Origin of the sequence: Virgibacillus senegalensis (assembly GCF_000821245.2) — a bacterium.
Lineage (GTDB): Bacteria > Bacillota > Bacilli > Bacillales > Amphibacillaceae > Sediminibacillus > Sediminibacillus senegalensis.
The window spans coordinates 1238595-1296265 of record NZ_LN611425.1 but is presented as its reverse complement, the minus strand read 5'-3'; the positions used below and the strand labels follow the sequence as shown (position 1 = coordinate 1296265).

Below are 57671 nucleotides of genomic sequence, written 5' to 3'. Positions count from 1 at the left end.
TTAGAAACTTTGATTGCGCTGTTATCAGCTTTGGAGAAGATATTCAGTCAAGTATATTGGCCTCCCTTTTGCTAAAGGAAATGGGAATGAAGAAAGTATGGGTGAAAGCACGACATGACAGCCACCAGAAGGTTTTAGAAAAAATCGGTGTGGATCGAATTATCAATCCGGAGCAGGATATGGCGAAAAGAATCGCACATCATATCGTCTCGGACAATATAGTCGACTATATTCAATTATCTAACAAGCATAGCTTGATTGAAGTTGTTGCTACAAAAGATATGGCAGGCAAGACTTTGGGTAATAGCGATTTTAGAAAGAAATTTTCTTGCAGTGTCATTGCTGTGAAAAGGGATGAGGAGACGTTAATCATGGAGCCTTCATCAGATACAGAAATCTTGGAGGGAGATATATTAATGATTATGGGTGAAAATGAACAGTTGAATCGGCTGGAATCAAGGGTAAAATAACGATGAAAAATACCAAAGGGATTGTTAACCTTAGTCCTCCCCGGTTTTTATTAGGGATATTTGTTATATTTATACTTTTAGGTACCATGTTGTTAAAGCTTCCTATAGCGACGAATGAACATATTAGTGTTTTGGATTCCCTTTTTACTGCAACATCTGCGATGACAGTAACAGGATTGATTGTCGTGGATACAGGATCGGTATTCACGATTTTTGGTCAAGTGGTTATTTTATTGCTTATTCAGGTAGGCGGACTAGGTATTATGACGTTTGCCGTTGTTATTTTTTTGATGATTGGCAGGAAAATAGGGGTTAAGGAGCGTTTAATTGTTACGCAAGCATTGAACCAGACATCCGTTGGAGGAGTTATTGAGCTGGTAAAAAGACTGTTCTTGTTTTCGGTCATATTAGAAGGCATTGCTTTTCTGTTGTTGTCTTTAAGGTGGATACCGAGTTTAGGCTGGAAAGAAGGAGCGTACGCCAGCTTCTTTCACGCTATATCAGCGTTTAACAATGCAGGTTTCTCTATATGGGAAAACAGTTTATCCGACTATGTGGGTGACCCGGTTATCAACATTGTCATCTCTTTTCTGTTTATCATTGGGGGACTGGGGTTTACGGTCATCTTTGATATTTGGAAAAAGGGAAATCCTTCAAATTTAAGCTTACATACCAAATTGATGATCTTAGGTACTTTTGCAGTGAATCTTGTATCTTTGCTGGTTATTTTTATATTGGAATATGACAATCCTGGTACTCTAAGCAATCTTACAGGCCTGGATAAGCTTCAAGCGGCATATTTTCAAGCTGTTACGCCAAGAACTGCTGGATTCAATACCATCGATATTGGGAGCATGAATGACTCTACTTTATTTTTTACCATTTTATTGATGTTTATTGGAGCTGGTAGTGCTTCTACGGGCGGGGGCATAAAGCTGACAACCTTCCTGGCACTGATTTTTGCTGTGTTTGCTTTTTTAAAAGAACATGACGAGGTAGTTGTTTTCCGGCGGGCGATTGAATATAAAACAATTGTACGGGCACTAGCCATTACTGTTATCGGGATGCTTTTAATTGTTGTGGGGATCTTCTTCCTCAATATAACAGAGGATGCCTCCTTTATTTCGATTGTTTTTGAAACAGTGTCCGCTTTCGGAACGGTTGGTCTGTCGACGGGGTTAACTGGACACCTTACTTGGATGGGGAAGGTAGTGATCATATTGATCATGCTGATCGGAAAAGTAGGACCGCTGACATTGGCGTTTTCTTTTGCGCATTCATCGAAAGCCAACATAAGATATCCGAAAGAAGACTTGTTAACCGGTTGAGTAGCGGCACACTCTTTCGAAAAAAGAATAGGGAAGATGCACACGTAACAAATTTCATTGTCATTCGGAATTTCAGCCGTCATGACAAAAGCCCAGTCCATTGGACTGGGCTTTTCTTCGGTTAGCTTTTCTGTTTTACTGGCTTCTTTGTCAACGTAAAGAAAGCGGCAAAACCGATAAAGGAACTGATAAATAGAATCAATCCCATCGGAATGGCGGACGATTCATTTATTCCTACTAAAGGAGATGCGATAGAGCCGATCAGTAGGGGAAGCAGCCCCAAAACAGCACTGGCGCTGCCTGCGCGGTGCCCTTGATGTTCCATGGCAAGGGAAAAAGAACTGGTCAGCGTCATTCCCATAGTCGTCATGTAGATAAAAATCGCAATGACCATCAATGCAAGCGGGCCTTCCAGAACACTAATCAACAAGATAGCAGCTGTAGCACTCGCTGCTATACATACCGCGATACGCAGTAAATTCCGTTCATGGGTGATACCGCCAAAACGACCGACAATCCAGCTTCCTGACATAATCGCCAGTCCGTTTATCCCAAATAAGATACCAAATACCTGCGGTGAAACACCGTAGATACCTTGATAGACAAACGGAGTTCCGGATACATAGGCAAAGCTTCCCCCATGAACGAATCCGACGATGATGGCATACCCGATAAACGAACGGTCTTTAAACAAACTTCCCATCGTTTTCACGGTATTTCCGATAGAGCTCGGGAGTCGCTTATCTGCTGGCAGCGTTTCCTCCAAGCGAAAGAAAACGGTCAGTACAATTAGCATGCCTAACAAGCTTAGAAAATAAAAGATGGTATGCCAGGTGGCGAAAGGGAGAAGCAATATAGCTCCACCAGCCATTGGGGCAATCATCGGTGCAGCTGCCAGTATAACCATCAGCAATGCATAAAATTTGGTTAACTCTCTTCCTGTAAATACGTCCCGTACCACCGCACGGGAAAGGACTACTCCTGCTGATGCGGTCAGTCCTTGTAAAAAACGTGCGGCAATCAATATGAAGATGTTGGGTGCAAGCGCACAAAGAACCGAAGCAAATACGAACAATGTTATTCCGATCAGTAACGGTTTTCTCCTTCCAACCGCATCACTGATCGGTCCGATAATCACCTGGCCTGTAGCGAGTCCGATTAAACAGGTCGTTAAACTAAGCTGAACGAGCGATGCGGTGGCATTTAAATCGGAAGCGATATCCGGAAAGCTCGGTAAGTACATATCAATATTTAACGGACCCATGATGGCCAGCATGCCAAGCAGTAAGGCCAATGCGATCCGTTCTTTTCCAGTAGGATTTTGAAGCATGAATACCAAACACCTTTCTACATCTAAAACTATTGCTTTCCATATCAATAGAATATAGTCTAATTCAGAAAGGCTCGGCTGTCCATGAAAATGGAATAAATGACTGATAGGAAAAGGCACCTGTGGAAGTTGCTTCCCGACAGGTGCCTCTGTGTGTTTTCTTCTATTACATTAAGTCATAAACGGATTCTTCTAAATAGAGCCAGTGGTAATATTCGACTTCCGCGTCTGTCATGTTGTTTACTTCCTTTTCATTCAGGGATGCCAATTCACATAAGTTTTGTTCCAGATCATTTCGAAGGGCTTGGCTCATCGTAAAGTCTCCTTTTTGTTTAGTGGTTAGTTGGTTTGTGCTACTTACTATATATCTCATTCTGCGATAATTAAAATATCATTTTTAGATTGATTTGGGATTTATGATGCAATTATGATATTTAAAGCGAATAGGGCGAGTATGTTTCGTTTGTTAGGTTGGATTGTTTTCTCTCTCGTTCTGTAGGTATTGCCGTTTGACTTGGATTTTTTACGGGGGTATACTTATACACAGCTTTTCTGGTTTAGAGGGCTTGTTTTGTACAGGATTACTAAAACGGTTTAGTGATTTGCGAAGTAACAGTAAATGGGCTAAATCTATTTGAAAAAGGCTAAACGATGAAGACAAATTTGTAAACGCTTTAAAAAACGAATAAAAGGGGGATGGAAAATGAAGCAATTAAATTGGGGGATACTTGGTCCTGGAAAAGTAGCAAGGGAGTTTGCCGTGGCAATCAATGAAGTGAACGGAAACATCGCTGCAGTCGGAGGAAGAAGCCTGGAGAAAACCCAAAGATTCGCAGATGAATATAACATTGATAAGGTTTATGGAAGCTATAGCGAATTATTGCAGGATGAGACGTTGGATATCATTTATATTGCAACCCCGCACACATTCCATTATCAGTACATTAAGGAAAGTCTGAAGCAAAACAAACACGTCCTATGTGAAAAGGCGATTACGGTGAATTCGAGACAGCTGCAGGAAATCGTCACACTTGCAGAAGAAAAGAATCTGGTTGTTGCAGAGGCGATGACCATTTTCCATATGCCGTTATACCAAAAGGCAAAGGAAATCATCCAATCAGGTAAACTGGGAAAACTGCGGATGATTCAAGTGTCACATGGAAGTTACAAGGAGCCGGATCCTGAAAACCGCTTTTTCAATCCGGATTTGGCAGGAGGGGCAATGCTTGATATAGGTACATACACCGTTTCGCTAGTACGCTATTTCCTTTCGGAACAGCCAGACCAAGTAGAGAGCACCTTGAAGAAATTTGAGACCGGAGTCGATGAACAAGTCGGCATTTTGTTGAAGAACAAACTGGATGAAATGGCAGTGATTTCGATGACACTGAGGGCTAAAATGCCTAAATTCGGGTTGATAGCTTGTGAAGAAGGTTATATCAAAGTCGATGATTATCAGCGCCCGACCAAGGCAACTGTTTATTATACACAGGAGGATAGAACAGAAACAATCGAAGCCGGGGAATCGGAAAAAGCATTCCATTATGAGGTTGAATCGATGAATAACTACGTGGGTAACCAAACAAATAACGACACACTCAAGCTGTCCGTTGATGTGATGAAGTTGATGGATGAAGTCCGTAAACAGGGAAAGGTCAGCTATTCTTTTGAATAAGCTTGCATCCATCATCAACTGTCTGGAAAGCTATCAATCTCCGTTTCGTGGGCCTGAAAATGGATTATAGAAACGCAAGGTTTTAAAGCAGTTAAAACCCCTTACACAATTTGGACAGAAAAGCATCGGATTTCGATGCTTTTTTTATATTAATAAAACAGTTAGCAATATGAAAGCCCAATGAATAATGATTAATTGAAACCAATTCGGTTGATTATCCGTAAGAAATAGCGAGGATTTTTTGTTATGACATACCCGTTTGTAACGTTGCACAGAGAGAATCCGGATTTATGGTAGAATGAAAGTATTGTGCAAATGATTGGTTAAGAGGGGGAAAAGTGTGGAGAATCAAACGTTTAACATGAATACTCAACAGAAAGCAAAGCTGAGAAAACTCGGCGGCTTCTTCGGTAAGGTAATTGGCTTTCTTGTGTTTTTGCTGATTGTAGGCTGGTTGTCCTTACATTGGATTACCGATTATATTTGGATGGATTCGCTTGGTTTCAAAGGAGTTTATACCACGATACTCGGCAGCAAAGTGCTGCTGGGAGTAATTGGTTTTGTTGCTTTTGCGGCATTGACCTGGTTAACGGCAGCGTGGATCAGGAAGGCATTCTTAAAACAATTCAATCCTTCCCAGCTCCCGGCATTGATTACTAGTAAGCGATTAAGCTTTTTCACCATATTATGCGTGTCCATATTTGTGGGCTTAATTGGAAGCAGTATTGTGCAAGGAATCGGCTGGGAGCTATGGTTGAAATTTCTCAACCATTCCTCGTTTGGTATAACAGACCCGCATTTTGGGATGGATGTTTCGTTTTATATGTTTGTATTGCCGTTTATTCAATTTGCGGTAAATACTCTGACAGGGCTGGCATTCTTTTTGCTGCTTGCCGAAATTGGTGCGTACTCGGTTTTCCATATGTACCGGGTAAGCCGAACAGCACAGCTGCAGTTAGGTGTGACATTGGGAAGTATTGGCTTATTGATGGCGGCATCCCATGTTTTGGAACCATTTGGCACGATGCTGACCAACAAAGTGAATTTGTTCCAGGAAAGTGTTGTCTATGGCATGAGCTATACCGATAAATTGATCAATATTCCGACGTCGTATGTCATGGCAGCTGTAGCCGTAATCGGTACAGTCTGGGTGATTGTATCCTTGGTACGCGGCCGCTTGAAAGCCATGATGTATCCGATTATTGCTTATATCGTCATAGGGGTATTAGCCGAGGGCGCATCGATTATTGTGCAGAATTATGTAGTATCTCCTAACGAATTTTCCAAGGAAAGCCCCTATTTGGAGCATAACCTGGAATATACACGAGCAGCATATGATCTCGATAATATAGAAGAATATGAACACCCAGGTAATCAGTCACTTGATCAATCGATGGTCGAGCGTAATGAACTGACGCTCAGTAATGTACGCATCAATGATGCCCGACCTATTCTGGACATTTATAATCAATTACAGACATTCAGGACTTATTATGAATTCAATGACATCGATATCGACCGCTATCAAATCGATGGTGAGTACCAGCAGGTCTTTCTCGGTGCCAGAGAATTGAATACCGATGACCTGCCGTCACAGGCGAAAACATGGGTCAATGAGAACTTGCGTTATACGCATGGTTACGGTGTTGCCATGAGTGATGTCAATGAAATCACCTCGCAAGGGCAGCCGGAGTATCTGCTGAAAAATGTTCCTTCTGATGGCTCTATAGATATCGAAAGGCCGCAAATTTATTTCGGGGAAGAAAAATATGATAATGTCATCGTCAACAGTGAAGTGGATGAATTCGATTATCCGGCTGGTGATGAGAATATGTCGACCAGGTATGAAGCAGATAAGGGAATCCCGTTATCCGGTTTGAATAGATTGTTGTTTGCATTGGATGCTGGTTCCTTCAGAATGTTCGTCTCTGACCAGCTGAACAGCGACAGTCAATTGTTGGCAACGCGGAACATCGTAGACCGGGTTGAAAGGATAGCCCCTTTCCTGGAATATGATGAAGATCCTTATATCTTCGTTCGTGAGGATGGCAGTATGACGTGGATGATTGATGCTTATCTGACCGCTGATCGTTATCCATATTCGGAAGCACACTCAGGGGATGAAAACTACATCCGCAACTCAGTGAAAGTTACCGTTGATGCTTACACTGGTGAAGTCACGTTTTATGCTGTAGAGCCTGATGAGCCATTGTTCCAGACGTATCAAAAAATGTTCCCGGATTTATTTACAGAAGAGATACCGGAAGACGTGGCAGCGCATTTCCGTTATCCAATCGATATGTTTAAAATCCAGGCTAGCATGTATGGGACGTACCATATGTCCAATCTTGAAGTGTTCTATAACCGGGAGGACTACTGGCAGTTCCCTACGGAAAAATATTTCAATGAAGACGTTGAAATGGAACCGTATTATATTACAATGAAGCTTCCTGAAGTTGAGGAAGAGGAATTTGTACTGATGATGCCCTACACGCCGCGTAACAGGCAAAACATGATAGCCTGGATGGGCGTCCGGAATGACGGAGAAAACTATGGAGAAACATTTGTTTATCGTTTCCCTAAACAGCGTAACGTTTATGGACCACAGCAAATTGAAAACCGGATCAACCAGGATAGTACCATTTCCCAGCAATTGAACCTATGGTCTCAAGGAGGGTCGGAAGTTATTCGCGGCAACTTGCTTGCTATCCCGCTTGAGGACACCGTCATTTATGTCGAACCGATTTACATCGAGTCGTCCAATGAAACATCGCTACCTGAAGTAAAACAAATCATTCTCGCCTATGGCGATGAAATTGTCATGGAACCGACATTTGATCAGGCAATGGAGCGGATGCTAGGATTGATCGACCCTGATGTAGAGCTCGATGAAGGAGAAGGCGATACAGATGGTGATGGTCAAGTGGAGGAAATTCTAGGTTCTGAAGAAATTTTAGAAGAAATCTCCTCGTTATTCGACCAATATCAACAGGAGCTTTCTGCAGGGAATTGGGAAGAAGCAGGGGCAATCATGTCCCAGATTGAAGAAAGGTTAAGTGAACGGGAAGAGGAACAGTCGGAAGCAGAAGGAACAGAACAGACAGAGGAACAAACAGAACAGCCTGCAGACGACGAACAGCAGGAATAATAGAAAGGAGCTTCCTAACGGGAGCTCCTTTGTTGTGGTAAAAACGGCTAATTGCTACAGAAGATGGTGAAGTTTTTGTATCTATCTTAATCAAAGCATCGCTGTATCGAGCAAGGGAAAAACAGTATTAATATTCAAGCCAGTATGTGTCTGACTTTTAGAATGTATCATCGCATACTAAAATCTTGCTGTCCCATTTCTACCGAGTTTTCATCTCCTATATTTGCGTTATACTAAATGTAGAGGTGATGACATGGAAAAACAGAAATCTACCTATATTCCGGAGCGATATTGGCGTGCGATAAAGAATAATGATTCCACCTATAATGGCTTGTTTTATTATGGTGTACAAACGACCGGGATATTTTGCCGGCCCTCCTGTAAATCGCGATTACCCTTGCCTGAAAATGTGCAAATCTTTTCTTCTGCCAAAGAAGCACTGGCAAAACAGTTCCGGCCATGTAAAAGGTGCAGACCCGAACAACTATTATTGCCGGAAGACAAGTGGGTAGAGGAACTAATCGATTGGATTGACTGCCATCTCCAACGAAAAATAACCTTGGAAGATCTGGCAGAGGTTGTCCATGTCAGTCCTTATCATCTGCAACGAACTTTCAAAAAACGAACAGGAAAAAGCCCTCACGTATATATTCGGAACGCCAGAGTGGAAAGAGCAAAGGAATATCTGGTATCTACAGACAAGTCTATTTCATCAATCAGTAAGGAAGTAGGAGTGGAAAATACCGCGTACTTTATTACGATATTTAAGGATAGCATGAACGTTACACCTACCATTTATCGGGCTAGACAACAGGGAAGGGGGAATTTATGTTGAAGGACAAGGAGATACAAACAATCTATTATTCTTTGTATGAAGATGAGGAGTGGCGATTATATCTTGCTGCAACTGAGTGTGGACTATGCTATGTGGGCTCCCCTGATCATTCCTTTACCGAACTGGAAGGATGGGCGGCTAAACGGTTTCCTCAAGCAATTTTCCAAGAAAATGACCAGCTGCTTCAATCATATAAACAGGAACTAAGCGATTACTTTAGTGGAATGCGAAAAGCCTTCACGTTTCCGGTCGATTTACAAGGCACAACCTTTCAAAAGGAAGTATGGGAAGTATTGAGAGGAATCCCTTATGGGGAAACGTACACGTATGGGCAGGTAGCAGAAATGATCAAACGTCCGAAAGCAGTACGTGCGGTCGGAGCGGCTATCGGTGCCAATCCAGTAATGATATCGATTCCCTGCCACCGTGTTATCGGAAAAAATGGTAAGCTGACAGGTTTCCGCGGTGGCCTGGACATGAAACAAGCGCTCTTGCGACTTGAACAAGGATGATTTCTTCTTGAAACGAGAACTTAATTCCATAACGAAATCATCTACGAATGATATAACAGAACGCTTGGGCACGGGATCCAAGCGTTCTGTTTTTGAATTTCTTCGTTGAGATGAAGAAAAGAATAGAAGCATGAGACTTCAATATATTCTTCAGTTCGTCTAAAATCAGACCCTCAGTGATCCACGAAATCCTCTCGCAGCATAATAGGATTCTGCCCCATTGTGATACAGAAAGACGTTTCCGTAGCGATAATCACAAAAAAGAGCACCGCCTCGTTTTCTTATATCATCGGGTGTTTGCACCCAGCTAGACGTTTTCTTGTCGAAACTTTCGAGTTTTTGCAAGGCTCGATATTGTTCCTCTGTTAAAAGTTCTATCCCCATAGAAGTTGCCATATCAACAGCATTGTTTTCAGGTTTATGTTTTTTCCTCGATTCTAAAGCTTCCCGGTCGTAACAAACACTTCTGCGTCCTTTAGGGCTTTCCGTAGAACAATCATAAAAAATGTACTCGTCCTTGTCTTTGTCATGGCCAACCACGTCCGGTTCACCGCCGGTCGTTTCCATTTCATTAAGCGACCATAGCTTTTCGCTATCAGCTTCCAGCTTTGTCTGTACTTTATCCCATTTCATTTCTTGATGGCGGTGCATGTTTTTTTCAAAACGGTCTTTCAATACATCGAGTAATTCATCTCGTTGTTCTTGTGACAAATCCTTGTTTGTGTTTGTCATATTCGTTTCCTCCTAAATTATTTTTGTTTTGTTATATAAGATGCTTTGAAAAAAATTACTAAACTAGTTGATAAAATTTCCAGATAATCCACCATATAATAAGGATCCAGATTAGTATGATAAGGAAGGCAAACACCCAATTTTTCGGCTGGCCATGCTTCAGCATTTCGGCAGCCTTTGTTTCACATTCTGCTATCACTTGGTCCGGTATCGTTTTTAATGCAAATAGGACCCCTAAAGGGACAAGGATAACATCATCCAAATAACCAAGTATCGGGATGAAATCAGGTATCAAATCGATTGGACTAAAAGCATAGGCTACAACGGAAGCTGCTAACAATTTAGCATACCACGGTACTCTTTCATCTTTATAGGCTAGGTATAATACAAATAGTTGTTTTTTAATCTTTTTGGCCCAATCCTTAATATTTTGCATACGATCTCCTCGTATTTGGTTAGATATTTCTTTTAAGTATGCTTGTGACTGCCCTGTAATAAGGCAGTTTTTTAGTAAAGATGTTGGGCAAAACACACAAAATACTCGAAAACTCATACGGTATTCTTTGCTGTTGATGAAATCCTTGAGAGTATCCACAGCTAGGAACAAGAAGCTGTACATTGCGGAGGAAATACCCGAAGACTCCTCGGGAGGAAAGGCCTCGGTGAGATCCCGTAGAGCTTTAGCTCGAGGAAGCTCACCAGCCGCCCGCGGAAAGCGCAGGGTATTTCCGAAGCATGGATTAGCACTTATTAGTATTAAATTTATATCGTTGTTTATATTTTCCAAAGAGCCAGAGGGAGAACCCACATCCTGAATTCTCACTTTTTCTATCTAATGGTAAAAATACTTGTAATAATAACAAGGTCTGAGAAAAGTGCCTTAATCAAAAACTATTTTGCAAACCGTCTATATTTACTTTTACACCAATCGATTATTATCATTTGATCATATAAAAATGCTCACAGTTAGGAATATATTAAGGTTTTAGCGGTGGACAATTTGCAATCAGACAAGTAAAGGAGATTCTATCTTTATTTTAAGTGACTGCCAGTTGCAAGGCAACGGCTGGATTGAAAATAGTAGATGTGCAACTGATGTTCTTGAACAAGTTAGCGGAGCCCGTGCCGGCGTTTAAACAGGTCTTCTTACATAAAGAAAAGGGACACTACAACATAGCCTATTATTAATACAAGGATGAGAATGCCAAAACCTTTCCAGCTCAGGCTGCCTACTAGATCAGCGAGGTTTCCTGTATCGGACCTTTTAAATGCATCGTTCATATTCCCGGTTGGATTTCTTTTCAATTCTTCTTGTTTTAGACGTTCTCTTGTTTTTTCAGGAGTTTCTTTGTTTTCGCTCATATTAATCCCCCTATTTTCTTTATGTTAACATAATTTGTTAGTTTCTAGTGGGAAAGCATAGGATGATTCCATATAGAGCGCATTTTCCATTTATTGAGAAGCCTCAAAGGGAGGGGCACGGAGTTTTTGCAAAAAATGCTCTGAAAGTCTTGGAATCTGTGGTAATTCAAGTAAAATAGAGACATATCGAATGGAAACGGAGCGATACCAATGTGATTGTCTGTGGACTGACATGGAAACAAAATGGAATATACAGGAGGTAGCATTGGTATGGTGGAGTATGTTTATTTTGCTCCGGAATCTGTTTTTAGGGAAAAAGCCGAGAAAGTGTTTGCAAAACACCGAAAGCTTATCCTTAAACGGCTTCCTCAGTCGGAAGTTCATTATATTGGAAGTACAGCTGTGAAAGGTTCTCTTACTAAAGGGGATGTCGACTTGCAGGTACGAATCGACCAGCAGGATTTTCCCGAAGCGAAAAAAGTATTGCAAGAAATCTATGCCATTAATGAGGGAAGCTATCAGACTTCTTTCTTTTGTGCATTTGAAACAGAAGATCAATTGCCGATCGGCGTGCAGTTAACTGTAAATGGCTCGGAAGTTGATCATTTTTGGAAAACAACTCGTTTTTTACAGGAGAATCCTTCCTGCAATGAAGCATATAACCAATTGAAGAGACAGTTTAATGGAAAAGATATGGAAAATTATCGTGATGCGAAAGCGGAATTTTTGGCCGAGGTTTTAGCAAGCGAAGCATATCAAAACTTTTTACTAAGATAGTAACTTACACCAGGGTGGCAGTCAGCATTTGATTGCCGCCTTTTTTTATTGTAGGAGGAGCGGAAAAACCGCATAAATGAATCAGGAAGAAATGTTGGAAAACTGGCATGCATCAATCAGCCGAGAATTATGGAGGGGGAGAAAAGGTGAAATACCAAGCTCGATTACTTATGAAATCTGATTTACTGCGTTGCTCTGATCTGTACACGGAAGTTTTCAACAGCCCGCCTTGGAACGATGGTTGGGAGCAGCAAATTGCACAGGAGCGGTTGACTGATATTTTTCATCATCCCAAATTTGTAGGATTTGGAGCATTTTCTAAAGAAGGGAATTTGCTCGGATTCTTATTGGGTTATTCAGAGAAATGGGTAAAAGCGAACCATTTTTATCTCAATGAAATGTGTGTTGCGTCCGCTTATCAAGGCAGGGGAATCGGTTCCGGTCTGATTGACAAGTTGGCAAATTATTGTGACGACCATGCCATCAACAGTATTTTCCTTTTGACTGCCAGAGAAGGACTGGCAGAAGTATTTTATAAGAAGAATGGATTTGAAAATATTACAGGATTGGTGATGATGGCGAAGCGTTTGGAAGATAGACACAAACGAAAAAAGGTATAGATGCCATTACATGTCTATATCTTTTTTCATCATTAATAAAATGGATAATAAGGAAAAGATGAATAGTATCCTTGTTGGCCGTATGGCATGTTTGACTGATTATTTTGCTGACAGTTTTTATAGGGACCGATGTAGGTGGAAGGCTGGATAGGAGCAATCGTTTTTTCCCACTCACGCTGATCCAGACAATACGTATGGGCCATTACATTGGCAGGCGTGAACTTCAGCAGGTCAGAACCTAGAATCACTTCAGGTGTCGGAGCGTCAAAAATGGCCAGCAGATGGGTATTATCGACCGTCGCCATCTCATAATGCCACCAGCCCTGCGGCACGTTGGCCACCTGGCCCGGTGTGATTGGAAAGTTAAGTATTTCCTTTGTATAGGGATTCATAATCGAAACAGTCGCTGCGCCTGCAATGCAATACACGAGCTCTGCAGCATTTTGATGGTAATGCGGCTCGACGACATTCGTCCTGCTTAGGAAAATGTCGAGCAATGAAACGTTTTCCAATGTATTGAGCTGTTCAATGCCTAAAATGTTAATCAAATTTTGGTTGTCTTTTTTGAACAAATTGCTTTTGTTCACGTCAAACGTAAACTGAGCAGAAGGGGATGTGTAATCGACATCAGGGTTCATCCATTTCACCTCTTTAAAAAATTCAACAGCCTTCCTTCCATATGTTATGCAGAAGGGGAGTATGGGTGAATGTCCTGATACAAAAGTTGTAATGGTAGATGAAAATAAGGTATTAGAAATTAAATCCATAAATTTTCATTTTATAATGTTTTCTCTAATATTTTTTAGTAAAATAAACTTAATGTTGTCATAATTTAGCAATATTTATCGAAAGTGAGGAAGCTTCATTTGCCCACATACCATAAACTAGTCCGGGATTATATACCACAAATCATCGAACAAAACGGGAAAAGCTGTTCAACCAAAATATTATCTGAACAGGCGTACCTATCAGCTTTGAATAAGAAAGTGCTCGAAGAAGCGGAAGAATTGGTCACTGCTGAAACGAAGCAAGACATTATCGAGGAAGCCGCGGATATGCTGGAATTACTGCATTCGATAGCAGAAGTGTATGGGGCTTCCATAGAAGAAATAGAAAAAGAGAGGAAGCAGAAAAAGACGGAACGTGGCGGGTTTACGGAGCGGGTGTTTCTTGTAGAGGTGGATGATTAAAAAGAAAATAAGTTGTTGAAACTTAAAACAGCATAGAAGAAAAACAGCGAGGAGAAAAGAAAATGGGAATGAGTTTCGGAGAAAGTATAAAAATGGGGTTTGATTTATTTTGGACGATGGTCACTGCTGAGCCTAAGCTGACAATGCTTTTATTATTAATGATTATAGTACCTTCCTTATACGCAGTTATCATAAACACAATCAAAGAGATAAGACTAAGAAAATCCGGTATCCTGGAAATTGATAAAATGAATGGCAAGACTTTCGAGGAGTATTTGCACGCTTTATTAAAAACAAAAGGTTATCAGGTTAAATTAACGCCGGCTTCAGGTGATTATGGAGCAGATCTTGTACTAAATAACAAGACGAAGAAAATTGTCGTGCAAGCCAAGCGATACAAGAAAAATGTAGGAGTTAAGGCGGTACAGGAAATCGTTTCGGCAAAGACCTATTACCGAGCTGATGAATGTTGGGTTATTACCAATAGTTTTTTCACTGCAAACGCTAAAAAACTAGCTGCCTCGAACCAAGTGCGTTTGGTAGAAAGACCGGAGTTGATGAGCTGGATGTTAAAAGTGAATAAGTCGGCATGAATGGAACCGGTTGGGAAATCTCATATTGCGTAATAGACTTTATACTGCGCGTTAACTATAAATATCTTTAAAGCGTTGTCAAGAGTTAACGTAAAAGGTAATGGTTAAGGATAATAAATGCGGCAAGGAAGCTTCTATCTAGTTGAAAATGTAGTAACTAATAATCTTGGCAATAGTTAATGTAGAAATGTAGTTTGTTAAAAGGTATGAATGCAAATTTATAAAGGGGAAAAGAAATGGTTGCTAATCATTACAATAGAGTGATAAAGTCTCAAAGAAAAAATAGAGAACTAATCAATAAAAATAATGAAGATATAAGAGAAATAAAAAAGCAAATAAAACCTAAGAAACATCGACCTACAATGAAAATAAAAACTAAGGAAATAACTTTAAGAAAGACCGTAGTGGAACCTAGTTTCACAAATAAAACAGTTCTTACAGATTCTACTTGGCATTATGTTGAACTATTGTTACAAAGACAAAATACAAAAAAAGCAAAAGAAGCACTGAATTATTGGAACCAAGCTAGCAATTTCTTTAGAGCAACAGAGAATCTTGATATACTTTCTAAGCCACTGACATCCTACTATTGTTTTCTAAATACTACTAAAGCTCTTCTTACCGTAAAAGGAATTGGATTTGACACAAAACATGGTGTATCAGGTAAAAGAATAAACTCTAATATTAATATAATTAATGAATTAGTATCATTACAGCCAAAAGGGGTTCTTTCAGGACTTTGTAGTTACTTGAAGGAACCAATTAAAACATTTCACGTTCCAACAAGAAAGAAGCCTTTACCTGAAATCTATAATTTAAAAGATATACTATACAACCTTGAGTATATACACAGAGCATACAATTTAACATATTCTAACCAACCAGAATTATTTATCCCTATTGAGAATCCTAGATTTGTGTTTGACAAAGATCAGAAAAAAGGTTGGTTAGAGGTACAGTTAGAACCAGGTTATTCATCGCAACAAGAGTTTGCTAAAATAACAGGTTTTGGAATTGACCGTTTTTATGATAACACTGATTTTTACACACTCAGACTAAATAAAAAGTTTTATTGGAATGCCCCCAGAAATAGTCCTGATCAAAGTAGTTTAAAAGAGTTTAGTAAATATTATACTAATCATCGTAAAAGGTTTAGATATATTTATAGCCACTCCCAACTATGGTACATAAAAAGAAAAAATTTACAAAATGGACTGATTGATAGGAGTACACTTCCCCTTACATTTGCTGCTATGCATAGACTAAGTGAGATGTCTAGATATGATCCAGAGACATTAGAAAAGCACCTTCATAAGAACTATGGTTGGCTATTATCAGAGTTTATAACTAAGTCAATATACCAATTTGTAGACATGATTTCATCTGAAATAACAGGAGACGATTTTAGAGTAACTGGTTTTAGAACTTGATCATATTGGTCCGGAGCAGCCCAACGATTGAAAGATTACGGAGACGATTAAGTTTATTAGTTAATCGTCTCTTCTCCGTTTATGACTAAGTATTGTACTGCGCACATTTCATTGTTTATGGTGGAAATTCAGAACACATCCAATAGTAAGTATCTAGAAAAGTCGGGTTACAAGTGAAAAAACATTATATTTATAACTTAGAATCACATTAGATTGAAAATAAGTAGCTAGAAAACAAAATTATTAAAGAAAATAGTAGGAGGTAAGAAATGCCGTTTTCAGAAGATTTGCAAGAAAAAATATTAGAATATGTTTATGGACATTTACCTAGAGATGAGTGGTATGAAGATAAATTTTACACATTTATAGCGGATGAAACTTTGAGGAAAAGATTAATTGTTGAGTACGAAAATAGTCGTGTTATTTATAAAATTTTTGAGGGTCTTCAAGCTAAAGATGAGTTATTATTAGCACAAATAAAAACACAAGTTATTATGTTTGTTTCTATACAAGAAGNATTATTGGAACCAAGCTAGCAATTTCTTTAGAGCAACAGAGAATCTTGATATACTTTCTAAGCCACTGACATCCTACTATTGTTTTCTAAATACTACTAAAGCTCTTCTTACCGTAAAAGGAATTGGATTTGACACAAAACATGGTGTATCAGGTAAAAGAATAAACTCTAATATTAATATAATTAATGAATTAGTATCATTACAGCCAAAAGGGGTTCTTTCAGGACTTTGTAGTTACTTGAAGGAACCAATTAAAACATTTCACGTTCCAACAAGAAAGAAGCCTTTACCTGAAATCTATAATTTAAAAGATATACTATACAACCTTGAGTATATACACAGAGCATACAATTTAACATATTCTAACCAACCAGAATTATTTATCCCTATTGAGAATCCTAGATTTGTGTTTGACAAAGATCAGAAAAAAGGTTGGTTAGAGGTACAGTTAGAACCAGGTTATTCATCGCAACAAGAGTTTGCTAAAATAACAGGTTTTGGAATTGACCGTTTTTATGATAACACTGATTTTTACACACTCAGACTAAATAAAAAGTTTTATTGGAATGCCCCCAGAAATAGTCCTGATCAAAGTAGTTTAAAAGAGTTTAGTAAATATTATACTAATCATCGTAAAAGGTTTAGATATATTTATAGCCACTCCCAACTATGGTACATAAAAAGAAAAAATTTACAAAATGGACTGATTGATAGGAGTACACTTCCCCTTACATTTGCTGCTATGCATAGACTAAGTGAGATGTCTAGATATGATCCAGAGACATTAGAAAAGCACCTTCATAAGAACTATGGTTGGCTATTATCAGAGTTTATAACTAAGTCAATATACCAATTTGTAGACATGATTTCATCTGAAATAACAGGAGACGATTTTAGAGTAACTGGTTTTAGAACTTGATCATATTGGTCCGGAGCAGCCCAACGATTGAAAGATTACGGAGACGATTAAGTTTATTAGTTAATCGTCTCTTCTCCGTTTATGACTAAGTATTGTACTGCGCACATTTCATTGTTTATGGTGGAAATTCAGAACACATCCAATAGTAAGTATCTAGAAAAGTCGGGTTACAAGTGAAAAAACATTATATTTATAACTTAGAATCACATTAGATTGAAAATAAGTAGCTAGAAAACAAAATTATTAAAGAAAATAGTAGGAGGTAAGAAATGCCGTTTTCAGAAGATTTGCAAGAAAAAATATTAGAATATGTTTATGGACATTTACCTAGAGATGAGTGGTATGAAGATAAATTTTACACATTTATAGCGGATGAAACTTTGAGGAAAAGATTAATTGTTGAGTACGAAAATAGTCGTGTTATTTATAAAATTTTTGAGGGTCTTCAAGCTAAAGATGAGTTATTATTAGCACAAATAAAAACACAAGTTATTATGTTTGTTTCTATACAAGAAGCTGTTGTTAATTATGTTCTTTTCGATTTATTAGATGATAAAGACCTGTACAAGATCTCTTGTTTCAAGAAAGGACTACACAAATTATGATTCCACGTCATAAAAAAGAAAAGTTGGAAAGAGAATTAATTCATGATGGTAAAGAAATTTTAACTTTTTTCATAGAAAAAAAAGAAGTTGACAAAACAAAAATCAGGTATGATCAAAAAGTTGAGGCATGTTATCAATTAAACTTAATTGATTCTGAACTAAAGGGTGATCTTAAAAAACTATATAAATATCGAAACACTGTTCATCTGGAATCAGAATTGAGACAAAACCTTGATTATAATCTAGACATGGGAAACTTAGCTTACAGACGAGTCGAAGGTCTTAGTAAACAATCGACAGAGAGTCTAAAAAACTAATATAGACACATAACGGTGAATTATATATTACAAGTAGTTTATTAATAATTCTATTCTTCTATAATATAATTGCAACTCTAATGTTAAGTAAGATATAACAGCTTTTCAATTGCACTTCAGAATACTGACATCTACACAAATATTAAGAGGCGATTAAGTATAGCATAATTGCTTTTTTCTGCATTTGCTCTCCTAGATTTAATCAACTCGACTTTATAATTAGTCTAAGGGTTCCTATACAATGACAAAAAATACATTACAAGAATAAGATAGGGACTTATCTTGTTTGCCTTATATTAGACTTAAGAGCTCTTTAATCGTAACCAATTCTGCACCAATTAATGTTAAAGTGGATAAAGTATGTCTTAAAACATGGGAACTAATTTTCTTTTGCAAACCTGCCCTTTGAGCGAGTAATTCACCTGATGCGACATATAAATGCAAAGATAATTAACGATAGAAAATCTAAGCAACATAAAAGATAATGAAAGTTTTAATTCCTTGGTTTCTATATACACATTGTGCAACTAGTAAAATAGATGAAATATCTAGTATATAGAAGAATATGGTAGAATAATATGAAATAATTGTAAAAAGGGGATTTGTATATTGGCGCATAATCGGACGTTAAACACTGTTTACGAAACTGTTCAACATTCTAAAAAATCATATGGACACTTGTTAAAAACCGAATTTCATATACATACACCTGCCTCACATGATTATCAACTTATACCAGGCAAAAAATATAGAGACATGAAAGAAGCAGAAGTAATACAAGTTTCGTTAGATAGGGGACTATATAATAGTAATTTCATAAAAGAGTATGTTGGTGAAGACAATGAGGCAAAAAAAGAGAAGTTAGTTAAAAATATTAACGAGGAATATGGCTGTGATTTTTGTTGTTTTAAGGAAGTGGTAGCATATCAGTTAATTGCACATACTTTATACCAAAACGATGTAAAAGCTGCAATAATATCTGACCATAACACAATTAGTGGTTTTAAAAAATTGCGAGCTACAATTGTTGATTATTATAAATCCAGGTTAAAAGGGTATGATGATAGGAAGTGTATTTCATTGTTTCTTGGGGTGGAAATAAGTTGTTCGGACCATTACCATTTAGTTGCAATATTCGATGGTCATGAGTTTAATCGGGTGAAAGAATTTATAGAAAAATATATACATTCCGATGAAGAAGGAACCTACATTTCTTGTTTAGATATGGTAAAACGAGTAAGTGAACAAAATGGTATTCCTTACATTGCGCATATAAATTCCAGTGATTTTAAAGGGACAAATCTCTACCAGAAATCCCTTTTCGGATTAGAGGAACTTTTCATTTTAGGTCTTACAAACATAAGTAAGAAAGACACTATCATTGAAAAGATAAATGGGGTACAAGGGAAGCTATCTGAAAAATTTTGTTTTTTATATGAAGGTGATTCACATAATTTAGAACAATTGGGTAAAAAAAATACATGGATTAAATTCAATAAAGTAAACTTTAAATCTTTAAAAAAGGCACTTACAAACTATGAGTTTTGTGTTTACACTAATAAACCCTCCTTTAATGATAGGTTTATAAAGGGAATGTATATAGTTCCTGAGAAAAATGGGTTTCTATCATCTAAAGAAAAAGGAAATGCTCCTTTTGTAATTGATTTTTCAAGGGATTTAAACTGCCTAATTGGAGGCAGGGGGGTAGGAAAAAGCACTGTACTTAATATCTTGGAAACTGTATTTACTCTCCAGTACCATAATAAAAAGTATTTAAAGTTTATATCACAACATAAAGTTATTTTCATTATATTCTTTTATAAAAATAATGACTATATTTTAGAGTTTTTACCCCAAGTAGGGGAAAAATCGAGTTATATTAATGAAGAGTTTTTCTTGGAGAAAGCATTTGCCGATTCAGTGGAAACAAGTGAGGGGAATTATACATTAGCTCCACATTGGGTATCTTTATATAAAGTTCAATATCATGGAATTAAAAGAAACTATACATTAGTAGAAAATTCTACGAAAACAAGAATTTTAGATGAAGTTTATAAAAAAAGTTATTCTATAAATAGTATAATAGATCGCATAAATACTGGAGATATAAGTAATTTTATAAAAGAAGTCATACTAAATGGTGATAAATTTAGTGAGTCTAGTGAAATAATTAGTAATTTACAGCTGTTAAACAAAAATAATTACAGAAAATATTTAAGAGAAAATTTAAAAGATATTATAAGCAAAATTAATAAAAGAAGACTAACTGCTGATAGTGCCATTAATGATTTTAATGTTGCAAATGAAAATTTAATTAATATTGCCTATTCATCTAAAGTAGAAGAGCCTTCAATATTCATTGATGATTTAGAAATCCACTTTGATGAGAGGTTTGAATTAAAAAAAGATAAGAATGTACTTAATACTTATCTAACTTGGGACGACGTAGAAAATTTCTTGCACACTGTTATAAAAGATATGGGATACTTGAGATTCTTGGAGTTATTGTTAAACAAAAAATATAGAATTATTGAACAGAAGTTTTCTTTAAGTGATTTTATATCTAATACAGATAGTGGCGAGTATGATTATATTGATTCTAAGAATATTAGTAAAATCTACAATAAAATAGAAGGACGTATATTTAGAGATATTGATAATGTAACTAGAAGTATTAACTATTTATTACAGGTAGTAGATGAATTCTCCATATATTTTAATGTTAATTCGAAAGAATCAGTCCTAAATGAAAGAGTGTTAATGAAGAATATAGAGGACCTATCATTAGGACAGAAAGTCGTAGCTATCTTAACTTTTCTATTCAACTATGGAGAATATAGTAATGATAGTACTCCTTTGGTAATTGATCAGCCTGAGGATAATCTAGATAACTTGTATATATATCAAAACCTTGTAAGAAGTTTAAGACGCATAAAAAATAAAAGACAAGTTATTATTTCAACTCATTCAGCAACTATAGTTACTAATGCTGATGCTGAGCAGGTACTTATATTAGAGTCTGACAACAAACGCGGATGGCTAGTTAAAAAGGGTTATCCAGATGATAAAGTTGTATTAAATCATATAGTTGCAATACTAGAAGGTGGTCAAGACTCTTTTATTCATAAAAGAGAGACATATAAAACTGTCTTAAATCTTTAATTTCAGTATTATATAAAATAGATATTAGAGAAGTCAATTGTCTATAATAATGTTTTAATAGTATGTTTATAAAATAATTTGAAGAAGAGCAAAAAATAAGTCATTTAATGCACAGTACAACCATACTATGCATTTAACTTGCTCTTCAAAAATAAGTTGTTTTCTTATGTATTATAGATACTTCATTAAAGCTTGCTATAACAAAGGGTGTGAACTTTTGATTACACTAAATTATTATGGGCTAACCGATAACTAGCTGAAAAAATGTCTGATTAGAAAATTGGTTTGTTTTAAACGGGATTAAATAAGCATAGGCGTCCAACCTTTCATTTCATCTCATCTCACAAAAATCCATGCATATGATTTTCCCATCTTTGGAGAAAGATATAGGATAGTATTAAGACAAACCAATCAAGGAGATATCATGACACATAACAACATGGGATGGAACTTTGACAACAGCTATGTACGTTTGCCGGAACGTTTTTTTGAAAATGCGGAGCCGACGAAAGTGTCCTCCCCCAAAACAGTCCTATTCAATAAGCAACTGGCAGAGGATTTAGGATTACATGCAAACGAACTGCAAACGGCAGAAGGCACCGCGATACTTGCTGGGAACACACTCCCGGAAGGGGCACAGCCAATTGCTCAGGCATATGCAGGTCACCAGTTCGGTAATTTCACCATGCTTGGTGATGGCCGGGCAGTCATGCTTGGTGAGCAAATTACACCAGATGGGGAAAGGAAGGATATCCAACTCAAAGGATCTGGGCGTACTCCTTTTTCCCGTGGCGGTGATGGGCGGGCAACGCTTGGTCCGATGCTTCGTGAGTACATCATCAGTGAAGCGATGCATGCACTCAGGATTCCGACCAATCGCAGCTTGGCGGTAGTGACAACTGGAGATTCTGTGAGACGTGAAGTAGAGCTTCCTGGCGCTGTTCTTACACGTGTGGCAGACAGTCACTTGCGAATTGGGACATTTGAATATGCGGCCCGCTGGGGAAGCGAAGAAGAGCTCCGCGAATTGGCGGATTATGCGATCAACCGTCATTATCCGGATATCGAAGACAATCCTGACCGATACCTGACCTTTTTCCGGGAAGTAGTCAAGCGGCAGGCAGAATTGATTGCTGAATGGCAGCTTGTCGGCTTTATACATGGCGTGATGAATACGGATAACATGACGGTCAGTGGTGAAACAATCGATTATGGTCCATGTGCGTTTATGGATGTGTATGATCCGGCGACTGTCTTTAGTTCGATTGATGTACAAGGACGTTATGCGTATCAAAACCAGCCGGGAATCGGCCAATGGAACCTGGCTCGCTTTGCGGAGGCTCTGTTACCGCTACTTCATGAAAGGCAAGAGCACGCGATTGACCAGGCAAAAGAAATTCTGGGTGAGTACAAGGATTTCTATGATGACTATTGGCTTGCGGGAATGAGGAAAAAACTTGGGCTCCATAATAGGGAGGAGCAGGATAGTGTGCTGATTCAAGATTTGCTCGACATCATGGAAGAAAGCGATGCTGATTTTACCAATACTTTCCGCGCTCTGACATTAAGTGAACCGGAGAAGACCCCAATGCATGGTGAGGAAGCATTTACGGACTGGTTTCAACGCTGGCAGGAAAGGCTGTCCAGGCAGGAAAAATCAAGGGACGAAGTTTTTCAATTGATGAAGCGGTCAAATCCTAACGTGATTCCACGCAACCATCGTGTAGAGGAAGCGCTGGAAGCTGCAGTCCAAAACGGAGATTTCAGCGTGACCGAGCGGCTGATCGAAGTGCTTTCCGCTCCATATGCTTATACGAAAGATCAGGAGCCTTATATCAAATTGCCGGAGCCAACCAATCGACCATATCAGACGTATTGTGGGACGTGAATAGATAATCTTGTAGAGGTNCTTCTTTTTGATTTTCTTGATGGTATGCTTCATCCACTTCCACCCCTATGTGTAATTGAGGGAAATATAGATCCATCAAAGCATATGTGCCATTTTGTCGTTTTACATATTGCTGACTAACAGGTTTAAGATTCATGTTGTCCAACTTATGCCAGATAGCAGTTAAAATATAATTCTCGTAATCTTTCCTCTTGGTTCGTGAAAAGGTCTTTACTAAGTAGTCTCGTTTATTCATCTCTTCACACCTTTTTAAAAATTGCTATTTATGATGCGGTTCAGCGTGGTGATTTAAGAGGCAAAAATAGGCATTGGATCCACTTTCCAATGCCTATTTTATAATGATGGTCGGGGGTTAATTACCTAAAAACTCTTGGTGTTAAGTAATTATAAAAACTTTTTCCACCTCTTTGTAGCTATAAAACGTATCAAACCTAGTATCAGAGTATTAAACATTTTTTTATTCATGGTACAATAACCATATATTACTAGGTGTTATTAAAAATAAGGAGGTATTTTATGAAAAAAAACACTGAGATTATTGATGTAACTCCGACATCAGAAGTAGCAAGTTCAGTAGACTCATTTTCCAATGGATTAACTAAATATTTAGAGCAGCTTAATTTACCATCGGAAAATGTGTTAGTAAATCCCGATGAAAGAATGGATGTAATAGAAAACTTACCTAGAGTTGTTTCGAGGCTAACACCGGAAAGAAAAAGAGATTCCATGTATATCTCAAAATTTGTAGCAGCTTGCGGGGCTGGACTATTTGATGCAGCGCTAAACTTTCTTTGGAATGAAACTGTTATAAATCTAAGGAATAAGGTTATTAGGTTTGATATGGACTATTTTCTTAATAGTATCATAACAGATACTAAGCGAAGACAAAGTTTTAAAACTGAAGATGATCTAAAAAAATTGGACGAATGGGAACTTATTAAAGGCTGTAAGGATACTGGAATCATTACGGAAATAGGATATAAGCATCTTGATTACATAAGAGATATGAGAAATCATGCAAGTGCTGCACATCCTAACCATAACGATTTAGATGGGTTTCAGTTAACTAGTTGGCTACAAACCTGCATTAAGGAAGTATTAGGAAAAGAACCAGAAGGCCCTGTTTTAGAGGTAAAAAGACTTCTTAATAACCTTAGATCAAATGAACTATCAAATGACGATATCCCACCTATCAAATCAAACATTGAAATATTACCTACAGACTTAGTAGATTCTACTATAAGAGCTGTGTTTGGTATGTATGCCGATCCTAACCTTGATGAAAAAATTAGAAATAATTTAAAGCTAGTAGCCCCTTCACTCTGGGATAATTGTTCTAATGATTCCAAAAACAACTTAGGTCTCAAATACGCTGTATTTTCGGCAAATGCAGATGTTGATAGAAAAGTGTCAACAACGGTTTAAAATTCCTTGTTTTCAACGGAATCAAATTCCCTATTATCAGCGGACTTTGGCTGGCTGAATGCCAGCCTTTTTCTTTTCCCTCAGACGATAAGAGTCTCCTTTAATATTAAAGGTTGTGGAATGGTGGATTAAACGATCCAGTATCGCCGTTGCTAAAACTTCATCTCCAAAGATCTTGCCCCATTCAACGTACGATTTATTTGAAGTGATAATCATCGCTCCATGTTCGTATCTTCTGGATATGATTTGGAAAAGNAAACACAATTCTAAAGAATATGATAAAAAGTGAAGGAAAGCCAGAATCTCTCACTAATTTTTTGGGGCATGCGCCCTCCCTATAAGAGCCCCTTTTGAGTGAACTATTTCAGCTTTGGAATTTATAAGCCTATGTTCATTGGTTAACTAACAATTTTCACTTTATCATTGACTCGTAAGTATCTGATAAACATCTCATTATCGGGAGATATGCCTGAGACTTTGAAGATTCCAACAAACCTATACCTATTAAATCCAAGATTGTCTTTGTATTTTGCAAATACTGCCCTTTCACGGCCAGATTCAACTTCTTCCATATAGCTTCCGCTTCTTTCTTTGGCAATTCCCCCATCTTGGTGGGATTCATCAATGTATGACCAATCTTCTGCTAATATATTTAGCCAACCTCCAGCTACTGATTTAGTATTCCCATTTTCTATAATTGAGAGTTTTGGACACCACAACCACAGTTTATCTTTCACCCTGAAATAACTCCTTTGGTACCTTTTGGCATTTTTCCCGAATACAGTATTGGCTATAATATCCTTTATATCCATAAATGATATATCATCGTAAATGGTTAGAAATTCTTGTTGTTTCAACTGCTTTAATTCTTCTTCATATGTTTTCCACTTCAAAATAGTTTTTGAAGCCTTATCTTGGATAACTGATACAATCTCATTGATGCTATCATTTATCTCTTCTAGTGACTTAGTGGCATCAATTCTAAACCATTGAAAATCATGAATAGAATCTTCATTAACAGCAGAAATAATATCATCCATACGAAGTTTATCTTCTTTTTGATTTTCTTGATGGTATGCTTCATCCACTTCCACCCCTATGTGTAATTGAGGGAAATATAGATCCATCAAAGCATATGTGCCATTTTGTCGTTTTACATATTGCTGACTAACAGGTTTAAGATTCATGTTGTCCAACTTATGCCAGATAGCAGTTAAAATATAATTCTCGTAATCTTTCCTCTTGGTTCGTGAAAAGGTCTTTACTAAGTAGTCTCGTTTATTCATCTCTTCACACCTTTTTAAAAATTGCTATTTATGATGCGGTTCAGCGTGGTGATTTAAGAGGCAAAAATAGGCATTGGATCCACTTTCCAATGCCTATTTTATAATGATGGTCGGGGGTTAATTACCTAAAAACTCTTGGTGTTAAGTAATTATAAAAACTTTTTCCACCTCTTTGTAGCTATAAAACGTATCAAACCTAGTATCAGAGTATTAAACATTTTTTTATTCATGGTACAATAACCATATATTACTAGGTGTTATTAAAAATAAGGAGGTATTTTATGAAAAAAAACACTGAGATTATTGATGTAACTCCGACATCAGAAGTAGCAAGTTCAGTAGACTCATTTTCCAATGGATTAACTAAATATTTAGAGCAGCTTAATTTACCATCGGAAAATGTGTTAGTAAATCCCGATGAAAGAATGGATGTAATAGAAAACTTACCTAGAGTTGTTTCGAGGCTAACACCGGAAAGAAAAAGAGATTCCATGTATATCTCAAAATTTGTAGCAGCTTGCGGGGCTGGACTATTTGATGCAGCGCTAAACTTTCTTTGGAATGAAACTGTTATAAATCTAAGGAATAAGGTTATTAGGTTTGATATGGACTATTTTCTTAATAGTATCATAACAGATACTAAGCGAAGACAAAGTTTTAAAACTGAAGATGATCTAAAAAAATTGGACGAATGGGAACTTATTAAAGGCTGTAAGGATACTGGAATCATTACGGAAATAGGATATAAGCATCTTGATTACATAAGAGATATGAGAAATCATGCAAGTGCTGCACATCCTAACCATAACGATTTAGATGGGTTTCAGTTAACTAGTTGGCTACAAACCTGCATTAAGGAAGTATTAGGAAAAGAACCAGAAGGCCCTGTTTTAGAGGTAAAAAGACTTCTTAATAACCTTAGATCAAATGAACTATCAAATGACGATATCCCACCTATCAAATCAAACATTGAAATATTACCTACAGACTTAGTAGATTCTACTATAAGAGCTGTGTTTGGTATGTATGCCGATCCTAACCTTGATGAAAAAATTAGAAATAATTTAAAGCTAGTAGCCCCTTCACTCTGGGATAATTGTTCTAATGATTCCAAAAACAACTTAGGTCTCAAATACGCTGTATTTTCGGCAAATGCAGATGTTGATAGAAAAGTGTCAACAACGGTTTAAAATTCCTTGTTTTCAACGGAATCAAATTCCCTATTATCAGCGGACTTTGGCTGGCTGAATGCCAGCCTTTTTCTTTTCCCTCAGACGATAAGAGTCTCCTTTAATATTAAAGGTTGTGGAATGGTGGATTAAACGATCCAGTATCGCCGTTGCTAAAACTTCATCTCCAAAGATCTTGCCCCATTCAACGTACGATTTATTTGAAGTGATAATCATCGCTCCATGTTCGTATCTTCTGGATATGATTTGGAAAAGTGAGTATTGCGGAGAGATTGAGCCATTAGTGTGGAGATTTGAGCCACTGTTTGCGGTCAACTGAGCCATTAAGTGCGGGGGTGAGAGCCACTTTGATGAAAGTAGTTAATAATATAAACAACCACTGGAACTTCACTGGCTCCAATGGTTGTTTATATTATTATTTAAATCTCTTATCTCTTAATTCCTTATCAATAATCTCAATAGCCCAGCGAACTAGTTCCTCCTCATCTATATCCTCTTCGTCGTTCCAAATGCAGGAGGGTAATAGTTTTTCCTCTAGAGCCTGCTGAACCTCATCAGGTAAATACCTATGAAGAAAATATCTAGCTATACGATTTTCAACTTCTAGTGGAATCATTTTGATACCCTCAATCCATGACGTTCCCGCATCGAAACTTCACCATCAACTAGAATCTTATATGAATCATGGACGATTCTGTCAAGAATCGCATCTGCTATTTGTGCCTGTCCTAGTTTTGAATGCCATCCCTCTGGTGAAAACTGGGAACAGAAAATAGTAGAGGCTCTTTTGAGCCTTGCTTCAATAATCTCCAACACATGTAGTACATTCTCCTCTGAGAGCTCTGTTAGTAGCCACTCATCCAGGATTAATAAATCAATCTTTTTGTACTTCTGAATTAACTTACGGAAGCTGCCATCTGCTTCATACTTTGCTACAGCTAATTCATCCAGTAACTCTGGTAACCTTATATATTTCACTTTATAAAATTGGCGACAAGCATGTACCCCAAAGGCATTGGATATCCATGTTTTTCCGTTCCCGGATGCACCCATTAAAATGAGGTTATGGTGATTCTGAATGTAATTTCCTGTTGCTAACTCTAGTATTTGATTCTTGTCTAGATTACGATCCGGATGATATTCGATATCTTCTATGGCTGCAGTTGGTTCACTGAGTGTCGCCTGTTTAATTAGTCGTTCAAGTCGATTCGATTTACGTCTATCATATTCATAATCTACCAGGAGGTTGAATCTATCATCAAAATCCATGTCCCTATAATCATTATTCTGCTTTTGCTGCTGATATAATTCCGCCATTGCACCCATCTTCATTTCTATTAATTTACGTAAAGTTTCTTGATTCATTATTTAGTATCCCTCCCAAAGTATTTTGCACCACGGACAAATCCATAGTCATCTGATGTAGTGCGAGGCCTACTATTATCCGCTTTCTTATTTTGTTTTCTCTTCTTATTTCTTTCTAGGACACTTTTAAAAACAGAAACCGTTGGGTTTGTTGAAATTTCAAGTAAGGTTTCTGCTGCTTTTTCTATTTCTTCATTTGTGTATTTTTTAGCTGTATTCCTCAGTGTGCTGAGGCTATTTAATGCTTTTTTCTCCACATTTATCTCCAAGATAGAAGAGACAAATTTAGTCATTGATGGTCCAATTGTTTCTGCCCACTTACGGTTATTTTCAGGATTGTGGTCTAAATATAACCGGTGATTATCCGGCATATGGTCAGAGTTGGTAGATAACTGGCCAATATCACCATACAATCGCTTATGGGATGCAATTCGTACTTCTTTGAAGTAAACTTCAATTAAATCCTTGGTTAGTCGTATATCGACGTTCTCTCGGACATAATCATATGGAACGGAGTAATACATTCGTTCAACTTGGATGTGGTAGTTCAGTTGAACTTTAGCTGTTCTCCATTCCGCCAGTTTATACCTTGTTTGAGGAAGCTGTTGAAGGTAGGATTTCTCTTCTTCCTCAAACACCTTTTTACGCGAACTTGGTCGCTTTTGAAATTCAATGGTGTTGATTTCTTCTAGCTTTTCAAAGATTTTCTGATTTAGATCTTCCAGATGAAAACAATGATAGTTTCTTAGTGGAGCGATAATCTGCCTGGAAATATATCCAACAGTGCCTTCGACACTCGCTTTATCTTTTGGCCTTCTAACACGACTAGGAACAATGACAGTGCGATAATAATCTGCCAGTTCACGATAAGCTTCATTTAGAAGAGGTTCTTGACGATGTGCTTTTGTAACCCCTGTTTTTAAATTATCGGGAACCATTGTTTCAGGAACTCCATTAAATTACTCCAATGCATGAATATGAGCGATAAGCCAATTAGCTGATTTCATATCTAAAAAGGCTTCAACATAACTGAATTGACTATAGGGTAAGGTCGCAATAAAAACATACGCTGGAATCGTTTCTCCTGTTGAACGGTCATTAATCTTCAATGTAGTACCAGCCCAATCTACTTCCATCACTTCACCAGGTTTTCTGCGAATAGGCATGGTAAGTTTATACTTTTTCGCATATTTCCCATAGTTCTCACAAAAAGTACGATAGGCATAGGGGATCTTTCCACCTTCACGTGCCTCTGTCGAATACTCATGATGCAATAGAGACAGGGTCACATTCTTCTTTTGTAGTTCCTTATGCACTCTTTCCCAATCAATTGGGAAGTACCCTTTCTCAACAGCCTGTTTCTCTGGGAAGAGAAACGCTTCTAGCCATGTATTGGTCATGGTGTCATTCAAGCTTTCCACGCCAAGTTTTTTGGCACGTTGAATGACATCTGAAACTGTATTCCTTGAGTGCCCAGTGCTAGAACTAATCGTTCTTTGACTGACTTCTTCAAAGTGAAGTTCCAGAATCTTTAGGTAATTAACCATAAAAAAGCCTCCTGTATAATAATGTCATGCTTGCTAGCATGCAAGGTTATTATACAGGAGGCTTTTCCTTTTTCTATTTATAGTGGCCCTGCATTCCGCAAAGGGTGGCTCTTTCCTCCGCAATGACTGGCTCAAAACTCCGCATAAGTGGCTCATTTTCACTGCAATAATCAAAAGTGTGTGTGCGCTTAGTTCATCGAAACTAAAGTAACCTAATTCATCAATAATTAGTAATTCTGGTCGGCTATATCTTTTAATAATCCGTTGGATTAACCCTTGTTTCTCTGCCTTTTGGCATTCAGCTATAAAATCATTGGCTGTGATAAAAAGTGCTTGGTGTCCATTCGTGATAGCTTCAAAAGCCATGGAAATGGCTAAATGTGTCTTTCCTACTCCTGGTGGTCCAAGAAGTAGGATGTTATCCCCATTATGGATGTATCTACCCGATAACACTTCTTTAACTCTTCGTTCATCTATACTTGGTTGAAAACTAAAGTCGAAGTCATGAATGCTCTTAAGATAGGGAAGCTTCGCTTTCTTTAGACGTTTATCTAAAGCTGCCTTTTCCTTCTGTTCGATTTCTTGTGATAATAGCGTGATTAAGAAGTCCGAATATGGTACATTATTTTTAGATGCGTCTTCAAGCAGACCATCTATTTGATCGGCGGTGTAATGCCAACCGATTTCTTCTAAGCGTTCAACTAAAAGGTTTGTGGTCATGATTGATCACCTCCTTCTAGTTGCTCATAAATTTGAAGGGAACGTTGTTCTACTTCACTATCAGGGGACTGTAAACGGCTGTGGGTCGGCAAACCATCAGTAGTCGTTTGCAGTCCTTTATAATGTTCAAGGTTTATATAATCTCTTACCTTACCAGTCATAATAGGGTGCTTAGCCACACATTCATAATGGTCATAAATTTCTAAATGATGATCTAATGTTTCTTTTATTTTCAGTTCTTGTCCAACGTACCGAAAAGGTACTGAATATCTCTTACCGAGATAGGAGACAAAGCAATCCTTACTCACCTTCCTAATTTCCCAATGATGGATAGGGAACAATGGTTTCGTATTTGATGTCATTAAATGTTTTTGTTCATGCTGGAAACGAGTATGAGGTGATTCAAGCGTTGTCTGATGCACCTTACGGTTCGCTACCTGATCTAACCACACTCTCACATCTTCATTTAATGCTTTTAAAGTAGGTTCATGCTTGCGCTGCAAAAAGTTCTTCTTTAAATATCCAACAACATTTTCTACTTTCCCCTTCGTTTGTGGTCGGTGTGGTTTACATGCCTTTGGGACAATTCCATAGTAAGCTAGAAATTCTTCGAACTTCCGATTGAATCTTATTTCAACTGGACTATGCCTGATAACAGCAGTTTTCATATTGTCATATAAAATTTGCTCAGGCACTCCATTGAAATAAGCAAAAGCGTTCATATGGCACTTCATTAAAGTTTCTAAATCCATACTGTCTGTAAACTCTACATATTTAAGCCTCGAATAACTTAGTAAAATCACAAAAGCATAAATATCCTTCATTTCACCATCAACGGCGAATTTACCAATGTGTCCCCAATCCATTTGAGCTTGTTTGCCAGGAGGAGTCTCGTATCTTATGGTAGCTTGCTTTTTAGGTCGCACCCGATATGGTCGAATGAAATCCCGAAGGATTGTCATTTTGCCCTCGTACCCCATAGATATAATTTCATCTAATAAAACGGTGCAGTTTGTGGTACCTTCTTTCATACGTTTCACTAAGTAATCTTTAAAGGGATCTAGCTTACTACCTTTACTAGGTACTTTCTTCATCCTTGGTAATTCTTCAGATTTTATGTACTTCCTAATAGTTTTAGGGTCAAAGCCAGTCTCTTTGGAGATAGCTGTGATTGACCACCCTTTTTGAAATAGTTCTCTAATCATTATGAATTCCCCAATCTTGATCATCATTTCTACACTCCAAATCTTTATCTAGTATAGAAATGATTATCTGTTATTATTGGGGAATTTGAAACCGTTGTCATTAGGGATTTTAGCACCGTTGTTCACAGAGGTTCGCAAAAGCAAAAACCGAGCGTGATTCGAAATTCTAAGCTTTCGAATTCGCTCGGTTTTTTTGATACTTACTTATTAGTAAACACTCCAACAACTCCCTATCCTGTCAGTTTAAGGGGGAATGTGGTATAAATACATATTTTTATCAAAAACTATGATGAATAAATCATAGTGAGGTGAAATACATGTATTTTTATAAAGAAGATTTAATTAATATGATTGTTCCTGATGGACCCGATCCTGCCGCTGCAAAAGTTCTTCAGGAAACTTTAGGTGGACGCTTTGGTGAGATGAGAACCATGATGCAGTTTTCTTTCCAAAGTGCAAACTTCAGGGGGAATGCAAAGCAGTATCGAGACTTAATTCGTGGGGTATTCCTAGAAGAGCTATCCCATGTGGAGCTTGTGCAATCAACAATTAACCAGTTGTTGAATGAGGCGGGATCAGAGACCCCTGGAAATGCTGGTGTAGATAAAGCCCCCCTAAATAAAGCGATCTCACATGCTAACCCACATCATTACATCATGGGGGCAAAAGCTTCTCTTCCAGTAGATGCTGCAGGGAACCCTTGGATGGGAAATTATGTGTATGATCATGGTAATTTAATTGCAAATTTATTAGACAATGTTGTCTTGGAGTCAACTGGGGTTTTACAAAAAACTAGGATTTATGAAATGAGTGACAACAAAGCTTTCCGTGAAACGCTTGCGTTTTTAATTGTGCGTGACAACGCTCACCAAAATGCTTTTGCCAAGGCATTAGAGACACTTGGAGTTGATTGGGGTAAACTTTTACCTATACCAAATTATGATATAAATAAATATCCAGAATGTAGGAAATATGTTGAAATGGGATTCCATAATGCACAATTCAATTTCAGACTTGATGATACACAAATTGGAACCATTTTTTCAGGACAAACACCAAGCAGAAATGGTGGGGAACTTCGTGTGGTAGATCCTCCCGAGGGTTATCCGGTGCCACAATTACCTGATATGCCAGATGAACATGGATCAGGGATTAGTGATTTAAATAGGTAATAAATTGGTCAAAAAAGAGAAGCAGTATTTTTTTAATGAAGAAAATGCTGCTTCTCTTTTCGGCTTTTATGATTCCATTTTCGGTTGAGATAATGCTCATTGCTGCACGTATTGCAACAGGGGATGTTAATAAACGTAGAGAATCCACCCATTTAATAATTTGATAGTTTAATTCTAAAAAATAAAATTTATGTTGTAGCCATATTGGAAAAAATGTTCGTCTGGGTTATTTGTCAGCTCTTCACCACACAAAGAGAAGTGGTTTTGAGGGAAAGGGGCATGTCCAATGAAAATCCTAACCTTTAAATATTACACACTGACAATATTGCCATAGCTGACAAAATACAAGATTGAAGAGAACTTTTCCCCCGAATGTATTGGCCAACAAGGGACTATTGCCATTACAATGGAGGGAGAAGATGTAAATACAATATTTTACTAAAGGGTGCATAAGTTTAAGATGATCAACCACTTATTGTGTAACTGGGTAGGAAGTGAATTTGAAGGAGGTGGGGCATTGAATAAAAAAATGCTACGTTCTCTAGGTATTGTGGTTTTTGCCGTTGGGTACGCAATCCATATCGGTGAATATATTCCCAATACGGTAAGTTGGACAGTCACCATTGTTGGTCTCGTTCTGGTCATCGCTAGTAACTTTGTGAAAAAAGAAAAGCCAGACCGGTAAGTTAAGGCTTTCTCCTTAATGATATAAAACAAAGAATACACAGGACCCCCAGTTGTCTGTTAGAGAAGTCTCCTGGTTATAAAATATTTCAGCTGCCCATTTCTCTAATGGTTTTCCATTATTAATTACATAATCTAATGCTTTATTCGTTTGTTTCTGCCTTGATATTGGTGAAAGAAAGGATTAATGCTACAAAACGGTGCATAAAATGTCGGACGGAAACATTTAACTCCTGTTATTCTATTGAGGAAAGGAGGTCAGAAAATGGATTTGCTTAAGAGCATGAATGATGCAATGAGGTATATCGAAGATAATCTCACAAATGAAATAGACTTCAAAGTGGTGGCAAGGATCGCTCATTGTTCGGAATATCATTTTAAGAGAATGTTTTCTTTTCTTGCAGGTATTACATTATCAGAATACATCCGCCGTAGACGACTTAGCTTGGCCGCATTTGAACTTACCCATAGTAATAGAAAAGTAATTGATGTTGCGATTAAATATGGATACAACTCACCGGACTCTTTTACGAGAGCCTTTCACTATTTACATGGTGTAACACCATCAGAAGCACGCAATGGCCAGTATTTAAAAGCCTATCCACTAATGACCTTTCAATTATCAATTAGAGGAGGAAATGAAATGAATTACCGAATCGAACAAAAAGAGGCATTTAACATTGTTGGTATCATGAAAAGAGTTCCCATTATTTTTGAAGGAGAAAACCCGGAAATTACAGAAATGTGGAAATCCTTGACGATGGAAAGGATAGATCAATTAAAGATACTCTCTAATGTTGAACCAAAAGGGATGATTCAAGCCTCTACAAACTTTTCAGAAGGTCGCATGGAGGAAAAAGGTGAGCTTGATCAGTATTTAGGAGTGGCAACGACACAAGAATCCCCTGACAACTTTTCAAAACTTGAAGTTCCTGCCTTAACATGGGCAATATTTGAATCAACGGGACCTTTCCCTAGTACGGTACAGGAAACATGGGGAAGGATTTATTCTGAGTGGTTTCCATCCTCTCATTATCAAGTAACAGAAGGACCTGAAATCTTGTCGATTAAAGATAAAGATTTAACTTCACCAGCAGTAAAAAGCGAGATTTGGATCCCAGTACTGAAAAAATAACTTTAGATTACGAGCTGTTTCGGCAGCTCTATTTTGATTTGTAAAACCAAACATCAGCATTGAACTTGGATATTTAAAAAATCAACGTATAAAATGTCCGTTTCACTTATCGATTAAGCAAAGAAATCGCCCGCAGTAAGACTAAGAAGTGATATAGTAAAAACAAAGCGATATTGTTGGAGGATTTCATGTACCGTTATACATTTTGGCTCTTTTTTTTATTATTGGCAGGGGTGTGGGGATGCGCCTTATGGCAGCCACAGGGAGTGGTTGAGATTTCTGCTGCCCAATGGTTTGGAAGTGCTTTGTTTTTTGCCTTGTATTTTTTGCTTCCGCTTTTCCACAGGCGGGCAGAAGTTCAGGCGATATTATTAAGCAGTGCCAGTTTTGTCCTCATGGCTGTATTTTGGACATTACATACTACCGGCGAACCTAACTATTTTATTCTGCTGTTGTTTGCTTACTTGGCAGGAGATGCAGCATATCGGCTACCGAGCCGTCATGCACTTTTTTCTGGGGGTGTAATAGGGATTTGCACCCTGCTTCCGGCACTTGACGGAAACAGTGACTATTTCTCCTTTTCTTTTTTATTCTGGTATCTGGCTTTGCTCGGCTTGGCGCTTTCGATCTTTCATCGCATTCATCATGCAGCGGAGGCAGTCGCGGCGCGGTATGATGCTTTGTTGCATGAGTACCGTGCTTTGAAGCGTAAAGCCGTCTCGGATGAGAAACTGGCCAGACAACAGGAACGGACACAAATCGGCCGGGAAATTCATGACAGCGTAGGGCATAAGCTCACCAATTTATTGATGCAGCTGGAAGTGGCGCGAATGGAAGCAGATGGTACGGAAAAAGATCGGCTCGGTCTATTGAAAGGGTTGGCGCAAGAGAGCCTGGAGGAAACCCGCACTGCGGTCAAAGCATTGAACCAGGAAGAGATTGTTGGCATCCCGGCAATGATCAGTCTGATTCGCAAGCTCGAAGCAGAAAATTTTATCCGGATACAATTTGCCGTAAAAAATCGTGCTTTTTCTGCCCGATTGAAGCCTGAACAAGCTGCAGCTGTGTACCGGGCGGTGCAGGAATCATTAACCAATGTGATGCGTCATGGGACGAAAAGAGAAGCTTCCATTACATTCGAATCGGCAGGTGAACGTATATTCCGATTTGAAATCTCCAATCCGATTCCAGCAGGTTATCGATTTGAAGAGGGCTATGGACTTACCGCTATGAAAGAACGCGTTCAACAGGCCGGCGGGAATCTGGAAATACTGGCTTTCAACAGCTTATTCATCGTAAGAGGAACGTTCCCGCTGCAAAAAAAGGAGGAGGACGCAGATGGTTCGGATTCTTTTAGCTGAAGATCAATCGCTGGTTGCCCAGGGACTTAAAATGATGATGGAAACAGATGAAAAACTGCAAGTGACAGGGGAAGCGAAAAACGGAAGGGCAGCGATAGCTCTTTGTGAAAAACAATCATTCGATTTGGCTGTACTCGACATACGGATGCCGGAAATGGATGGACTCGAGGCGGCAAAGGTTATCCGCAAACGCTGGCCTGACATGAAAATTTTGATGCTGACGACTTTTAACGACGACGAGTATGCCCTGCAGGCACTAAGATTAGGTGCACATGGTTATATGCTCAAGGATGCGGATGCCGATACACTGATCCGCTCGGTGAAAAGCTGCCTTGCCGGAGGATTACAGCTTCAAGNTTTAAAAAATCAACGTATAAAATGTCCGTTTCACTTATCGATTAAGCAAAGAAATCGCCCGCAGTAAGACTAAGAAGTGATATAGTAAAAACAAAGCGATATTGTTGGAGGATTTCATGTACCGTTATACATTTTGGCTCTTTTTTTTATTATTGGCAGGGGTGTGGGGATGCGCCTTATGGCAGCCACAGGGAGTGGTTGAGATTTCTGCTGCCCAATGGTTTGGAAGTGCTTTGTTTTTTGCCTTGTATTTTTTGCTTCCGCTTTTCCACAGGCGGGCAGAAGTTCAGGCGATATTATTAAGCAGTGCCAGTTTTGTCCTCATGGCTGTATTTTGGACATTACATACTACCGGCGAACCTAACTATTTTATTCTGCTGTTGTTTGCTTACTTGGCAGGAGATGCAGCATATCGGCTACCGAGCCGTCATGCACTTTTTTCTGGGGGTGTAATAGGGATTTGCACCCTGCTTCCGGCACTTGACGGAAACAGTGACTATTTCTCCTTTTCTTTTTTATTCTGGTATCTGGCTTTGCTCGGCTTGGCGCTTTCGATCTTTCATCGCATTCATCATGCAGCGGAGGCAGTCGCGGCGCGGTATGATGCTTTGTTGCATGAGTACCGTGCTTTGAAGCGTAAAGCCGTCTCGGATGAGAAACTGGCCAGACAACAGGAACGGACACAAATCGGCCGGGAAATTCATGACAGCGTAGGGCATAAGCTCACCAATTTATTGATGCAGCTGGAAGTGGCGCGAATGGAAGCAGATGGTACGGAAAAAGATCGGCTCGGTCTATTGAAAGGGTTGGCGCAAGAGAGCCTGGAGGAAACCCGCACTGCGGTCAAAGCATTGAACCAGGAAGAGATTGTTGGCATCCCGGCAATGATCAGTCTGATTCGCAAGCTCGAAGCAGAAAATTTTATCCGGATACAATTTGCCGTAAAAAATCGTGCTTTTTCTGCCCGATTGAAGCCTGAACAAGCTGCAGCTGTGTACCGGGCGGTGCAGGAATCATTAACCAATGTGATGCGTCATGGGACGAAAAGAGAAGCTTCCATTACATTCGAATCGGCAGGTGAACGTATATTCCGATTTGAAATCTCCAATCCGATTCCAGCAGGTTATCGATTTGAAGAGGGCTATGGACTTACCGCTATGAAAGAACGCGTTCAACAGGCCGGCGGGAATCTGGAAATACTGGCTTTCAACAGCTTATTCATCGTAAGAGGAACGTTCCCGCTGCAAAAAAAGGAGGAGGACGCAGATGGTTCGGATTCTTTTAGCTGAAGATCAATCGCTGGTTGCCCAGGGACTTAAAATGATGATGGAAACAGATGAAAAACTGCAAGTGACAGGGGAAGCGAAAAACGGAAGGGCAGCGATAGCTCTTTGTGAAAAACAATCATTCGATTTGGCTGTACTCGACATACGGATGCCGGAAATGGATGGACTCGAGGCGGCAAAGGTTATCCGCAAACGCTGGCCTGACATGAAAATTTTGATGCTGACGACTTTTAACGACGACGAGTATGCCCTGCAGGCACTAAGATTAGGTGCACATGGTTATATGCTCAAGGATGCGGATGCCGATACACTGATCCGCTCGGTGAAAAGCTGCCTTGCCGGAGGATTACAGCTTCAAGGTGAAGTGGCAGCCAAAGTAATGCCCCGCCTTTTGCAATCAAATAAGCCAGGGGCGGAAAAAGAGCATGATTTAACACCCAGGGAACTGGATATTTTAAAGCAGATCGGGGAAGGAAGAAGCAACAAAGAAATTGCTGCGGAACTGGCCTTATCGGTGGGTACGGTTAAAAACCATATTTCACAGCTGCTGGATAAACTGGAGCTGCGGGATCGGACACAGCTGGCTATTTATGCTATTCGCAATGATTTGGTATAAAAAGTGACGCAAGTCATGGATGCTATTTGAATTAGTGACGGGAGACAGTATGCACGCTGTCTCCTTTTTCTTATACTTTAAATGAGATAATCCAACGGTATGAAAAGGGTATTTAAGGGGGAATGGGCTGTGTTGGAGACAACGAATCTGAAAAAAGTGTTTAAAAAGAATGTAGCGGTGTCTGACGTGAATTTATATTTGGATAAAGGGGAGTCCGTCGGTTTGCTTGGTCCGAATGGAGCCGGGAAATCGACGGCGATATCGATGATTTCATCGCTCGTTAAGCCGACGGCAGGTGATGTGACATGGCATGGAAAAAGCATCGTCAAGGATCCGAATGTCNTCGGCTTGGCGCTTTCGATCTTTCATCGCATTCATCATGCAGCGGAGGCAGTCGCGGCGCGGTATGATGCTTTGTTGCATGAGTACCGTGCTTTGAAGCGTAAAGCCGTCTCGGATGAGAAACTGGCCAGACAACAGGAACGGACACAAATCGGCCGGGAAATTCATGACAGCGTAGGGCATAAGCTCACCAATTTATTGATGCAGCTGGAAGTGGCGCGAATGGAAGCAGATGGTACGGAAAAAGATCGGCTCGGTCTATTGAAAGGGTTGGCGCAAGAGAGCCTGGAGGAAACCCGCACTGCGGTCAAAGCATTGAACCAGGAAGAGATTGTTGGCATCCCGGCAATGATCAGTCTGATTCGCAAGCTCGAAGCAGAAAATTTTATCCGGATACAATTTGCCGTAAAAAATCGTGCTTTTTCTGCCCGATTGAAGCCTGAACAAGCTGCAGCTGTGTACCGGGCGGTGCAGGAATCATTAACCAATGTGATGCGTCATGGGACGAAAAGAGAAGCTTCCATTACATTCGAATCGGCAGGTGAACGTATATTCCGATTTGAAATCTCCAATCCGATTCCAGCAGGTTATCGATTTGAAGAGGGCTATGGACTTACCGCTATGAAAGAACGCGTTCAACAGGCCGGCGGGAATCTGGAAATACTGGCTTTCAACAGCTTATTCATCGTAAGAGGAACGTTCCCGCTGCAAAAAAAGGAGGAGGACGCAGATGGTTCGGATTCTTTTAGCTGAAGATCAATCGCTGGTTGCCCAGGGACTTAAAATGATGATGGAAACAGATGAAAAACTGCAAGTGACAGGGGAAGCGAAAAACGGAAGGGCAGCGATAGCTCTTTGTGAAAAACAATCATTCGATTTGGCTGTACTCGACATACGGATGCCGGAAATGGATGGACTCGAGGCGGCAAAGGTTATCCGCAAACGCTGGCCTGACATGAAAATTTTGATGCTGACGACTTTTAACGACGACGAGTATGCCCTGCAGGCACTAAGATTAGGTGCACATGGTTATATGCTCAAGGATGCGGATGCCGATACACTGATCCGCTCGGTGAAAAGCTGCCTTGCCGGAGGATTACAGCTTCAAGGTGAAGTGGCAGCCAAAGTAATGCCCCGCCTTTTGCAATCAAATAAGCCAGGGGCGGAAAAAGAGCATGATTTAACACCCAGGGAACTGGATATTTTAAAGCAGATCGGGGAAGGAAGAAGCAACAAAGAAATTGCTGCGGAACTGGCCTTATCGGTGGGTACGGTTAAAAACCATATTTCACAGCTGCTGGATAAACTGGAGCTGCGGGATCGGACACAGCTGGCTATTTATGCTATTCGCAATGATTTGGTATAAAAAGTGACGCAAGTCATGGATGCTATTTGAATTAGTGACGGGAGACAGTATGCACGCTGTCTCCTTTTTCTTATACTTTAAATGAGATAATCCAACGGTATGAAAAGGGTATTTAAGGGGGAATGGGCTGTGTTGGAGACAACGAATCTGAAAAAAGTGTTTAAAAAGAATGTAGCGGTGTCTGACGTGAATTTATATTTGGATAAAGGGGAGTCCGTCGGTTTGCTTGGTCCGAATGGAGCCGGGAAATCGACGGCGATATCGATGATTTCATCGCTCGTTAAGCCGACGGCAGGTGATGTGACATGGCATGGAAAAAGCATCGTCAAGGATCCGAATGTCATTCGCATGCATTTAGGGGTCGTGCCGCAGGATATCGCTCTTTATAAAGAGCTAACTGCGGTTGAAAACTTGCGGTTCTTTGGAAGGATTTACGGATTACGGGGCAAGTCCTTGGAATCGCAAATCGAAAAGGTGTTGAAAATTGTCGGGTTGACCGAGCGTAAAAACGAACTAGTCAAACATTATTCCGGCGGGATGCAAAGGCGGATAAACATCGCCGTTGCTTTGTTGCATGAACCGGAATTCATCATTATGGATGAGCCGACCGTTGGAATCGATCCGCAATCACGTAACTACATCCTGGAAATGGTCCAAAAGCTCAACGAGGAAAAAGGGATGACAGTATTATACACGAGTCACTACATGGAAGAGGTCGAAAGACTTTGCGATCGGATCTACATCATGGATCACGGCAAAGTGATTGCTTCTGGAACCAAGCAGGAGCTCATCAGTATCTTGTCCAGTGAAGAAACAATATGGATAGAACTCGATCGCTCCTACCCAGGTCTTGCAGCTGAGTTTAACAACATGGCAGAGGTACTCCGTGTTACGGAGACAGACAAAGGCATCAAGCTGATCACACCAAAAAACAGTGGACTGCTTGGAGCTATTTTTCAGGCAGCGGAACGCCAGCAAGCACAAATCACCAGTTTAAATGTTCAAGTACCGACGTTGGAAGATGTGTTTTTGCATCTGACCGGCCGTAAGCTGAGGGATTAAGGGGGGACGATAAATGCTGTCATTTTTGAAAAAAGATGTAGTCGTTTTACTTCGGGATCGGACTGAACTGCTCGTCTTACTGTTGATGCCGATCATTTTAACGGTGATTTTAGGGTTTGCTTTGAAAGGGATGTTTGCCGGTGGGTTTACCACACTTGATATGAAGGTTGCTGTTGTCGATCACAATGATCGTGAAGCGGGAATAAAACAATTCATGGAAGAAGTCAGCCGGCTTTCTCTGCCTGACGGTGCAAAAAATCAGCTTATAGAAGCAGCCGAGTCTTTTGAGCCTTATGCTATATTGATGGATATGCTCACTGACGAAGAACTCGGTCAGGTGATGGAGATAGAAATAATGAGCGAAAACAAAGCCGAGGTTGCACTGGAGGGGGAAGAGGTTACTTCCCTGCTGAAGATACCGGATAATTTCACCTATTTATCACTGAAAAGTATGATACTGGACGAAGGGAAAGGTGCCGAACTTGAAGTAGTGGAAGGCAAGGATTCTTCCCTTTTGGCTGGAGTTTTTCATGACACGATCGAGCAGTTCGTGGAGACATTCAATTTAGAAACGGCCATTGCCAAAGTCGTTGATGGAAAGGAAGTCACCAGTTCAGCTACTGGAAGAAATCAGCAAGATTTTGGGGGAACGATCACAGTAACAGAGCAGGAACCGATTACATCGATTGAATACTATTCAATTGGGATGGCCGTCATGTTTGCCATGTTTGTTGCCTCGACGATTGCCTCTAAGGCTTATGTAGAAAATTATCAACATGTGTTTGCCCGGATTTTATTGTCTGGACAGCATCCGCTTCTCTATTTATCCGGAAAGGCAATTTCTACATCCGTTTTAGTGTTTATGCAGCTCGTCCTGTTATTTGGCATGGGAAGGTTTGTCCTTCAGGCTTTTGCCGATAATTCCTGGCAATTCTGGCTCGGTATGCTTGCAATCAGTGCAGCCTTTTCTTTGTGTATCGGGGCATTAGGTGCTTTGTTGACTGCTATTACGCTGAAATCGGAAAGCAATGTCGTTCCTGGTATATTTGCTGGCGGTATTGTGACGGTGTTGGCCATGCTTGGCGGAAGTTTTTTCCCTGTGTCCGGAATGCCTGCATTATTTACAACCCTGGGCAACTGGACACCGAACGGCATTATGTTAAATGTAACCCTTCAATGGGCGCAAGGTTTGGGGGCATCCTACATTATGCCGTTGATTTCACGATTGCTGATCTTGACAGTTGTACTAATCGTAATAAGTTTGTTGATTTTTTCGAGAAGGAGGGCGGCTTAAGTGAAATCCATTTTTCTTTTACAGGTGCAGCGGCTTCGGCGTGAACCTTTGATGGTCCTTTCCATGATGGGAATGACGTTTATCTTTGTGTTCTTTCTAGGAGGATTTGGAACCTTTGGACAATTGGAGGTTCCGGTTTATTTTGACCAATCCATGAAGGACAGTGAACAGGAGGCCTTGCTGGAACAGTTGAACGAATCAGAAAGCTATACGTTTACAAAAATGGATCAGACAATGGCAGAAAAACAAGTAGCTTTAGGTGATGTCGCCTTTGCGATGAAAGCGATGCCTGACAACTATCGGATGCTTATTGCTGCAGATGACCCCAATCAGGTGCTTGTCAGTCATTATGTCAAACAGGTCTATGCTGAAGAGTTGCGTCTGCAGCATGCTGAACAAGCTACGGGGCACACGGATTTTCGTGATAAGGTAGAACAATCCATGGACAATGCGCCGATTACCTTGACCGCTTCGACAGCTGAAGGCGAAACTAGCTTCGGAGGATACGATCAACGGAATCAATTTTTGTTTGGTATGACACTATTCTTCTCGATTTACACCATTATATTCAGTTTGAGTAAAGTTGCGGAAGAAAAAAGGACCGGAACATGGAATAGGGTGATTTTGTCACCAGTTCGCAAGTTCCACTTATATATCGGCCATTTGGTTTACTCCTTTCTTCTCGGATTTTTACAAATTGCCGTTATTTTTTCGATTTTTCGATATGGATTTGATTATAATATTGGGAGCAGCATGTCACTGATTTTATTGACCATAGCCTGCTACACATTTGCTGTGGTTGCACTGGGAATGTTGCTGTTAGGATTGGTGAAGAGTCTTGAGCAGCTCAATGCCCTTGTGCCAATTGTTTCGGTAAGTATGGCAATGATCGGTGGAGCATATTGGCCAATTGAAGCAGTCAGTAATGGTATCCTCCTCGGGATATCAAAAGTCATACCGGTCACATACGGGATGGAGGCATTGAAAGGAATATCGCTAGGCCAGTCGCTGTCTGATTTGGTTCAGCCGTTATCCATTTTGATCTTAATTGGAGTTTTATGCATGGGAGTAGGCCTTAATCTTATGGAACGAAAAGCATAATGGACATAAAAAGACAGTCCCGAAGTGCTGTCTTTTTACATGAGTAGCTACTAAAAAAAGGAGGAGAAGGAGGAATTCCAAGAGTTGAATAGAAGGAAATATGTATCATTAAAAAAAGGAGGTTTATAAATGAGCAAAGCGAGCGAATTACGAGATGAGTGGTATCGCCATCGTCAGGTTTTACAGGAGCTCCTTGAAAAGATTGATGAGCAACATATTCATTTTACCCCGTGGGAAGGAGCGTTCACGCTGGGTGGACTGGCAGTTCATATAGCTACATCGATGGAAATGTTCGCCGGTTCGGTTAAAGAAGGGGCACTCATTCTTTCAAACAACAAACATGATTTTGAAACGATGGCGGATGTACGACAGATTGTAGAAAACTGCACACAAACGACATTAAAACATTTTGAAACGATTACGGATGAACAGCTGATTCAACCATTGGAAATGAATGGAGTGGAGGCACCCGCAAGTGTATGGCTCAGCAATGCCAGGGATCATGAAATCCACCATAAGGGTCAGTTGTTTACTTATGCAAGGATTGTCGGCGTGAAGGAAATGCCGTTTTTCATAAAACAGCCACCAAAACGCTAATCCAGACGGGAAAGCAAGTAGTATGGACATAGCTGTCATGCCGGCCGCATATCCTTTTTGGTAAAGGAGGCCGGTATTTTATGCATACGTTTGATACAATGTGTGAGCAATTTGCTATCATTCTAAATGGAGAAAGCAAAGTCAATCGGGAAAGCTGTTCTGTTTCCTTACAACGGGAATTCCAGGTGACAGTCCAAGGGTATCCAAGCAGTTCCGTCGTACCGGCTGTAGTTGGCTTCGAATCGATGGATAAGCGGGGCAACGCAATATGTTTGGCGGAAATAGCTGTCTTGCAAGAAGAGATTCCCGCTTTTCTTTTTGCTTTGACTCAACAAGGCCTGATTGTCAGTGCTTTGCATAATCATTGGTTGTTTACCAACCCTGTTATCATGTATGTCCACATTCAGTCTGTCGAATCGCCGATACACTTCGCCCGCAAGATGTCGCTTGCCTTTTCTTATTTGAACAGTTATCCGATTGCATGACAGCAAACAGCCGTGGAGAACAAATGGACAGTATGCCTGCTTTGAGGCATACTGTTTTTCTGTGTGCCTGGCATGTGCGCACGCTCTAGGGTTCAAGTCCCGAACGGTGAAGGCCATTGTAACCGTTAGCTGAAGGCAAGGGTGTCCGGGGCGACCCGGAATCTGAAGGAAGCCGGAGGCAAATCTCCGACCCGAGGAACACGAATCTCATAGAAGGCTGACACGCTGGGACGAGGTGGCAGAACACACCAAAATCCTAATGGCCGAAGGGAGTGTCAGTAAATGAGGCGGGTACATGGAGAGGAAGTTTGCGCACTTACCCGGGGAGGTCTGCCGGAAACGCGAAGTGCCCTTCGCAACCTGTTCAGTGATGGACAGCTGAACCGGCAGAAGTCAGCCGAGGTCGTAGTACCTATGTGGCTCGAGACACGTAGGGAAGGACCGAATCTTTAAGGAAGAGCGGTCCTTTCGGATGCATCCTTCTGTAAAGACATAGCCAACTCCGTAGGAGCCTGCTCAAAGGAGGAAGTGGTGAAGTCCGCGGGGACTTTGAGAGGGTGGAACAGAAGATGAAACGAAGAAAGAACACCGCTCGCGTAGGAGAGATATCGAATGATGGAACGCATTTTATCACGGGAAAATCTCATACAAGCATTGAAACGCGTGGAACGCAATAAAGGGAGTCACGGTGTCGACCACATGCCCGTACAAAACCTGCGAAGCCATGTAATGGAACACTGGTCTACCCTGCGTTCTGAACTCGAGAAAGGGACCTATCAACCTGCTCCCGTACGTCGAGTCGAAATCCCGAAACCAGACGGTGGAGTAAGGCTGTTAGGTATCCCAACCGTGGTGGACCGTTTCATCCAACAAGCCATAGCCCAAGAACTAACCAAGGTTTTTGACCCTATCTTCTCGGAACACAGCTATGGGTTTCGCCCGAAACGAAACGCTCATCAGGCAATACGCAGGGCGAAAAGCTATATCCGGGAAGGCAACCGCTGGGTTGTCGACATGGATTTGGAGAAATTCTTCGATAAGGTCAATCATGACAAGTTAATGGGACTTCTGGCGAAGTCCATCAAAGACAGCAAACTTCTCAGGATTATCAAACGGTATGTGAAATCCGGGATTCTCATGAATGGGGTATGCGTACGTTCAAGTGAAGGGACGCCGCAAGGTGGTCCGTTAAGTCCGCTTCTGGCAAATATCGTTCTTCATGAATTGGATAAAGAACTGGAAAAGAGGGGGCATCGCTTCGTCCGGTACGCGGATGACTTTCATATCTATGTATCCTCTCGGAAAGCAGGCTATCGGGTGATGAACGCCATCACTACTTTCATTGAAAAGAAACTTCACCTAAAAGTGAACCGGAAGAAGTCAGCTGTCGACCGACCATGGAGAAGGAAGTTCCTAGGCTTCAGTTTCACCTCATACGGGACACCGAAGGTGCGCGTACACCAGAGAAGTGTCAAGCGTCTGAAGGAAAAGATCCGGGAGTTAACATCGAGGTCGAAGGGATGGAGTATGGAATACCGTATTCGGAAGCTGAATCAATATCTTATTGGTTGGTGCGGATATTTCGCTCTGGCAGATACGAAAAGTATCTTCTCGAGACTGGATGCCTGGATTCGCCGCCGGCTGAGGATGTGTCTTTGGAAAGAATGGAAACGCCCAAAGACCCGTAAAAGAAAACTGATAGCTCTAGGGGTTCCAGGGTGGAGAGCCCTTGAATGGGCGAATACCCGAAAAGGCTACTGGCGAATTGCGGATAGTCCGATACTACACAAAACCCTAAACAACTCTTACTGGAATCGTTTAGGGTTACGCAGTTTATACCAACGATATATTTTCTTACGTCAATCTTAAGGAAACCGCCGTATACGGGGCCGTATGTACGGTGGTGTGAGAGGACGGAGGTTAATCGCCTCCTCCTACTCGATTTTGTTGTACTTATCATTACTGCAAGCTATCCTTATCCTGGATAAAAAACGTACATTAAATTATAATTTTATAATAACATTCGGTTTACAGGTTGAAGTGATTATGTTTTTATTAAGATGTAAGGATGATGTTCGTAAATTAGGAAAATGGAGGGATAGCATGATTGGGGTATCAGAGCAGGGGAAAACAGTGAAAATGGTATTGCTTGGTTCTGGAGAGCTTGGAAAAGAGATCGTCATGGAAGCACAGCGACTAGGAGTGGAAACTGTCGCTGTCGACCGTTATCCAGGAGCTCCGGCTATGCAAGCGGCTCAGCGTTGCCATGTGATTGATATGCTTGATGGTGAACAATTGCGAGACGTCATAGAAAATGAGCAGCCGGATATTATCGTTCCGGAAATCGAAGCGATCGCTACAGATACCCTGATGGAATTGGAACAGGAAGGTTTTCGTGTGGTTCCGACTGCTTATGCAGTAAGAATGACGATGGACAGGGAAGGGATTCGTCGTTTGGCAAGTGAACAGCTTAAGCTTCCGACAGCTGGTTATGCATTCGCCGAATCTTTGGAGGAATTAAAACAAGCCGTACATACAATCGGGACGCCGTGCGTAATCAAACCCTTGATGAGTTCCTCGGGAAAAGGCCAGACAGTTTGCCGTACAGAGTCAGATATCGTAGCTTCCTGGCAGGAGGCCATGAAAAGCGGGCGTGGAAAAAATATTAGGGTGATTGTAGAAGAATTCATCTCCTTCGATTCGGAAATTACGTTGCTTACGGTACGTTCTTCAACCGGGACGGTGTTTTGCCCGCCTATCGGTCATAAACAGCAGGGTGGGGACTATATTCAGTCATGGCAGCCGCACGCAATGCATGAGACACAAATCAGGGAAGCAGAAAACATCGCTCAAAAAATCACCGATGAACTGGGAGGTTACGGCGTCTTCGGTGTAGAATTGTTTATTACGAAGGATGGCGTGTATTTTAGCGAAGTATCTCCGAGACCGCATGATACCGGTATGGTAACATTGGCTACGCAGGACTTATCGGAATTTGCGCTCCATGTTCGGGCAATTCTGGGACTGCCTGTTGACGATGTAAGACTCATTTCGCCAGGTGCCAGCCAGGCGGTCAAATCGACTATTGAAAGTAAGTCATACGGCTTAGAAGGGGTAGAACAGGCTTTGCAAATCCCCGGTACTCAAGTGAGCGTGTTCGGAAAGCCATCAGCGACTGTTGGTCGACGGCTGGCTGTCGTGCTGAATAAAGCGGAAAATGTTCAAATTGCCAGGCGGCAGGCAGAAGATGCTGCGGCCAAGTTACAGGTGAAGCGTTTGGACTCTGTTGGCATTTGATTCATTTATCAAGTTGGAGAGGAATGGGAGCATGGCAAAAAACTTAGCCGAGGCGTTCAAACCAACGTCTTACAAAATATCCGGCCACACACCCCGTAATGTACAAGTGTTAAAGCATGCCTTAGAGCAAGTTGACGGAGAAATGTTAAGCGATTTATATGGCAAAGGGGAGGTAATCGAAAACTTTCAGCATAAAATGGCAGACTTTCTGGGGAAAGAAGCTGCTGTATTTTTTCCAAGCGGCACAATGGCCCAACAGATTGCGCTGAGGATTTGGGCGGATGAAAAGCAGGTAAAGCGGGTCGCCTATCATCCGCTATCCCATCTGGAGATCCATGAAGAAGACGGGTTGAAGGAGCTTCACCATATTGAGACTGTATTGCTGGCGGACGAAACCCGTGTAATCGAGCTGGAGGATGTTACGGGATTGGATAAAGAGATTGCTTGCCTGTTGTTGGAGCTGCCGCAGCGGGAAATCGGCGGTCAGCTACCATCCTACGAAACCGTGGAAGCTATCTCGGATTATTGCAGAAAACGGAAAATCCGGCTACATCTTGATGGGGCAAGACTGTTGGAGATCCTCCCTTATTATCAAAAATCGGCTGCAGAGATATGTGCCCTATTCGATAGTGTGTACATTTCCATGTACAAAGGGTTGGGTGGTGTGGCCGGAGCCATTCTTGCCGGTGATGTGTCTTTTACAGAAACCTCGAAAGTTTGGAAGCGTCGGCACGGCGGTGATCTTATCAGTCTTTATCCATATATTCTTTCCGCCGATTACTACTTTGAAAAATACAAAGAAAAAATGGGTCACTATTATCAGGATGCACTCCAATTGGCAGAGCAGTTTAATCAATGTCCGTACATTTCAACATTGCCAGAAACCCCGGTATCGAATATGTTTCATGTTCATTTAGCTAAACCAAAAGATGAAATTGAGCCTATTCTTGTAGAGGTCTATGAGGAGACCGGGGTAGGGCTCACCAGTTATACCAGAGAATCGGGCGGGGAAGCGTGTTACTTTGAAGTTAGTATCGGCGATGGCTACGGTGACTTGCCGAAAGCAGCGCTGGAAGAAACTTTCACTTTGCTTAAGGAGAAACTAAGGGATAGAGGATAATAGTAAAGAAAGAATGTCATTCTTAAGATAAAAACTTTGGATTCTTAGTCCTTGGCGGTAGGATTTTTCAACTGTTTAACCCATATGGAAAATAATAACGATGAGTATTTCCCTCATCATATAGAAGCACTTGGATTTTCTAATTTAATCCAAGTGCTTTTTCCTTCGCGCGCAATTACTCCTTTAAGAACAACGACGATATGATTTCATTCTTCAAATTTAAGCACAACCCAGCTTTAGCATGTTAATGGTTCATTTATGATCCTATATTTTTCAACCATTCCCGTAGCTTCGCTTTCGGATAATATACTTTACTATTAATGATGATATGAGGAATATCAGGGAAATCCTGTTTTAACGATTCCGCATCTTTTTTTGTGATCCCCAGAAAATAAGGAATGTCACTCTCCTTCAACAATTGTTGGTCATCATCGTCACTAATTGCGTCTATCAATCCTTTTGTTTCTGGGTTTTTGAAATTTTTCAGTCCTTCTCCGATAAAGTATCCAGCCACAGCTATTCCAACTGCCAGCCAGAAAAAATCCAATTCCATGGTACCTTTCCCCCTAATTTTCTTATCGTATTATTTATGTTTACGTCTACCATCGTTTGAAAGTTTCATTTACAGATATAGAATGATGAGGTGGGTTTAAAGCATGCTACTTGGTAGGAGGTGAAAATATGCTGTTAGATGGACAGGATGAACATTTTGACGGTGAACGGGAAGGTGTGTATAACGATTCGATCGGTAAAGAAATCGGTGTGCAAAGCGATGCGGGTAAAGCATCGGCCAATCCGTTCCATGTGAAGGCATTGAAAAAGGATGAGGAATTGAAGCGATTTGACCGAACACGGAAGTAAGAATTAAAAAAATAACAGCGGTGAGAAAGGAATCCTGCCGCTGTTTTATACTTATAAATTGACACCGCCCATATTCGGATAGCGATCACCAGCAGCCACATGTTGAGGAGATACCTTATCGATTCGATTCAGATCTTCCTTCATTAGGGTAACATCTAGAGCTCCTGCGTTTTCTTCCAAATACTTGATCCGTTTGGTTCATAGACAAAGGGTTTGATGTCTTACATATTCAGTATGAATTGGAAGCCTCTACTTTTAATAAACTGGCAAGAGTAGAGCAATTTAAGGTAATAAGTGAAGCTGTAGAAAAAGTAATGGAGGAAGCCGTACCAGAAGAAAAGTACACGCATGTTTTTTCGGTGGCCAAGTCTATTGGCACTGGCGGACTTGCTCATTTGCTGGGGAAACATAGGACAACACTAGAGATGGAAAAAGTGGTATGGCTGACTCCGCTGCTGCAAGTAGATGTGCTTTATGATTATTTGTGCAAAAGCTGTACGGAGAACTTATTGATTATCGGCGACAAGGACAAATGTTTCGTTAAAGAAAGAGTAAGCGAACTTACTGTGAAGGAAAACTTTAGGACGCAGATTGTCAAAGGCGGCGATCATTCTTTGGAACGGGGGGACGGCGTTTATCATTCCATTGATTGCTTGAAAGAGATCATGCAGGGAATCGATTTGTTTTTGGATGAATAAAGAGTAAAAAACACAGGATTTTACAGGACATGAATTCATTCGAGAAAGCTTATTGTATTTGGGCTGTAAAATACGTTGACGAATCGATATAAATTTTATATAGTAAGTAATAATTTAACAGCGACTAATGCGAGGAAAAGGATAGGCATTTTTCTAACCGGTTTATAGAGAGGGAAGGCAAGGCTGGGAACTTCCCAACGCAGGAGAAAAAGGCACCACCTTCGAGCAGTATTGAGGAAATCAAAGTATTCAATACCGCGGCCGCGGCGATACAGCGGAATGAGCCGTCACTTTCTTTAAGGGAGTGATGGGAAGCTGGGTGGAACCACGGGTCTGACACACACTCGTCCCTTTCGGATAGGGATGCGGTGTGTTTTTTGTTTGCAAAAAATAATAGAGGTAATGTGAGGACAAGGACAATGGTTTTTCCGTAACGGCCTACAGAGAGGGAAGGCAAGGCTGAGAACTTCCCGGTGCAGTCAGAAAAGCTTACCACCTTTGAACAGTCCCGGGGAACTTTTCGTAACCGGACCGCAGACGCTGCGATAAAGCTGTAACGAAGCTGTCTTGTATCATTTTTACAAGACGGAAAGCTGGGTGGAACCACGGGTATGAAACACGCTCGTCCCTTATTTTATAGGGATGGCGTGTTTTTATATCTAGCGATAAAAAAGAAGGAGTGAAAAGTATGGGGCAAAAGGAAATTATCATCCGCTTCCCGGATGGAAGTGAGAGACAATATCAACAAGGCGTTACGCTGGAAGACGTTGCGGGGTCGATCAGTACGTCCTTGCGAAAGAAATCCGTTGTCGGTAGGATGAACGGTGTGCTAGTAGATTTACGCAGCAGTATTTCTAAGGATGCAGAGATAGAGCTGCTTGACATCCATTCGCCAGAGGGATTGAAGGTGATGCGTCATACTAGCGCCCATGTATTGGCACAGGCTGTTAAACGTATCTATGAGAACGTCCATTTTGGCACAGGCCCAAGTCTGGAAAACGGTTTTTATTATGACTTTGAATTGAACAAACCGTTATCACAGGACGAACTGGCACAAATTGAGACGGAAATGCAAAAAATTGTTTCGGAAAACCTTCGAATTGAGCGTGAAAAAGTGTCACGAAATCGTGCAAAGCAATTGTTCGGTGACGATCCACTGAAGCTCGAACTACTTGAAGAAATCCCGGACAGTGAACCAATCACCGTGTACCGACAAGGGGAATTTGTTGATTTGTGCAGGGGGCCGCATCTTCCAGAGACTCGTCATATCAAAGCGTTCAAGTTGACACATGTTTCCGGTGCCTATTGGCGCGGAAACAGTGAAAACCAGATGTTGCAGCGTATTTACGGTGTGGCTCTTGCTTCGAAGTCAGATTTAGAGGATTATTTTGCATTTGTGCAAGAAGCTGAAAATCGGAACCATCGCAAGCTAGGTCGTGAACTGGACCTGTTTATGTTTTCGGAAGAAGCGCCAGGTATGCCTTTCTATTTGCCGAACGGGCAATTCATACGAAATCAATTAGAAGCATTTTTGCGTAATATTCAGCAACAGTATGGGTACCAGGAAGTACGCACACCGTTCATGATGAACCAGCGGTTGTGGGAACAATCCGGCCACTGGAACCATTATAAAGATAACATGTATTTTTCAGAGGTGGATAACCAGCGTTTTGCTTTGAAGCCAATGAACTGTCCAGGACATATGCTGCTATTCAAAGATAAACTTCGATCTTACCGGGAACTGCCGATCCGTATGGCGGAGTTCGGACAAGTGCACCGCCATGAATTTAGCGGTGCGCTGAACGGATTGCTTAGGGTTCGTACGTTTTGCCAGGACGATGCACACATCTTTGTGATGCCAGAGCAAATCGAGGATGAAATTACTTCTGTATTGAAATTGATTGATCAAGTATATAGGGCCTTTGGATTCGACTATTCGATTGAACTTTCGACTAAGCCGGAGGATTCGATGGGGGAGGAGGCGCTTTGGGAAAAAGCAGAAGCGGCTCTAAAAGGTGTATTGGAAAGGCTGGACTACGATTACCAAATCAATGAGGGAGATGGAGCCTTCTATGGGCCGAAAATCGATGTCCATATCAAGGATGCACTTAATAGAAGCCATCAATGCGCGACAGTTCAGTTGGATTTCCAAATGCCCGAAAAATTTGATTTATCTTATGTAGACGAAGCCAATCAAAAAGTCCGGCCGGTCGTCATCCATCGTGCTGTATTCGGATCGATTGACCGCTTCCTGGGTATTCTGATTGAGCATTTTGCCGGTGCGTTTCCGGTATGGCTTGCACCAGTACAAGTAAAACTGATACCGGTGTCCAATCAGATCCATAGTGATTATGTAAAAGAAGTGCAAAGCCGCATGCAAGCTGAAGGAATACGGGCTGAAGTGGATTTTCGTGAGGAAAAAGTCGGCTACAAAATGAGGGAAGCACAAGTAAAAAAGATTCCGTATATGGTGGTAGTTGGTGACAAGGAGCGCGATAGCCAGTCGGTCAATGTCAGGAAATATGGTCAAGAGGTCTCCGAAGAAATGGAATTAAACACTTTTATCGAAGAATTAAAGGAGGAATCTGGTAACCGTTGGTGAATTTATAGGCGCGTGCAATTGTAAATGGGGAGGAGTAATCGTTTTGCGGACAATTCATTTGGTTATTAGCAGCATTGTGCTTATATTTTTCGGGATCGCTATGCTGGTACAATCGTTCAATCCCCCTATTTATCTGATGTTTGGAGTGTTAACGGTACTTTTTGTGGTTATGGGAATAGATAGCCTGAAGACGGGTCAGAAATGGGTTGGATCCATCTTTTTGGTAACTGCTGTAGTTATGTGTTGGACAGCTACGGAGGATTTCATGATTGGCTGAAAAAGGAGGAAAGAGATAGTGAAGCAGAAAGTGGGAGAGCATTACTTATTAAAGAAAATGAGCCAAAGAGAGGCGGAAGAAATCGCCTATAATTGGCATTATCCTGGAGAATACAGTTTTTATGACATGGAAGCGGACGAAGAAGACTTAGCGGAATTTTTAGATGCTGAACGTCGAGCGGATGACTATTTTGCTGTGGAGAAGGATGGTCAATTGATGGGCTTCTTTAGCTTTCGGGAAAGGCAAAGTGGCAAGGTGGAAATGGGACTTGGGATGAAGCCGGAATGGACAGGAATGGGGAAGGGGCTGGCGTTTCTCCAGTCTGGTTTACATTTTGCGTGCAGCAACTATCAACCTACAGCGATTACGTTATCTGTGGCAGCCTTCAATAAACGGGCAATCAAGTTATATGAAAAAGCAGGCTTTGTTGAAACCGACACTTTTAAGCAGAATACAAATGGGGGCAGTTATAACTTTGTTTCCATGGAATGGCACCCTGATCAATAAACAAAGAAAAATGATAAGAAAACCAGCAGTCTCGAAGTGAGCCTGCTGGTTTTCGTATTGGGTCCTAATTATTTTTTGTTTACGGAAGCGTCATAAATGGATTCGACAGAATCCTGCAGTGCAGCGTTGAATTCCTCGTCTGTTTGGTTGACGTTTAGATCAGCGCTCAATGCCCGGGAGAAGCTTGCAATCAATCCATCGTTTTCTTTCAACTTCTCATTGGCTTCATCACGGGAATACCCGCCGGAAAGCGCGACAACTCGTACCACGCGAGGATGGTCGATCAATTCCTTATACGTGTTTGCTACAGTAGGAATCGATAATTTCAACATTACGTTGTCTTGCTCATCCAGTTTATTTAAATGCCCAAGAATTTCGTTTTTCAAAATTTGCTCGGATTTTTCTTTTTCATTACTGTGAATATCTACTTCTGGCTCAATGATTGGTACTAGACCAGCTTCAATGATTTGTTTTCCGATTTCGAACTGTTGTTCAACGACAGCTTTAATCCCTTCTGGATTGGCTTCTTTGATGACAGAACGCATCTTTGTTCCAAAGATATTACGTTCATTTGCACGCTTTAATGTTTCGTCTAAATCGTGAATAGGCTTCATCAGCTGCACACCGTTGGATGCTTCTGCTAATCCTTTATCGACTTTCAGAAAAGGAACGATCCCTTTTTCATCTGCAAGGTAGTCAGCGGTGTATTTACCTTCGATCTCCCGGTCCATGGTTTGTTCAAATAAAATGGCTCCTAGAATACGCGTAGAGTCAAAAGCAGGAGACGTAATGATGCGGGTCCGCATTTCGTGCACAAGGTCAAACATCTCATCCTCGTTTGAATAAGCGTCTTCTGAAACACCATAACCAGCCAGTGCTTTCGGCGTACTGCCGCCACTTTGGTCAAGGGCTGCAATAAAGCCTTTTCCGTTTCTGATTTTCTCCAATTGATTTGCTTGCATCTTTCCACTCCTTTACCGTTTTTCAATCACTTCTTCTGAATAGTGATAGAACAGAAGAGAGTTTCCACCCCTTAGTTTAGCCTAATTAAAAGAAAACTTGTAGTAATCGGACTTGACGTTAAAAAAAGAGCAGATACTAAAAATAAGGAAGTCCCACCCCTTCTAAACAAGCAAGCTTTAAGATGGTTGTGTTCTCCTGTCACTATTCTATTTTGTTCTATAACCCATTAGGCAAACCAGCTAAACACAAATCCATGCATCATCTGTCGGACATTGACAGATCGAGCCGCAAAGCAAAGGTTCCTATAATCGGTTCGCATGTAGAAAAATAGTTTTTATAGCTTCCTGCATACGAAATAGTTGCAGGAATATCGTCATTCATAAAGAAATTAGTTTTAAAGGAGGAGAGGGGAGGGGGGACTTGCAGATGGAAGAACTAATTGCTGCGAAGGTTCATCGGATGAGAGAACTTCATGAAAACTTTTCCAAGGGTCTTACCAGGAAATGAATGATCATTATTCGGATCACTTTGTCGGCAAGCTTTACATGCCCAGGGAAGATAAGGTACAGACCTTCACAGGGGAGGAAATCAAGCGGGGTAACAAAGAAGCGGCAGCTTATAATTATGGAAAGGATATAAAATTTTCTTATTCGGACTTGAAAATTGTTCCACAATCCGATCATCAAGCGGCTGTGTCCTACCAAATCACCCATCAGTCAGACGGTAAACTAGTAAACGCTCTTTCGTTGGAAGTATGGAAAAAAGAACATGACGGGGAATGGAGAATGATTAGGTGGTATGAGGAAAAAAGTGCTGGAAAGCAGGTCTAAATGGTATTTACTATATTTGTTGGTTTATCTCGTTTTTATCGCGGGGATTCTTTATGGGGTCATGAACCGGGGAAAAGAAGTCACGATTGTAAGTGACACGGATTACCAGCAGGATACCGGTGTAGCAAAATCGGTAGCTGAGATGAGAAACAAACAGGGAAATGAACCGCTGCATGAGGTCTACAAGGACTTGCCGGTCATTGATGTGCACAGCCATAGTGTTCATGATTTACATAGAAGTGAAACGCGGGACATGAGCCATGTAACGACGGGAAAAGACGTATGGGGAAAGTATGGTATCGATAAAACAGTCTTATTCGGAGATGTTTCTGCCCCCTCGGCTGTAAGGACCGACCGTCTTTCCTGGCGTTATTACCAAGAATATCCGGATTTAATTTACCCTTCTTTTTCGGGCTTTCCCTTGGAAAGGGGAGAAGGCGGAGTAGAGAGGGTAAAAGAAAACCTGGAACAAGGTTACCTTGCAGTAGGGGAAATATATGCTGCATCGATTTATTCACCAAGCTCCGATGTTTTATGGAAAGGAAAGCATCCATACTGGGGCGTGCTCCCGGACATCTATCAATTATCGGCATCCTATCGAGCGCCGATTTTACTTCATATCGATCCGCCAGAGGGAACAAATATTAATTATTTAAAAACTGCGCTTCGAAAGCATCCGGAAACAATTTTCATTTTTGCCCATGCCAATGTCTTTAACTCACCAGAAAATCTCGATCCACTGCTAGCAGAATTTGATAATCTTTTTATTGATTTTTTTGCAGGCTTTACTGCATACAACTCCAACAGCAGTCACCAGCTGGAAGAGTTTGTCCCGCTAATCGAAAAATATCCTGATCAATTTTTCCTCGGCTCTGATTCGGGGGTGGAAATCGGAATCGATAAAGCTTATCGTGCGATGTATGAACTGATTGATCAATTAACACCGCATACTGCCGTCAAAGTTGCTTATCAAAATTACGAGCGGTTGATAGAGGAACAGCCGCCAACCGAAACACAGAAACAAACCATCAAAGAACTCGCTAGGGAATTATCCCTTGAAGGGAAGACCTTTCGGCTCAACAAACGAAAAGCAAATGAATTAATCTTTTCCTTGCAGGATCAGTTACGTAGCCAGTAACATAAACAAAAAAAGCGAGCCGGGTTGGGCTCGCCTTTTTATTAGTAGACTTTATCTCCGTTGAAAATCGAATTTTTTACAATAACGTAATCCACATTACGAATGGCTTCAAGCTTGTTGCCGCCTGCGTAGGAAATAGATGATTGCAAATCTTGTTCCATCTCTTTTAGAGTGTCGGCAAGTGAACCTTTATGTTCGACAAGCATCTTTTTACCTTCGACATTTTTCTTTTCGCCTTTTTGGAATTCAGAGGCGGAGCCAAAGTATTCCTTGAAAAGTTTTCCGTCTTTTTCAATCGTTTCGCCAGGAGATTCCTCATGGCCTGCAAACAGTGAACCAATCATCACCAT

The 57671-nt window shown here is 40.5% G+C and carries 59 protein-coding genes and 3 pseudogenes (2 of these 62 cut by a window edge); 43 read left to right on the top strand and 19 right to left on the bottom strand.

The window, feature by feature from the left end:
* Both BN1067_RS17265 and BN1067_RS17260 read left to right on the top strand, forming a co-directional pair.
* Window positions 1-470 carry the 3' portion of a potassium channel family protein gene (locus BN1067_RS17265; RefSeq protein ID WP_053220052.1) on the top strand. Its footprint begins 199 nt before the window's first position, so 470 of the gene's 669 nt are visible here — the last part of the coding sequence; its start codon lies off the left edge, out of view; its stop codon occupies window positions 468-470.
* Window positions 467-1798 (top strand): TrkH family potassium uptake protein, encoded by a 1332-nt coding sequence (locus BN1067_RS17260; protein ID WP_053220051.1) that lies wholly within the window; start codon window positions 467-469, stop codon window positions 1796-1798. The genes BN1067_RS17265 and BN1067_RS17260 overlap by 4 nt, the downstream gene beginning before the upstream one ends.
* A 121-nt stretch (window positions 1799-1919) precedes the next feature.
* Here BN1067_RS17260 and BN1067_RS17255 read toward each other — a convergent pair whose 3' ends face one another.
* Both BN1067_RS17255 and BN1067_RS19970 read right to left on the bottom strand, forming a co-directional pair.
* Entirely contained in the window at window positions 1920-3128 is a 1209-nt protein-coding gene (locus BN1067_RS17255) for a Bcr/CflA family efflux MFS transporter (protein WP_053220050.1), read from the bottom strand.
* Window positions 3129-3294: 166 nt separating this feature from the next.
* The gene (locus BN1067_RS19970) at window positions 3295-3441 is read right to left on the bottom strand and encodes a hypothetical protein (RefSeq protein WP_199868556.1); all 147 of its coding nucleotides are present in this window, start codon (window positions 3439-3441) and stop codon (window positions 3295-3297) included.
* Between the two features lie 390 nt (window positions 3442-3831).
* Here BN1067_RS19970 and BN1067_RS17250 point away from each other — a divergent pair, with 390 nt between their 5' ends.
* From BN1067_RS17250 to BN1067_RS17235, 4 genes are all read left to right on the top strand, one after another.
* The gene (locus tag BN1067_RS17250) at window positions 3832-4803 is read left to right on the top strand and encodes a Gfo/Idh/MocA family protein (protein ID WP_053220049.1); all 972 of its coding nucleotides are present in this window, start codon (window positions 3832-3834) and stop codon (window positions 4801-4803) included.
* A gap of 340 nt (window positions 4804-5143) precedes the next feature.
* The gene (locus tag BN1067_RS17245) at window positions 5144-7951 is read left to right on the top strand and encodes a UPF0182 family membrane protein (protein WP_324777943.1); all 2808 of its coding nucleotides are present in this window, start codon (window positions 5144-5146) and stop codon (window positions 7949-7951) included.
* Between the two features lie 253 nt (window positions 7952-8204).
* A complete protein-coding gene (locus tag BN1067_RS17240) occupies window positions 8205-8786 on the top strand; it encodes a bifunctional transcriptional activator/DNA repair enzyme AdaA (RefSeq protein ID WP_053220048.1) in 582 nt (193 codons plus the stop codon).
* Complete coding sequence (locus BN1067_RS17235; protein WP_053220047.1) at window positions 8780-9298, top strand: methylated-DNA--[protein]-cysteine S-methyltransferase; 519 nt, start codon at window positions 8780-8782, stop codon at window positions 9296-9298. The genes BN1067_RS17240 and BN1067_RS17235 overlap by 7 nt, the downstream gene beginning before the upstream one ends.
* A 165-nt stretch (window positions 9299-9463) precedes the next feature.
* On the opposite strand, the gene BN1067_RS17230 is transcribed toward BN1067_RS17235, so the two are convergent.
* From BN1067_RS17230 to BN1067_RS17220, 3 genes are all read right to left on the bottom strand, one after another.
* Entirely contained in the window at window positions 9464-10030 is a 567-nt protein-coding gene (locus BN1067_RS17230) for a DUF4256 domain-containing protein (RefSeq protein ID WP_053220046.1), read from the bottom strand.
* 58 nt (window positions 10031-10088) lie between these two features.
* On the bottom strand, window positions 10089-10466 hold the full coding sequence (locus tag BN1067_RS17225; RefSeq protein ID WP_053220074.1) for a YkvA family protein: 378 nt from the start codon (window positions 10464-10466) through the stop codon (window positions 10089-10091).
* Between the two features lie 710 nt (window positions 10467-11176).
* Window positions 11177-11392: a DUF6366 family protein gene (locus tag BN1067_RS17220; RefSeq protein ID WP_053220045.1), complete on the bottom strand. Its 216-nt coding sequence runs from the start codon at window positions 11390-11392 to the stop codon at window positions 11177-11179.
* A gap of 270 nt (window positions 11393-11662) precedes the next feature.
* Here BN1067_RS17220 and BN1067_RS17215 point away from each other — a divergent pair, with 270 nt between their 5' ends.
* Together BN1067_RS17215 and BN1067_RS17210 are read left to right on the top strand one after the other, a co-directional pair.
* A complete protein-coding gene (locus BN1067_RS17215; RefSeq protein ID WP_053220044.1) occupies window positions 11663-12169 on the top strand; it encodes a GrpB family protein in 507 nt (168 codons plus the stop codon).
* Between the two features lie 146 nt (window positions 12170-12315).
* On the top strand, window positions 12316-12789 hold the full coding sequence (locus tag BN1067_RS17210; RefSeq protein WP_199868555.1) for a GNAT family N-acetyltransferase: 474 nt from the start codon (window positions 12316-12318) through the stop codon (window positions 12787-12789).
* A 32-nt stretch (window positions 12790-12821) separates the two neighbouring features.
* Here the strand turns inward: BN1067_RS17210 and BN1067_RS17205 are convergent, their stop codons facing one another.
* Window positions 12822-13427, bottom strand: coding sequence for a cupin domain-containing protein (locus tag BN1067_RS17205; protein WP_053220042.1), 606 nt, complete (start codon window positions 13425-13427; stop codon window positions 12822-12824).
* A gap of 228 nt (window positions 13428-13655) precedes the next feature.
* On the opposite strand from BN1067_RS17205, the gene BN1067_RS17200 reads away from it, so the two are divergent.
* The 8 genes from BN1067_RS17200 to BN1067_RS17165 all read left to right on the top strand — a co-directional run bounded on the left by BN1067_RS17200 (window position 13656) and on the right by BN1067_RS17165 (window position 23411).
* Window positions 13656-13979, top strand: a complete 324-nt coding sequence (locus tag BN1067_RS17200; RefSeq protein ID WP_053220041.1) for a nucleoside triphosphate pyrophosphohydrolase — start codon at window positions 13656-13658, stop codon at window positions 13977-13979.
* A gap of 62 nt (window positions 13980-14041) precedes the next feature.
* Complete coding sequence (locus BN1067_RS17195; RefSeq protein WP_234400724.1) at window positions 14042-14572, top strand: restriction endonuclease; 531 nt, start codon at window positions 14042-14044, stop codon at window positions 14570-14572.
* Between the two features lie 236 nt (window positions 14573-14808).
* Window positions 14809-16002 (top strand): YaaC family protein, encoded by a 1194-nt coding sequence (locus tag BN1067_RS17190; protein WP_053220040.1) that lies wholly within the window; start codon window positions 14809-14811, stop codon window positions 16000-16002.
* Window positions 16003-16500: 498 nt separating this feature from the next.
* Window positions 16501-17439, top strand: a complete 939-nt coding sequence (locus BN1067_RS17180) for a YaaC family protein (protein WP_053220038.1) — start codon at window positions 16501-16503, stop codon at window positions 17437-17439.
* 269 nt (window positions 17440-17708) lie between these two features.
* Window positions 17709-18044 carry a hypothetical protein gene (locus BN1067_RS19965; RefSeq protein WP_199868554.1) on the top strand — a complete coding sequence of 112 codons (336 nt, stop codon included), beginning with the start codon at window positions 17709-17711 and terminating at the stop codon, window positions 18042-18044.
* The gene (locus tag BN1067_RS19960; RefSeq protein ID WP_199868553.1) at window positions 18041-18361 is read left to right on the top strand and encodes a hypothetical protein; all 321 of its coding nucleotides are present in this window, start codon (window positions 18041-18043) and stop codon (window positions 18359-18361) included. Before BN1067_RS19965 ends, BN1067_RS19960 begins: the two co-directional genes overlap by 4 nt.
* 609 nt (window positions 18362-18970) lie before the next feature.
* On the top strand, window positions 18971-21523 hold the full coding sequence (locus BN1067_RS20310) for a Spaf_1101 family AAA-like ATPase (protein ID WP_053220037.1): 2553 nt from the start codon (window positions 18971-18973) through the stop codon (window positions 21521-21523).
* Window positions 21524-21947: 424 nt separating this feature from the next.
* Window positions 21948-23411 (top strand): protein adenylyltransferase SelO, encoded by a 1464-nt coding sequence (locus BN1067_RS17165; RefSeq protein WP_053217945.1) that lies wholly within the window; start codon window positions 21948-21950, stop codon window positions 23409-23411.
* Here the strand turns inward: BN1067_RS17165 and BN1067_RS20535 are convergent.
* Window positions 23359-23667 (bottom strand): AbaSI family restriction endonuclease, encoded by a 309-nt coding sequence (locus tag BN1067_RS20535; RefSeq protein WP_053220036.1) that lies wholly within the window; start codon window positions 23665-23667, stop codon window positions 23359-23361. The two genes, BN1067_RS17165 and BN1067_RS20535, sit on opposite strands and share 53 nt — an antisense overlap.
* 281 nt (window positions 23668-23948) lie before the next feature.
* On the opposite strand from BN1067_RS20535, the gene BN1067_RS17155 reads away from it, so the two are divergent.
* Complete coding sequence (locus tag BN1067_RS17155; RefSeq protein ID WP_053220035.1) at window positions 23949-24857, top strand: hypothetical protein; 909 nt, start codon at window positions 23949-23951, stop codon at window positions 24855-24857.
* 36 nt (window positions 24858-24893) lie between these two features.
* Here the strand turns inward: BN1067_RS17155 and BN1067_RS17150 are convergent.
* Window positions 24894-25100: pseudogene (locus tag BN1067_RS17150) on the bottom strand (ATP-binding protein); the annotation flags it as partial.
* Between the two features lie 155 nt (window positions 25101-25255).
* Window positions 25256-26143: an AbaSI family restriction endonuclease gene (locus tag BN1067_RS17145; RefSeq protein WP_053217778.1), complete on the bottom strand. Its 888-nt coding sequence runs from the start codon at window positions 26141-26143 to the stop codon at window positions 25256-25258.
* A 281-nt stretch (window positions 26144-26424) separates the two neighbouring features.
* Between BN1067_RS17145 and BN1067_RS17140 the strand changes: the two genes are divergently transcribed.
* Window positions 26425-27333, top strand: a complete 909-nt coding sequence (locus BN1067_RS17140) for a hypothetical protein (protein WP_053220035.1) — start codon at window positions 26425-26427, stop codon at window positions 27331-27333.
* 36 nt (window positions 27334-27369) lie between these two features.
* On the opposite strand, the pseudogene BN1067_RS17135 reads toward BN1067_RS17140, so the two are convergent.
* From BN1067_RS17135 to istA, 7 genes and pseudogenes are all read right to left on the bottom strand, one after another.
* Window positions 27370-27585, bottom strand: a pseudogene (locus tag BN1067_RS17135) (ATP-binding protein); the annotation flags it as partial.
* A 163-nt stretch (window positions 27586-27748) separates the two neighbouring features.
* Window positions 27749-27949: a hypothetical protein gene (locus BN1067_RS17130; RefSeq protein ID WP_053220033.1), complete on the bottom strand. Its 201-nt coding sequence runs from the start codon at window positions 27947-27949 to the stop codon at window positions 27749-27751.
* The gene (gene istB / locus BN1067_RS17125; RefSeq protein WP_407701382.1) at window positions 27946-28701 is read right to left on the bottom strand and encodes an IS21-like element helper ATPase IstB; all 756 of its coding nucleotides are present in this window, start codon (window positions 28699-28701) and stop codon (window positions 27946-27948) included. Before istB ends, BN1067_RS17130 begins: the two co-directional genes overlap by 4 nt.
* Entirely contained in the window at window positions 28698-29636 is a 939-nt protein-coding gene (locus BN1067_RS20305) for a Mu transposase domain-containing protein (protein ID WP_234400723.1), read from the bottom strand. The genes istB and BN1067_RS20305 overlap by 4 nt, the downstream gene beginning before the upstream one ends.
* 21 nt (window positions 29637-29657) lie before the next feature.
* Entirely contained in the window at window positions 29658-30245 is a 588-nt protein-coding gene (locus tag BN1067_RS20300) for a transposase (RefSeq protein ID WP_234400722.1), read from the bottom strand.
* A 33-nt stretch (window positions 30246-30278) separates the two neighbouring features.
* Window positions 30279-30965, bottom strand: a complete 687-nt coding sequence (locus BN1067_RS17115) for an ATP-binding protein (protein ID WP_053218205.1) — start codon at window positions 30963-30965, stop codon at window positions 30279-30281.
* Window positions 30962-32194, bottom strand: a complete 1233-nt coding sequence (gene istA / locus BN1067_RS17110; protein ID WP_053217944.1) for an IS21 family transposase — start codon at window positions 32192-32194, stop codon at window positions 30962-30964. The genes BN1067_RS17115 and istA overlap by 4 nt, the downstream gene beginning before the upstream one ends.
* A 293-nt stretch (window positions 32195-32487) precedes the next feature.
* Between istA and BN1067_RS17105 the strand changes: the two genes are divergently transcribed.
* The 18 genes and pseudogenes from BN1067_RS17105 (at window position 32488) to BN1067_RS17030 (ending at window position 49445) form a co-directional block, all read left to right on the top strand.
* The gene (locus tag BN1067_RS17105; RefSeq protein ID WP_053220031.1) at window positions 32488-33342 is read left to right on the top strand and encodes a manganese catalase family protein; all 855 of its coding nucleotides are present in this window, start codon (window positions 32488-32490) and stop codon (window positions 33340-33342) included.
* A gap of 517 nt (window positions 33343-33859) precedes the next feature.
* Window positions 33860-34027: a hypothetical protein gene (locus BN1067_RS19950; protein ID WP_199868552.1), complete on the top strand. Its 168-nt coding sequence runs from the start codon at window positions 33860-33862 to the stop codon at window positions 34025-34027.
* Window positions 34028-34291: 264 nt separating this feature from the next.
* Window positions 34292-35161: an AraC family transcriptional regulator gene (locus BN1067_RS17100; protein ID WP_053220030.1), complete on the top strand. Its 870-nt coding sequence runs from the start codon at window positions 34292-34294 to the stop codon at window positions 35159-35161.
* A gap of 188 nt (window positions 35162-35349) precedes the next feature.
* Entirely contained in the window at window positions 35350-36522 is a 1173-nt protein-coding gene (locus BN1067_RS17095) for a sensor histidine kinase (protein WP_053220029.1), read from the top strand.
* Window positions 36500-36877, top strand: a pseudogene (locus tag BN1067_RS17090) (response regulator); the annotation flags it as partial. The gene BN1067_RS17095 and the pseudogene BN1067_RS17090, both read left to right, overlap by 23 nt.
* Window positions 36878-36995: 118 nt before the next feature.
* Window positions 36996-38168: a sensor histidine kinase gene (locus BN1067_RS17085; protein WP_053220029.1), complete on the top strand. Its 1173-nt coding sequence runs from the start codon at window positions 36996-36998 to the stop codon at window positions 38166-38168.
* A complete protein-coding gene (locus tag BN1067_RS17080) occupies window positions 38146-38781 on the top strand; it encodes a response regulator (RefSeq protein WP_053220027.1) in 636 nt (211 codons plus the stop codon). Before BN1067_RS17085 ends, BN1067_RS17080 begins: the two co-directional genes overlap by 23 nt.
* 99 nt (window positions 38782-38880) lie before the next feature.
* On the top strand, window positions 38881-39876 hold the full coding sequence (locus tag BN1067_RS17075; RefSeq protein WP_456119738.1) for a histidine kinase: 996 nt from the start codon (window positions 38881-38883) through the stop codon (window positions 39874-39876).
* Window positions 39854-40489 carry a response regulator gene (locus BN1067_RS17070; RefSeq protein ID WP_053220027.1) on the top strand — a complete coding sequence of 212 codons (636 nt, stop codon included), beginning with the start codon at window positions 39854-39856 and terminating at the stop codon, window positions 40487-40489. The genes BN1067_RS17075 and BN1067_RS17070 overlap by 23 nt, the downstream gene beginning before the upstream one ends.
* A gap of 129 nt (window positions 40490-40618) precedes the next feature.
* A complete protein-coding gene (locus BN1067_RS17065; protein WP_053220026.1) occupies window positions 40619-41551 on the top strand; it encodes an ABC transporter ATP-binding protein in 933 nt (310 codons plus the stop codon).
* Between the two features lie 13 nt (window positions 41552-41564).
* A complete protein-coding gene (locus BN1067_RS17060; RefSeq protein ID WP_053220025.1) occupies window positions 41565-42845 on the top strand; it encodes an ABC transporter permease in 1281 nt (426 codons plus the stop codon).
* Window positions 42846-43946 (top strand): ABC transporter permease, encoded by a 1101-nt coding sequence (locus BN1067_RS17055; protein ID WP_053220024.1) that lies wholly within the window; start codon window positions 42846-42848, stop codon window positions 43944-43946. It abuts the gene before it with no gap.
* Between the two features lie 129 nt (window positions 43947-44075).
* Window positions 44076-44543, top strand: a complete 468-nt coding sequence (locus BN1067_RS17050; RefSeq protein WP_053220023.1) for a DinB family protein — start codon at window positions 44076-44078, stop codon at window positions 44541-44543.
* 80 nt (window positions 44544-44623) lie between these two features.
* A complete protein-coding gene (locus BN1067_RS17045; protein WP_053220022.1) occupies window positions 44624-45028 on the top strand; it encodes a DUF1259 domain-containing protein in 405 nt (134 codons plus the stop codon).
* 282 nt (window positions 45029-45310) lie between these two features.
* Window positions 45311-45481, top strand: a complete 171-nt coding sequence (locus BN1067_RS19945) for a hypothetical protein (RefSeq protein WP_199868474.1) — start codon at window positions 45311-45313, stop codon at window positions 45479-45481.
* Between the two features lie 159 nt (window positions 45482-45640).
* Window positions 45641-46897: a group II intron reverse transcriptase/maturase gene (gene ltrA / locus BN1067_RS17040; protein ID WP_053220021.1), complete on the top strand. Its 1257-nt coding sequence runs from the start codon at window positions 45641-45643 to the stop codon at window positions 46895-46897.
* A 234-nt stretch (window positions 46898-47131) separates the two neighbouring features.
* Window positions 47132-48325, top strand: a complete 1194-nt coding sequence (gene purT, locus BN1067_RS17035; protein ID WP_053220020.1) for a formate-dependent phosphoribosylglycinamide formyltransferase — start codon at window positions 47132-47134, stop codon at window positions 48323-48325.
* Window positions 48326-48356: 31 nt separating this feature from the next.
* The gene (locus BN1067_RS17030) at window positions 48357-49445 is read left to right on the top strand and encodes a threonine aldolase family protein (RefSeq protein WP_053220019.1); all 1089 of its coding nucleotides are present in this window, start codon (window positions 48357-48359) and stop codon (window positions 49443-49445) included.
* A gap of 256 nt (window positions 49446-49701) precedes the next feature.
* Here the strand turns inward: BN1067_RS17030 and BN1067_RS17025 are convergent, their stop codons facing one another.
* Window positions 49702-49998, bottom strand: a complete 297-nt coding sequence (locus tag BN1067_RS17025; RefSeq protein ID WP_053220018.1) for a hypothetical protein — start codon at window positions 49996-49998, stop codon at window positions 49702-49704.
* Window positions 49999-50126: 128 nt separating this feature from the next.
* On the opposite strand from BN1067_RS17025, the gene BN1067_RS17020 reads away from it, so the two are divergent.
* The 5 genes from BN1067_RS17020 (at window position 50127) to BN1067_RS16995 (ending at window position 54390) form a co-directional block, all read left to right on the top strand.
* Window positions 50127-50306, top strand: coding sequence for a hypothetical protein (locus BN1067_RS17020; RefSeq protein ID WP_053220017.1), 180 nt, complete (start codon window positions 50127-50129; stop codon window positions 50304-50306).
* A gap of 314 nt (window positions 50307-50620) precedes the next feature.
* Window positions 50621-51004, top strand: a complete 384-nt coding sequence (locus tag BN1067_RS17010) for a hypothetical protein (RefSeq protein ID WP_199868551.1) — start codon at window positions 50621-50623, stop codon at window positions 51002-51004.
* 688 nt (window positions 51005-51692) lie between these two features.
* Complete coding sequence (gene thrS, locus BN1067_RS17005; protein ID WP_053220015.1) at window positions 51693-53606, top strand: threonine--tRNA ligase; 1914 nt, start codon at window positions 51693-51695, stop codon at window positions 53604-53606.
* Between the two features lie 43 nt (window positions 53607-53649).
* Window positions 53650-53883, top strand: coding sequence for a hypothetical protein (locus BN1067_RS17000; RefSeq protein WP_053220014.1), 234 nt, complete (start codon window positions 53650-53652; stop codon window positions 53881-53883).
* Between the two features lie 57 nt (window positions 53884-53940).
* Window positions 53941-54390 carry a GNAT family N-acetyltransferase gene (locus BN1067_RS16995; protein ID WP_053220072.1) on the top strand — a complete coding sequence of 150 codons (450 nt, stop codon included), beginning with the start codon at window positions 53941-53943 and terminating at the stop codon, window positions 54388-54390.
* A 68-nt stretch (window positions 54391-54458) separates the two neighbouring features.
* On the opposite strand, the gene BN1067_RS16990 is transcribed toward BN1067_RS16995, so the two are convergent.
* Window positions 54459-55352, bottom strand: coding sequence for a fructose bisphosphate aldolase (locus BN1067_RS16990; RefSeq protein WP_053220013.1), 894 nt, complete (start codon window positions 55350-55352; stop codon window positions 54459-54461).
* Window positions 55353-55856: 504 nt separating this feature from the next.
* Here BN1067_RS16990 and BN1067_RS16985 point away from each other — a divergent pair.
* The gene (locus tag BN1067_RS16985; RefSeq protein WP_053220012.1) at window positions 55857-56183 is read left to right on the top strand and encodes a DUF4440 domain-containing protein; all 327 of its coding nucleotides are present in this window, start codon (window positions 55857-55859) and stop codon (window positions 56181-56183) included.
* Window positions 56152-57321 carry an amidohydrolase family protein gene (locus BN1067_RS16980; protein WP_053220011.1) on the top strand — a complete coding sequence of 390 codons (1170 nt, stop codon included), beginning with the start codon at window positions 56152-56154 and terminating at the stop codon, window positions 57319-57321. Before BN1067_RS16985 ends, BN1067_RS16980 begins: the two co-directional genes overlap by 32 nt.
* Before the next feature lie 41 nt (window positions 57322-57362).
* Here the strand turns inward: BN1067_RS16980 and guaC are convergent, their stop codons facing one another.
* A protein-coding gene (gene guaC / locus BN1067_RS16975) for a GMP reductase (protein WP_053220010.1) crosses the window boundary here: on the bottom strand, window positions 57363-57671 show its 3' end. 675 nt of this gene lie beyond the right edge of the window; the window shows 309 of its 984 coding nt (coding positions 676-984); the start codon falls outside the window, past its right edge; the stop codon is at window positions 57363-57365.

Excerpts from the sequence above, each read along its gene's own strand:
- BN1067_RS17255 (WP_053220050.1), bottom strand. The coding sequence starts at position 3,128 with ATGCTTCAAAATCCTACTGGAAAAGAACGGATCGCATTGGCCTTACTG.
- BN1067_RS19970 (WP_199868556.1), bottom strand. The coding sequence starts at position 3,441 with ATGAGCCAAGCCCTTCGAAATGATCTGGAACAAAACTTATGTGAATTG.
- BN1067_RS17250 (WP_053220049.1), top strand. The coding sequence starts at position 3,832 with ATGAAGCAATTAAATTGGGGGATACTTGGTCCTGGAAAAGTAGCAAGG.
- BN1067_RS17240 (WP_053220048.1), top strand. The coding sequence starts at position 8,205 with ATGGAAAAACAGAAATCTACCTATATTCCGGAGCGATATTGGCGTGCG.
- BN1067_RS17235 (WP_053220047.1), top strand. The coding sequence starts at position 8,780 with ATGTTGAAGGACAAGGAGATACAAACAATCTATTATTCTTTGTATGAA.
- BN1067_RS17230 (WP_053220046.1), bottom strand. The coding sequence starts at position 10,030 with ATGACAAACACAAACAAGGATTTGTCACAAGAACAACGAGATGAATTA.
- BN1067_RS17225 (WP_053220074.1), bottom strand. The coding sequence starts at position 10,466 with ATGCAAAATATTAAGGATTGGGCCAAAAAGATTAAAAAACAACTATTT.
- BN1067_RS17220 (WP_053220045.1), bottom strand. The coding sequence starts at position 11,392 with ATGAGCGAAAACAAAGAAACTCCTGAAAAAACAAGAGAACGTCTAAAA.
- BN1067_RS17215 (WP_053220044.1), top strand. The coding sequence starts at position 11,663 with ATGGTGGAGTATGTTTATTTTGCTCCGGAATCTGTTTTTAGGGAAAAA.
- BN1067_RS17205 (WP_053220042.1), bottom strand. The coding sequence starts at position 13,427 with ATGAACCCTGATGTCGATTACACATCCCCTTCTGCTCAGTTTACGTTT.
- BN1067_RS17195 (WP_234400724.1), top strand. The coding sequence starts at position 14,042 with ATGGGAATGAGTTTCGGAGAAAGTATAAAAATGGGGTTTGATTTATTT.
- BN1067_RS17190 (WP_053220040.1), top strand. The coding sequence starts at position 14,809 with ATGGTTGCTAATCATTACAATAGAGTGATAAAGTCTCAAAGAAAAAAT.
- BN1067_RS19965 (WP_199868554.1), top strand. The coding sequence starts at position 17,709 with ATGCCGTTTTCAGAAGATTTGCAAGAAAAAATATTAGAATATGTTTAT.
- BN1067_RS19960 (WP_199868553.1), top strand. The coding sequence starts at position 18,041 with ATGATTCCACGTCATAAAAAAGAAAAGTTGGAAAGAGAATTAATTCAT.
- BN1067_RS17165 (WP_053217945.1), top strand. The coding sequence starts at position 21,948 with ATGACACATAACAACATGGGATGGAACTTTGACAACAGCTATGTACGT.
- BN1067_RS17155 (WP_053220035.1), top strand. The coding sequence starts at position 23,949 with ATGAAAAAAAACACTGAGATTATTGATGTAACTCCGACATCAGAAGTA.
- BN1067_RS17145 (WP_053217778.1), bottom strand. The coding sequence starts at position 26,143 with ATGAATAAACGAGACTACTTAGTAAAGACCTTTTCACGAACCAAGAGG.
- BN1067_RS17140 (WP_053220035.1), top strand. The coding sequence starts at position 26,425 with ATGAAAAAAAACACTGAGATTATTGATGTAACTCCGACATCAGAAGTA.
- BN1067_RS17130 (WP_053220033.1), bottom strand. The coding sequence starts at position 27,949 with ATGATTCCACTAGAAGTTGAAAATCGTATAGCTAGATATTTTCTTCAT.
- BN1067_RS20305 (WP_234400723.1), bottom strand. The coding sequence starts at position 29,636 with ATGGTTCCCGATAATTTAAAAACAGGGGTTACAAAAGCACATCGTCAA.
- BN1067_RS20300 (WP_234400722.1), bottom strand. The coding sequence starts at position 30,245 with ATGGTTAATTACCTAAAGATTCTGGAACTTCACTTTGAAGAAGTCAGT.
- BN1067_RS17115 (WP_053218205.1), bottom strand. The coding sequence starts at position 30,965 with ATGACCACAAACCTTTTAGTTGAACGCTTAGAAGAAATCGGTTGGCAT.
- istA (WP_053217944.1), bottom strand. The coding sequence starts at position 32,194 with ATGATCAAGATTGGGGAATTCATAATGATTAGAGAACTATTTCAAAAA.
- BN1067_RS17105 (WP_053220031.1), top strand. The coding sequence starts at position 32,488 with ATGTATTTTTATAAAGAAGATTTAATTAATATGATTGTTCCTGATGGA.
- BN1067_RS17100 (WP_053220030.1), top strand. The coding sequence starts at position 34,292 with ATGGATTTGCTTAAGAGCATGAATGATGCAATGAGGTATATCGAAGAT.
- BN1067_RS17095 (WP_053220029.1), top strand. The coding sequence starts at position 35,350 with ATGTACCGTTATACATTTTGGCTCTTTTTTTTATTATTGGCAGGGGTG.
- BN1067_RS17085 (WP_053220029.1), top strand. The coding sequence starts at position 36,996 with ATGTACCGTTATACATTTTGGCTCTTTTTTTTATTATTGGCAGGGGTG.
- BN1067_RS17080 (WP_053220027.1), top strand. The coding sequence starts at position 38,146 with ATGGTTCGGATTCTTTTAGCTGAAGATCAATCGCTGGTTGCCCAGGGA.
- BN1067_RS17070 (WP_053220027.1), top strand. The coding sequence starts at position 39,854 with ATGGTTCGGATTCTTTTAGCTGAAGATCAATCGCTGGTTGCCCAGGGA.
- BN1067_RS17060 (WP_053220025.1), top strand. The coding sequence starts at position 41,565 with ATGCTGTCATTTTTGAAAAAAGATGTAGTCGTTTTACTTCGGGATCGG.
- BN1067_RS17050 (WP_053220023.1), top strand. The coding sequence starts at position 44,076 with ATGAGCAAAGCGAGCGAATTACGAGATGAGTGGTATCGCCATCGTCAG.
- BN1067_RS17045 (WP_053220022.1), top strand. The coding sequence starts at position 44,624 with ATGCATACGTTTGATACAATGTGTGAGCAATTTGCTATCATTCTAAAT.
- BN1067_RS19945 (WP_199868474.1), top strand. The coding sequence starts at position 45,311 with ATGAGGCGGGTACATGGAGAGGAAGTTTGCGCACTTACCCGGGGAGGT.
- ltrA (WP_053220021.1), top strand. The coding sequence starts at position 45,641 with ATGATGGAACGCATTTTATCACGGGAAAATCTCATACAAGCATTGAAA.
- purT (WP_053220020.1), top strand. The coding sequence starts at position 47,132 with ATGATTGGGGTATCAGAGCAGGGGAAAACAGTGAAAATGGTATTGCTT.
- BN1067_RS17030 (WP_053220019.1), top strand. The coding sequence starts at position 48,357 with ATGGCAAAAAACTTAGCCGAGGCGTTCAAACCAACGTCTTACAAAATA.
- BN1067_RS17025 (WP_053220018.1), bottom strand. The coding sequence starts at position 49,998 with ATGGAATTGGATTTTTTCTGGCTGGCAGTTGGAATAGCTGTGGCTGGA.
- BN1067_RS17020 (WP_053220017.1), top strand. The coding sequence starts at position 50,127 with ATGCTGTTAGATGGACAGGATGAACATTTTGACGGTGAACGGGAAGGT.
- BN1067_RS17010 (WP_199868551.1), top strand. The coding sequence starts at position 50,621 with ATGGAGGAAGCCGTACCAGAAGAAAAGTACACGCATGTTTTTTCGGTG.
- thrS (WP_053220015.1), top strand. The coding sequence starts at position 51,693 with ATGGGGCAAAAGGAAATTATCATCCGCTTCCCGGATGGAAGTGAGAGA.
- BN1067_RS16995 (WP_053220072.1), top strand. The coding sequence starts at position 53,941 with ATGAGCCAAAGAGAGGCGGAAGAAATCGCCTATAATTGGCATTATCCT.
- BN1067_RS16990 (WP_053220013.1), bottom strand. The coding sequence starts at position 55,352 with ATGCAAGCAAATCAATTGGAGAAAATCAGAAACGGAAAAGGCTTTATT.
- BN1067_RS16985 (WP_053220012.1), top strand. The coding sequence starts at position 55,857 with ATGAATGATCATTATTCGGATCACTTTGTCGGCAAGCTTTACATGCCC.
- BN1067_RS16980 (WP_053220011.1), top strand. The coding sequence starts at position 56,152 with ATGAGGAAAAAAGTGCTGGAAAGCAGGTCTAAATGGTATTTACTATAT.